Annotated in this window: 63 protein-coding genes and 1 tRNA gene (2 of these 64 running past the window's edge); 17 read left to right on the top strand and 47 right to left on the bottom strand. The window is 66.1% G+C overall.

The annotated features are described in order from the left end of the window. The 3 genes in view from DQG15_RS16235 to DQG15_RS16225 are tightly spaced (each overlapping or abutting the next) and all read right to left on the bottom strand, a layout consistent with a single transcriptional unit that may run on beyond the window. Positions 1-2,469: the 5' portion of an MlaD family protein gene (locus DQG15_RS16235; RefSeq protein WP_198665176.1), read on the bottom strand. 258 nt of this gene lie to the left of the window's left edge; only the first 2,469 of its 2,727 coding nucleotides appear in the window; the start codon lies at positions 2,467-2,469; the stop codon falls past the left edge of the window. Further along, the gene (locus tag DQG15_RS16230) at positions 2,466-3,143 is read right to left on the bottom strand and encodes a paraquat-inducible protein A (RefSeq protein ID WP_116087271.1); all 678 of its coding nucleotides are present in this window, start codon (positions 3,141-3,143) and stop codon (positions 2,466-2,468) included. Before DQG15_RS16230 ends, DQG15_RS16235 begins: the two co-directional genes overlap by 4 nt. Beyond that, positions 3,140-3,817 carry a paraquat-inducible protein A gene (locus tag DQG15_RS16225; protein WP_116087061.1) on the bottom strand — a complete coding sequence of 226 codons (678 nt, stop codon included), beginning with the start codon at positions 3,815-3,817 and terminating at the stop codon, positions 3,140-3,142. The genes DQG15_RS16230 and DQG15_RS16225 overlap by 4 nt, the downstream gene beginning before the upstream one ends. 203 nt (positions 3,818-4,020) lie before the next feature. Between DQG15_RS16225 and DQG15_RS16220 the strand changes: the two genes are divergently transcribed. Then, entirely contained in the window at positions 4,021-4,287 is a 267-nt protein-coding gene (locus DQG15_RS16220; protein ID WP_116087059.1) for a hypothetical protein, read from the top strand. A 113-nt stretch (positions 4,288-4,400) separates the two neighbouring features. Here the strand turns inward: DQG15_RS16220 and mnmH are convergent, their stop codons facing one another. From mnmH to DQG15_RS16205, 3 genes are all read right to left on the bottom strand, one after another. After that, complete coding sequence (mnmH, locus tag DQG15_RS16215) at positions 4,401-5,447, bottom strand: tRNA 2-selenouridine(34) synthase MnmH (protein ID WP_116087057.1); 1,047 nt, start codon at positions 5,445-5,447, stop codon at positions 4,401-4,403. 90 nt (positions 5,448-5,537) lie between these two features. Then, positions 5,538-8,066 (bottom strand): ABC transporter permease, encoded by a 2,529-nt coding sequence (locus tag DQG15_RS16210; protein WP_116087055.1) that lies wholly within the window; start codon positions 8,064-8,066, stop codon positions 5,538-5,540. Continuing rightward, positions 8,063-8,761: an ABC transporter ATP-binding protein gene (locus tag DQG15_RS16205; protein ID WP_116087053.1), complete on the bottom strand. Its 699-nt coding sequence runs from the start codon at positions 8,759-8,761 to the stop codon at positions 8,063-8,065. Before DQG15_RS16205 ends, DQG15_RS16210 begins: the two co-directional genes overlap by 4 nt. A gap of 118 nt (positions 8,762-8,879) precedes the next feature. Here DQG15_RS16205 and DQG15_RS16200 point away from each other — a divergent pair, with 118 nt between their 5' ends. Both DQG15_RS16200 and DQG15_RS16195 read left to right on the top strand, forming a co-directional pair. Then, positions 8,880-9,452 (top strand): arylesterase, encoded by a 573-nt coding sequence (locus DQG15_RS16200; RefSeq protein ID WP_370454194.1) that lies wholly within the window; start codon positions 8,880-8,882, stop codon positions 9,450-9,452. Positions 9,453-9,585: 133 nt separating this feature from the next. Further along, entirely contained in the window at positions 9,586-10,953 is a 1,368-nt protein-coding gene (locus DQG15_RS16195) for a phosphomannomutase (protein ID WP_116087049.1), read from the top strand. A gap of 70 nt (positions 10,954-11,023) precedes the next feature. Here DQG15_RS16195 and DQG15_RS16190 read toward each other — a convergent pair whose 3' ends face one another. From DQG15_RS16190 to DQG15_RS16170, 5 genes are all read right to left on the bottom strand, one after another. After that, a complete protein-coding gene (locus tag DQG15_RS16190; RefSeq protein WP_116087047.1) occupies positions 11,024-11,347 on the bottom strand; it encodes a PRC-barrel domain-containing protein in 324 nt (107 codons plus the stop codon). Between the two features lie 203 nt (positions 11,348-11,550). After that, positions 11,551-12,528: a sugar-binding transcriptional regulator gene (locus tag DQG15_RS16185; protein ID WP_116087045.1), complete on the bottom strand. Its 978-nt coding sequence runs from the start codon at positions 12,526-12,528 to the stop codon at positions 11,551-11,553. 43 nt (positions 12,529-12,571) lie between these two features. Then, positions 12,572-14,035, bottom strand: a complete 1,464-nt coding sequence (locus DQG15_RS16180) for an FGGY family carbohydrate kinase (RefSeq protein WP_116087043.1) — start codon at positions 14,033-14,035, stop codon at positions 12,572-12,574. Positions 14,036-14,038: 3 nt separating this feature from the next. Next, complete coding sequence (locus DQG15_RS16175) at positions 14,039-15,001, bottom strand: transketolase family protein (protein WP_232830893.1); 963 nt, start codon at positions 14,999-15,001, stop codon at positions 14,039-14,041. Further along, positions 14,998-15,816: a transketolase gene (locus DQG15_RS16170; RefSeq protein WP_116087041.1), complete on the bottom strand. Its 819-nt coding sequence runs from the start codon at positions 15,814-15,816 to the stop codon at positions 14,998-15,000. The genes DQG15_RS16175 and DQG15_RS16170 overlap by 4 nt, the downstream gene beginning before the upstream one ends. A 233-nt stretch (positions 15,817-16,049) precedes the next feature. Here DQG15_RS16170 and DQG15_RS16165 point away from each other — a divergent pair, with 233 nt between their 5' ends. The 5 genes from DQG15_RS16165 to DQG15_RS16145 all read left to right on the top strand — a co-directional run bounded on the left by DQG15_RS16165 (position 16,050) and on the right by DQG15_RS16145 (position 21,273). Then, a complete protein-coding gene (locus DQG15_RS16165; RefSeq protein WP_116087039.1) occupies positions 16,050-17,027 on the top strand; it encodes an ABC transporter permease in 978 nt (325 codons plus the stop codon). A 111-nt stretch (positions 17,028-17,138) separates the two neighbouring features. After that, complete coding sequence (locus DQG15_RS16160) at positions 17,139-18,068, top strand: substrate-binding domain-containing protein (protein WP_116087037.1); 930 nt, start codon at positions 17,139-17,141, stop codon at positions 18,066-18,068. Between the two features lie 103 nt (positions 18,069-18,171). Then, positions 18,172-19,638, top strand: coding sequence for a sugar ABC transporter ATP-binding protein (locus tag DQG15_RS16155; protein ID WP_232830892.1), 1,467 nt, complete (start codon positions 18,172-18,174; stop codon positions 19,636-19,638). Between the two features lie 19 nt (positions 19,639-19,657). Beyond that, positions 19,658-20,440 (top strand): glucose 1-dehydrogenase, encoded by a 783-nt coding sequence (locus DQG15_RS16150; RefSeq protein WP_116087033.1) that lies wholly within the window; start codon positions 19,658-19,660, stop codon positions 20,438-20,440. Between the two features lie 41 nt (positions 20,441-20,481). Beyond that, entirely contained in the window at positions 20,482-21,273 is a 792-nt protein-coding gene (locus DQG15_RS16145; RefSeq protein WP_116087031.1) for an SDR family oxidoreductase, read from the top strand. 346 nt (positions 21,274-21,619) lie between these two features. Here the strand turns inward: DQG15_RS16145 and DQG15_RS16140 are convergent. The 4 genes from DQG15_RS16140 to DQG15_RS16125 all read right to left on the bottom strand — a co-directional run bounded on the left by DQG15_RS16140 (position 21,620) and on the right by DQG15_RS16125 (position 25,319). Beyond that, positions 21,620-21,696, bottom strand: a tRNA-Arg gene (locus DQG15_RS16140). Positions 21,697-21,747: 51 nt separating this feature from the next. Then, positions 21,748-23,100, bottom strand: a complete 1,353-nt coding sequence (locus tag DQG15_RS16135) for a HAMP domain-containing sensor histidine kinase (protein ID WP_116087267.1) — start codon at positions 23,098-23,100, stop codon at positions 21,748-21,750. 70 nt (positions 23,101-23,170) lie between these two features. Next, positions 23,171-24,586, bottom strand: a complete 1,416-nt coding sequence (locus DQG15_RS16130) for an NAD(P)/FAD-dependent oxidoreductase (RefSeq protein WP_116087029.1) — start codon at positions 24,584-24,586, stop codon at positions 23,171-23,173. A gap of 1 nt (position 24,587) precedes the next feature. After that, a complete protein-coding gene (locus tag DQG15_RS16125) occupies positions 24,588-25,319 on the bottom strand; it encodes a TVP38/TMEM64 family protein (RefSeq protein ID WP_116087027.1) in 732 nt (243 codons plus the stop codon). Positions 25,320-25,576: 257 nt separating this feature from the next. Between DQG15_RS16125 and rpmH the strand changes: the two genes are divergently transcribed. From rpmH to DQG15_RS16080, 9 genes are all read left to right on the top strand, one after another. Continuing rightward, positions 25,577-25,714: a 50S ribosomal protein L34 gene (rpmH, locus tag DQG15_RS16120; RefSeq protein WP_025311815.1), complete on the top strand. Its 138-nt coding sequence runs from the start codon at positions 25,577-25,579 to the stop codon at positions 25,712-25,714. 17 nt (positions 25,715-25,731) lie between these two features. Then, entirely contained in the window at positions 25,732-26,106 is a 375-nt protein-coding gene (rnpA, locus tag DQG15_RS16115) for a ribonuclease P protein component (RefSeq protein ID WP_116087025.1), read from the top strand. Further along, a complete protein-coding gene (gene yidD, locus DQG15_RS16110; protein WP_116087023.1) occupies positions 26,103-26,357 on the top strand; it encodes a membrane protein insertion efficiency factor YidD in 255 nt (84 codons plus the stop codon). Before rnpA ends, yidD begins: the two co-directional genes overlap by 4 nt. Then, on the top strand, positions 26,347-27,237 hold the full coding sequence (ttcA, locus tag DQG15_RS16105; RefSeq protein WP_232830891.1) for a tRNA 2-thiocytidine(32) synthetase TtcA: 891 nt from the start codon (positions 26,347-26,349) through the stop codon (positions 27,235-27,237). Before yidD ends, ttcA begins: the two co-directional genes overlap by 11 nt. 100 nt (positions 27,238-27,337) lie before the next feature. After that, positions 27,338-28,855: a bifunctional diguanylate cyclase/phosphodiesterase gene (locus tag DQG15_RS16100; protein WP_116087021.1), complete on the top strand. Its 1,518-nt coding sequence runs from the start codon at positions 27,338-27,340 to the stop codon at positions 28,853-28,855. Between the two features lie 163 nt (positions 28,856-29,018). Next, positions 29,019-30,848 (top strand): membrane protein insertase YidC, encoded by a 1,830-nt coding sequence (yidC, locus tag DQG15_RS18675; RefSeq protein ID WP_116087019.1) that lies wholly within the window; start codon positions 29,019-29,021, stop codon positions 30,846-30,848. Beyond that, positions 30,845-31,507, top strand: a complete 663-nt coding sequence (gene yihA, locus DQG15_RS16090; RefSeq protein ID WP_232830890.1) for a ribosome biogenesis GTP-binding protein YihA/YsxC — start codon at positions 30,845-30,847, stop codon at positions 31,505-31,507. Before yidC ends, yihA begins: the two co-directional genes overlap by 4 nt. An 88-nt stretch (positions 31,508-31,595) precedes the next feature. Continuing rightward, complete coding sequence (argB, locus tag DQG15_RS16085; RefSeq protein WP_232830889.1) at positions 31,596-32,474, top strand: acetylglutamate kinase; 879 nt, start codon at positions 31,596-31,598, stop codon at positions 32,472-32,474. Continuing rightward, complete coding sequence (locus DQG15_RS16080; protein ID WP_116087012.1) at positions 32,471-32,947, top strand: histidine phosphatase family protein; 477 nt, start codon at positions 32,471-32,473, stop codon at positions 32,945-32,947. Before argB ends, DQG15_RS16080 begins: the two co-directional genes overlap by 4 nt. Before the next feature lie 75 nt (positions 32,948-33,022). Here DQG15_RS16080 and DQG15_RS16075 read toward each other — a convergent pair whose 3' ends face one another. From DQG15_RS16075 to rplV, 32 genes are all read right to left on the bottom strand, one after another. Beyond that, entirely contained in the window at positions 33,023-33,832 is an 810-nt protein-coding gene (locus tag DQG15_RS16075; protein WP_304466043.1) for an amino acid ABC transporter ATP-binding protein, read from the bottom strand. 13 nt (positions 33,833-33,845) lie between these two features. Next, the gene (locus tag DQG15_RS16070) at positions 33,846-35,162 is read right to left on the bottom strand and encodes an amino acid ABC transporter permease (protein WP_116087009.1); all 1,317 of its coding nucleotides are present in this window, start codon (positions 35,160-35,162) and stop codon (positions 33,846-33,848) included. 1 nt (position 35,163) lies between these two features. After that, the gene (locus DQG15_RS16065; RefSeq protein ID WP_116087007.1) at positions 35,164-36,390 is read right to left on the bottom strand and encodes an amino acid ABC transporter permease; all 1,227 of its coding nucleotides are present in this window, start codon (positions 36,388-36,390) and stop codon (positions 35,164-35,166) included. A 136-nt stretch (positions 36,391-36,526) separates the two neighbouring features. Continuing rightward, on the bottom strand, positions 36,527-37,552 hold the full coding sequence (locus DQG15_RS16060) for an amino acid ABC transporter substrate-binding protein (RefSeq protein ID WP_116087005.1): 1,026 nt from the start codon (positions 37,550-37,552) through the stop codon (positions 36,527-36,529). Positions 37,553-37,829: 277 nt separating this feature from the next. Next, positions 37,830-38,546 (bottom strand): ATP12 family chaperone protein, encoded by a 717-nt coding sequence (locus DQG15_RS16055; RefSeq protein ID WP_116087263.1) that lies wholly within the window; start codon positions 38,544-38,546, stop codon positions 37,830-37,832. Then, complete coding sequence (locus DQG15_RS16050; protein ID WP_116087003.1) at positions 38,543-39,229, bottom strand: HAD-IA family hydrolase; 687 nt, start codon at positions 39,227-39,229, stop codon at positions 38,543-38,545. The genes DQG15_RS16055 and DQG15_RS16050 overlap by 4 nt, the downstream gene beginning before the upstream one ends. After that, positions 39,226-40,272, bottom strand: a complete 1,047-nt coding sequence (locus DQG15_RS16045) for an RluA family pseudouridine synthase (RefSeq protein WP_116087001.1) — start codon at positions 40,270-40,272, stop codon at positions 39,226-39,228. Before DQG15_RS16045 ends, DQG15_RS16050 begins: the two co-directional genes overlap by 4 nt. Beyond that, complete coding sequence (locus tag DQG15_RS16040) at positions 40,269-40,655, bottom strand: CrcB family protein (protein WP_116086999.1); 387 nt, start codon at positions 40,653-40,655, stop codon at positions 40,269-40,271. Before DQG15_RS16040 ends, DQG15_RS16045 begins: the two co-directional genes overlap by 4 nt. A gap of 31 nt (positions 40,656-40,686) precedes the next feature. Next, positions 40,687-42,033 carry a replication-associated recombination protein A gene (locus DQG15_RS16035; protein ID WP_116086997.1) on the bottom strand — a complete coding sequence of 449 codons (1,347 nt, stop codon included), beginning with the start codon at positions 42,031-42,033 and terminating at the stop codon, positions 40,687-40,689. 115 nt (positions 42,034-42,148) lie between these two features. Further along, entirely contained in the window at positions 42,149-42,736 is a 588-nt protein-coding gene (locus DQG15_RS16030; RefSeq protein ID WP_116086995.1) for an acyl-homoserine-lactone synthase, read from the bottom strand. 70 nt (positions 42,737-42,806) lie between these two features. After that, positions 42,807-43,418, bottom strand: a complete 612-nt coding sequence (locus tag DQG15_RS16025; protein ID WP_116086992.1) for an autoinducer binding domain-containing protein — start codon at positions 43,416-43,418, stop codon at positions 42,807-42,809. 245 nt (positions 43,419-43,663) lie between these two features. Next, positions 43,664-44,080: a 50S ribosomal protein L17 gene (gene rplQ, locus DQG15_RS16020; RefSeq protein ID WP_116086990.1), complete on the bottom strand. Its 417-nt coding sequence runs from the start codon at positions 44,078-44,080 to the stop codon at positions 43,664-43,666. A gap of 122 nt (positions 44,081-44,202) precedes the next feature. Continuing rightward, on the bottom strand, positions 44,203-45,219 hold the full coding sequence (locus DQG15_RS16015) for a DNA-directed RNA polymerase subunit alpha (RefSeq protein WP_116087261.1): 1,017 nt from the start codon (positions 45,217-45,219) through the stop codon (positions 44,203-44,205). A 127-nt stretch (positions 45,220-45,346) separates the two neighbouring features. After that, positions 45,347-45,739, bottom strand: coding sequence for a 30S ribosomal protein S11 (gene rpsK, locus DQG15_RS16010; protein ID WP_116086988.1), 393 nt, complete (start codon positions 45,737-45,739; stop codon positions 45,347-45,349). Positions 45,740-45,754: 15 nt separating this feature from the next. Continuing rightward, positions 45,755-46,123, bottom strand: coding sequence for a 30S ribosomal protein S13 (gene rpsM, locus DQG15_RS16005; RefSeq protein WP_116086986.1), 369 nt, complete (start codon positions 46,121-46,123; stop codon positions 45,755-45,757). 177 nt (positions 46,124-46,300) lie between these two features. Continuing rightward, complete coding sequence (locus tag DQG15_RS16000; RefSeq protein ID WP_116086984.1) at positions 46,301-46,951, bottom strand: adenylate kinase; 651 nt, start codon at positions 46,949-46,951, stop codon at positions 46,301-46,303. Beyond that, on the bottom strand, positions 46,948-48,321 hold the full coding sequence (gene secY / locus DQG15_RS15995) for a preprotein translocase subunit SecY (protein ID WP_116086981.1): 1,374 nt from the start codon (positions 48,319-48,321) through the stop codon (positions 46,948-46,950). The genes DQG15_RS16000 and secY overlap by 4 nt, the downstream gene beginning before the upstream one ends. Before the next feature lie 106 nt (positions 48,322-48,427). After that, complete coding sequence (gene rplO, locus DQG15_RS15990) at positions 48,428-48,901, bottom strand: 50S ribosomal protein L15 (RefSeq protein WP_116086979.1); 474 nt, start codon at positions 48,899-48,901, stop codon at positions 48,428-48,430. A 141-nt stretch (positions 48,902-49,042) separates the two neighbouring features. Further along, positions 49,043-49,231, bottom strand: coding sequence for a 50S ribosomal protein L30 (gene rpmD, locus DQG15_RS15985; protein ID WP_116086977.1), 189 nt, complete (start codon positions 49,229-49,231; stop codon positions 49,043-49,045). A gap of 3 nt (positions 49,232-49,234) precedes the next feature. Continuing rightward, positions 49,235-49,813 (bottom strand): 30S ribosomal protein S5, encoded by a 579-nt coding sequence (gene rpsE / locus DQG15_RS15980; protein ID WP_116086975.1) that lies wholly within the window; start codon positions 49,811-49,813, stop codon positions 49,235-49,237. 11 nt (positions 49,814-49,824) lie between these two features. Continuing rightward, complete coding sequence (gene rplR, locus DQG15_RS15975) at positions 49,825-50,184, bottom strand: 50S ribosomal protein L18 (protein ID WP_116086973.1); 360 nt, start codon at positions 50,182-50,184, stop codon at positions 49,825-49,827. A 10-nt stretch (positions 50,185-50,194) separates the two neighbouring features. Continuing rightward, on the bottom strand, positions 50,195-50,728 hold the full coding sequence (rplF, locus tag DQG15_RS15970; RefSeq protein ID WP_116086971.1) for a 50S ribosomal protein L6: 534 nt from the start codon (positions 50,726-50,728) through the stop codon (positions 50,195-50,197). Positions 50,729-50,740: 12 nt separating this feature from the next. Then, positions 50,741-51,130: a 30S ribosomal protein S8 gene (gene rpsH, locus DQG15_RS15965; protein ID WP_116086969.1), complete on the bottom strand. Its 390-nt coding sequence runs from the start codon at positions 51,128-51,130 to the stop codon at positions 50,741-50,743. A gap of 12 nt (positions 51,131-51,142) precedes the next feature. After that, positions 51,143-51,448 carry a 30S ribosomal protein S14 gene (gene rpsN / locus DQG15_RS15960; RefSeq protein ID WP_116086967.1) on the bottom strand — a complete coding sequence of 102 codons (306 nt, stop codon included), beginning with the start codon at positions 51,446-51,448 and terminating at the stop codon, positions 51,143-51,145. Positions 51,449-51,459: 11 nt separating this feature from the next. Then, entirely contained in the window at positions 51,460-52,023 is a 564-nt protein-coding gene (gene rplE, locus DQG15_RS15955) for a 50S ribosomal protein L5 (protein WP_116086965.1), read from the bottom strand. Further along, positions 52,016-52,327, bottom strand: coding sequence for a 50S ribosomal protein L24 (rplX, locus tag DQG15_RS15950; RefSeq protein ID WP_116086963.1), 312 nt, complete (start codon positions 52,325-52,327; stop codon positions 52,016-52,018). The genes rplE and rplX overlap by 8 nt, the downstream gene beginning before the upstream one ends. Continuing rightward, positions 52,327-52,695 carry a 50S ribosomal protein L14 gene (rplN, locus tag DQG15_RS15945; protein WP_047996064.1) on the bottom strand — a complete coding sequence of 123 codons (369 nt, stop codon included), beginning with the start codon at positions 52,693-52,695 and terminating at the stop codon, positions 52,327-52,329. Before rplN ends, rplX begins: the two co-directional genes overlap by 1 nt. A 79-nt stretch (positions 52,696-52,774) precedes the next feature. Continuing rightward, positions 52,775-53,008, bottom strand: coding sequence for a 30S ribosomal protein S17 (gene rpsQ, locus DQG15_RS15940; protein ID WP_116086961.1), 234 nt, complete (start codon positions 53,006-53,008; stop codon positions 52,775-52,777). A 4-nt stretch (positions 53,009-53,012) separates the two neighbouring features. Further along, entirely contained in the window at positions 53,013-53,225 is a 213-nt protein-coding gene (rpmC, locus tag DQG15_RS15935; protein ID WP_116086959.1) for a 50S ribosomal protein L29, read from the bottom strand. A gap of 341 nt (positions 53,226-53,566) precedes the next feature. Further along, the gene (gene rplP / locus DQG15_RS15930; protein ID WP_116086957.1) at positions 53,567-53,980 is read right to left on the bottom strand and encodes a 50S ribosomal protein L16; all 414 of its coding nucleotides are present in this window, start codon (positions 53,978-53,980) and stop codon (positions 53,567-53,569) included. Between the two features lie 12 nt (positions 53,981-53,992). Further along, a complete protein-coding gene (gene rpsC, locus DQG15_RS15925; protein ID WP_116086955.1) occupies positions 53,993-54,700 on the bottom strand; it encodes a 30S ribosomal protein S3 in 708 nt (235 codons plus the stop codon). Then, on the bottom strand, positions 54,700-54,852 hold the final stretch of the coding sequence (gene rplV, locus DQG15_RS15920; protein WP_116086953.1) for a 50S ribosomal protein L22. The gene runs 228 nt beyond the window's last position; only the last 153 of its 381 coding nucleotides appear in the window; its start codon lies beyond the right edge, outside the window — the gene reads right to left on this strand; the stop codon is at positions 54,700-54,702. The genes rpsC and rplV overlap by 1 nt, the downstream gene beginning before the upstream one ends.

Here is a 54,852-nt window from a genome sequence, read left to right as displayed (position 1 = left end):
GTTCTCCACCGTTCCGCCCTCGCGCAGCTCTTGGAGCGCGAGGTTCAACTGGTCCAGCGCGCCGTTCAGCGACGCCGGCAGCGCTCTCGCGTCCTCCGTGCCGATCAGGGCGTCGGCGGAATCGACCAACCCGGTCACTTCGGCGATCAGCTGTTCCACTGCCAGCGAGTTCGCCTTCGCCGCGACCGCCTGGATTTCCGCGACCAGATCCGGAACGCCTTCCACCGCGGAGGACACGTCCGTCGCAGCGGTGGATGCGGCCGTTCCGGCGTCTTCGAGCGCGGTCACGAGACGGCTGACGGCCTGCTGCTCGTTGATGTCCCGCAAGGCCTCCGTCACCTCGTTCACGGCAAGATCGAGACTGCCGAGGGAGCGGGTCAGGTTGCCCGGGAGGGCGATCGTGGAGCTGTCCGACAGAAGCGTATCCGCGCTGCGGGAGAGGTCGGTCGCGGACGCGAGGAGGGACTCGATGTCGAGCGCCTCGGCCTTGGCCGCGACCGCGCCGATCTGGTCCACCAGCTCCGGCACGCCTTCGAGCGAGGCGCCGACATCGCGGGCGGCCGCCTCGGCGGCATCGAGCGCAGCGACGAGGCGGCTCGCCGCTTCGGATTCGTTCAGGCTCGCGAGTGTCGTGTCCGCTTCGGCCAGAACGCCAGTCGCTTCGGTGGCAGCGCTCTGGACGCTGTCGAGCGCGGCGGAAAGGCTGGCCGGGATGGCTTGCGCCGCCTCCCCGCCCAGGATCCGGCCGGCCGACGCCACGACGCCGTTGGCCTCCGCGATCAGGGTTTCGAGGTCGAGCTCGTTCACCTTGGCCGTGACCGCCTCTATCCCGGCCAGAACCTCGGGCACACCCTCGGCGACGACGGCGATGCCGTCCGCCGCCTCGCCGGCGCTGTCCACCGCGGCGAGAATCCGGGAGATGCCCTCCTCCGCCTCGATCTGGGCGAGGATGGCCTGCACATCGGCCACTGCCGCGCCGATCCGCTCGGGCAGTTCCTGTATCTCCTCGCTGCTGACGACGCCGCGGACATCGGCGATGAGACCCGCGGCCTCGCCGGGAATACGCTGGGTATCCTCGCTGCCGATGAGGGTCGCGGCGTTGTCCATCACCCGGATGGCGGCGCCGAGGAGTTCCTCGATGGGCAGGTTGTTGATCCGGGTAAAGACACCCTCGGCGGTCGCGGCGACGTCCCGGACGTCGGAGGCGACGGTCGGCAGGACCGGGAACGGCTCCCCCTCGGGATCGAATGCGGCCGGTTCGGCGTCGTCTATCACGGCCAGTTCGACCTTCAGCCCACCGGTCAGGATCGAGCCGTTGATGAGACGTGCGCGGAGCCCCGCATCCACGCGATCGGCGAGGAAATCGAGGACCTCCTCGCGGCTGTCGGACGATCCGGCGAGGCCGAGTTGCTCGGCGCGGATCGAAAGCGTCGCAACGAGGCGCACCTGCTCGTCTCCGAACCGCTCCGGATCGACGAGGCCCGTCAGGTTGTCCACCTGACCGATCTGGAGACCGTTGAGAACCACCGGCGCCTCGGCCGAGAGACCGCTGACATTGTCCTCGAAGACGACGGCCACCTGGATCAGGTTGTCTCCGTCGGAGCGGGAGAACAGGCTGTTCATCGCATCGGACTGCGTGGGGAAGAGCGAGAAGACCTCGCCGTCCTCGATCGGCTGGCCGCCGGAGACAGCGGTCTCGAAGCTGATGCCGCCCGAGATCAACGCCCCGACGCTCTCGAAATCGACCTCGGCCCCGCCCGGCCCGATGGAGAAGGTGAAACCGGAGGTGTCCCAGAACCGGGTCTGCGAGGTGACGAGGCGATTGTGTGGCGCGGCAACGAACGCATCCGCCAGCACCGTCACGCCGTCCTCGGCGATGCGCGGCTCGCCCACGCGACCCACCTCAAGCCCCTTGTAGAGGATCGACGTCCCGCCGGAGATGCTCTCCCCCGGCTCGGCCCTGAGAACGAAGCGCAGGCCTTCCTGGTCGGGCCGGGCGACGGGCGTGCGCTCCAGACCCTCGAACCTGTAGCCCGCGCCCTGCGCCTCCTGATCCCACGAGCCTTCGATGTAGACACCGGACAGCACGGTTGAGAGGCCGCTGACGCCCTGCGCCGTGACCTCGGGACGGACGACCCAGAAGACCGCACTTTCGTCGATGTAGTCGGCGACGTCGTTGTCCACGCGGATGGTGACGTTCACGCGGGCCAGATCGTAGGTGAAGCCCACCTCCTCGACGACGCCGACGGCCACGTCCCGGTAGCGCAATTCCGTCTCGCCCTCGACGATGCCGGAGGCGTTCTGGAACGTCACCTCGATCAGCGGACCGCGGCTCTGGTAGTTGTTCCAGGCGATGGCGAGCGAGATCACCAGGGCGCCGAACGGAACCACCCAGACAACGCTGACGCGCTCCCAGATGCTGCGCCGGACGGGCTTGGTCTCGGTCTGCGGTATGTCGCGGTCGGTCACGCGGAAGGTCCTTCGGGAATGGGCGCGTCCGCAGGGCTGACCTCTTCGGGCACGCTGTCCTGCTCGAGGCTGTCCCAGATCATGCGGCTGTCGAAGGAGCGCGCGGACATCATGGTCAGAACGACGGAGAGGGCGAAGGTCAGGGCTGCGGGGCCGGGATGGATCGAGGCAACCACGGAGAGCTGCACGAGAGCGGAAAGAATGGCGACGACGAAGACGTCGATCATGGACCATCTACCGATGAATTCGACGAATTCGTAGAGCTGCATCCGCCGGTGGCCGGAGGTCTGCCAGCCGCGGCGGACGGAGATGGCGAGATAGGCAATTGCCACGAATTTCGCGATCGGGATGGCCACGGAGGCAACGAGGACGATCAGCGCCACGCCGGCGGCGCCGTGCGCGTAGAGGTCGAGCGCGCCGCCGACGATGGTGCTCGCCTGGTCGGACTGCAGCATCTGGGTGCGCAGCATCGGATAGAGGTTCGCCGGCACGTAGCAGAACCAGCCCGCGATCCAGTAGGCCCAGACGCGGCTGAGGCTCCGCGTGTCACGCGAGCGCAGGGGCTCCCCGCAGCGGCCGCAGAACTCGGTGCCACGGGGCCAGACCTTGGCGCAGACGGTGCAGCCGACGAGGCCGGCGTCTTGCGCCGTCGGGGTATGCCGGGGCGCACTCATGTCAGATGGGTCCCGGCGCGGCGGGCGCGGCTGTCCAGCTCGTGCCAGATCGTCCAGCGGCACATGGAGACATCCTGAAACACGGTCAGGACCACGAGCGCCCCGAACATCCAGAAGGCCGGCCCGAACTCGATCCGCGCCAGATCCGCGACCTTCACCAGCGCCACGCCGACCCCGATCACGAAGATCTCCGCCATCGACCAGGGCCGCAACTCCTCCGCGAGGCGAAAGCAGCGCGCTGCGCCGGGAAAGGGCGTACGGTCGGCAATGATCGGAGTGACGACGTAGAGCGTCAGCATCGCCCGCAGCATGGGAATGAGGATGATGAGCGCCGCCACAGCGATGGACAGGCCGACCATCCGCGGCCCGGAGAAGGCCAGCGCCGCGTCGAAGACCGAGCTTGCGTTGCGGAAGCCCTGCACCCGGATCTCGAGAAACGGAAAGAACGCCGCGCCGACGAGCAGGATCAGCACCGTCAGCGACAAGGTGGCGACGCGCACCACGGCCCCGGCCCTTGGCGCGATCAGGACGTGATGGCAGCGTGTGCACACCGCCCGCTCCCCCGGTTTCGGGACATGAACGACGTAGAGTGCATCACATTTCGGGCAGGCGATCAGATCGTCCGTATCCGGGGCGCCGGCAATGGACGCGGGCGTGAGCGCAGCATCTTCCATGAAATCGGTTCCCCTTCGCGGCGCTCAACGTACCATGCGTGGGCGCAAAGGAAAGATCACGGCCGGTCACGGGACCGCCATCGCCCTTTCCTGTCGTGCATCTGTTGCGATTCGGCATGCAAAGGCGACCGCATTCATAACGCTGGGTCAGGAAACATGCGTACATGAAAAGGGCCTGACAGCAGACCCGGAGATCCTTCGCCATGCCGAACCCGTTCGCAAACCGCTCCCTCTCCCTCTCCGGCCCGGCGCCGGACATCGCGCCCGTCGTGCCGGCGGACGGCGCGGACCTGCCCGCCATCGCCGTGGCGCTCTATGTCGAGACCGGAGGCACGCTTTCGGTCGTGACGGTCGCCGGGGAGAGCCGCACCATCGCGGTCGGGGATTTCTCGCTCCTTCCCGTCGGCATCCGCCGGGTGGAGGCGACCGGAACCACCGCGAGCGGGATCCACGCCCTGATCCACGGGTAAGGCCCGGGCATCGCGCGACGGGTCTCGGCGGGCGATGCGACCGGCGGGGGTAACGGGGAGCACCTCACCGGCCTTCCCCAAGGGGCCCGAAGCCTAAACGACTGGCCGGCCCCTCAGAGCCGCGCGAGCTCGGCCAGGATCCGGTCGGCCGCGCGGCCGAGCCCGTCCTCATCCAGCGTGATCCCGATCGCCGCCTCGGCCTCCGGCAGCCGTGCGCGGGACTTGGCGTAGCGCGCATCGTAGTGCCGGGCGATCAGGTCGGCGGCCAGCGCTTCCATCTGCCCTGCCCGCGCCATGGCAATCCACCGCTCCACCGTGTCCCGTCCGCGCAGCCGCACGAGCTGGCCTAGGAGCGCTTCGAGATGCGGCAGATCCGCCGTCACGTCTCCGTAGGCCCGCGCAAGGTATCGCGCCCGCTCGTCCGGTGCGGCCTCGACCGTCAGGCGCGGTGCCGCGAGCATCGCCTTCCAGAGTGACGGTGGTACGAGGCAGGCGCCGACCTTGCTGCTCTCCGCCTCGACCAGAACCGGCTTCTCTGGATCGAATCCCGCCAGCGCTGCCGCGATGCGCGTCTCGAACATCTTTTGTGCCGGTTGCCCGCCCGGCATCGGCCCGAGGACGGAGCCGCGATGGTTGGCCATCCCCTCGAGATCCAGCACCTGCCCGCCCCGCTCGGCGATGCGCGCCAGGATATCGGTCTTGCCGGTGCCGGTATCGCCGTCGAGCAGGACGATCCGGTGCGGCAGGTCCTCGTCGTGGAGCGCCTTCACGACGAGCCGCCGGAAGCTCCGGTACCCGCCCTCGACGATATCCACCCGCCAACCGATCTGCGACAGGATCGACGCGAAGGAGCCCGATCGCTGCCCACCGCGCCAGCAATAGACGAGCGGCTTCCATCCGCCCTCCTTGTCGGCGAGCGGGCCGGACAGGTGCCGCGCCGCATTGGCCGCAATCAGCGCCGCACCGATCTTGCGCGCGCGGAACGGACTTTCCTGGGTGTAGATCGTGCCGACCTCGGCCCGTTCGTGATCGTTCAGCACCGGCAGGCTGATCGCCCCCGGCACGTGATCCTCGGCGAACTCCGACGGCGCACGCACGTCGATCACCGTATCGAACGGCAAGGCGGAGAGGTCCGAGAAGTCTGTAAGCTTGATGGCCATGCCGTCCTCTACAGCGCGTGCCCCCCGGGAGCAAAGCGTCCGGGCGCCCCTTTCATCTGAGCGCCCGACTACTCGCGGGACGGCACCCCCCTATTCCCGCGCACGCAGCACTCCCGCCGGCCGGACCGACAGCGGACGCCAGGCGAAGGCCAGTCCGGCAAGGAGCGACGCGAGCGCCCCGCCGAGGACGATGGCCAGCGCCGGCCCGGCCGCGATCGAAAAGTCCGCATCCAGGACGAAAGTCATGACCGCCCAGGCGGAGATGGTGCCGGCGAGAAGCGCCACCAGCCCCGCCGCCGCGCCCAGAAGGGCCGAGCGCAGGGCGAGGTAGGTCAGCACCTGGCCCCGCACCGCACCCACCGTGCGCAACACGGCCGCCTCGAAGATGCGCGCCCGCACCCCGGCGGCCGCCGCGCCGATCAGGACGACGATCCCGGTCAGGAGGGTCGCCCCCGCCCCGGCCGTGATCGCGGCAACGACGCTGCCCAGAACCTCCGACACCCTCGCGATGGCATCGCGCACGCCGATGGCGGTGATGTTGGGATAGGCGTCCGATATGTCCCGAAGGAGCGCCGCCTCGGCGCCCTGCTCGGCATAGACGGTGGAAATCCAGCTATGCGGAAAGCCCTCGAGCGCGGCCGGGTTCATCGACATGATGAAGCCGATTCCGGCGGAGGAGAAATCGACCTCCCGGAAGGACGTGATCTCCGCCGTGATCTCGCGCCCGAGGATGTTGACCGTGATCGCATCACCGAGGGCGAGGCCCATCTCGGCGCCCTCTTCCGCCGCGAAACTGACCTGTGGCGGGCCGTCATAGTCCTCGGGCCACCACGTTCCGGCGGTCAGGGTCGTGCGGGCGGGTGGCGCTTCGGAATAGGTTACGCCCCTGTCCCCCGACAGCACCCAGTGATCCGCCACCTCGCGGGCGGGGCGTCCGTTGATCTGCGAGATCACCCCCCGCAGCATCGGCGCGGTATCGACGCGGGACACACCCGGATCGCCTTCGACGCGCTCCAGATAGCCGTCGATCTGGGAGGGCTGGATGTCCAGGACGAAGAAGGCGGGCGCGACGTCCGGAAGTTCCGTCTCGATGGCGCTGCGCAGGTTGTGGTCCACCTGCCCCACCGCGGACAGGACCGACAGGCCGAGGCCGAGGGACAGGATGACCGCCGCCGTCTCTCCGCCCGGCCCTCCGACCGAGCCCGCCGCGAGCCGGAGGGCTGTCCGCCCCCGCAGGAGCCGTGACCGAGTGAGGCGCCGCGCGAGGATCCGTGTGCCAGCGGCTGCCAGTGCGAGGAGCGCGAGGGAGCCCGTCACGCCCAGCGCCGCGTAGAGCGCAAGGATCGGCTCGGGCGAGAGGATCGCGGCGGAGCCGACGAGGGCGGCGGCCACGGCGAGCGTCGCGACGAGGTAGCGCGCCCGCGGCAGGGATCGCCTCTCCACCGAGCCGCGGAAGAGCGCCGCCGGCCGCACGGCCTCGGCGCGGGACAGCGGCCAGAGCGTGAAGAGCGCCGCCGCCAGGGCACCGTAGAGCGCCGCTTCGGCCAGCGGCGCGGGGTAGAGACCGAAATCGGCCGGGATCGGCAGGCGGTCTTCGAGAAGCGGCGCGGCAAGCAGCGGGGCGGCGGCCCCGATCGCGAGGCCAAGGCCGATCCCGATCAGCGCCAGCGCACCGATCTGCATGAAATAGGCGAGGAAGATCGTCCTTCCGTCCGCCCCGAGCGATTTCAGCGTGGCGATGACCTCCGTCTTGCGGTCGAGATAGGCGTTGACCGCGGAGGACACGCCGATCCCGCCGACCGCGAGCCCCGCCAGACCCACGAGAACGAGAAACGCGCTCATCTGCTCGACGAACTCGGCAATGCCGGGCGCGCCGTTGCGCCGGTCCCGCCACCTCAGGCCCTCATCGGCGAACCGCGCCCGCGCCGCCGCTTCGAGCGCCTCCAGATCGGTCTCGGGCGGAAGTGTCATGCGGTACTTGCTGTCGAAAAGCGTGCCGGGCTCCAGAAGGCCCGTACCCTGCAGGTCGATCCGTCGCACGAGCGTCCGGGGGCCGAGGCCGAACCCGTCCCCCGCATCGTCGGGCTCAGCCTCGATCAGCCCTGCGAGGACGAATTTGCCGGTGCCGAGGCGGAAGGTATCACCCGTTTCAAGGCCGAGGCGCGCGGCCAGGACAGGCGCCATGACGGCACCAGGCCGTGCGCCCCGCCCCGCGAGGGCATCGCCGAGCGGCTGACCGCCCTGAAGCCGGACCTCGCCGTAGAGCGGGTAGGCATCGTCGACGCCCTTCACCTGGGTCAGCGCCCTGCGGGCCGCCTCACCCTCGCCGGTGACGGCCATGGAGCGGAAATCGACAACCTCCGAGAGCGCTCCCGCGCGCTCCAGCATCCAGCCGATCTCGTCCGCGTCGGCGAAGCGATAGGTGAAGGACAGCTCGGCATCACCGCCGAGGAGCGCCGCGCCCTCCCGGTCGAGACCGCCCTCGATCCCCTCGCGCACCGTCCCGACGGCGGCGATCGCGGCGACGCCGAGGGCGAGGCAGGCAAGGAAGACCCAGAACGCCCTGAGGCCGCCCCTCAGTTCGCGCCGGGCGATCCGGGCGGCGTTCGGCAGGCTCATTCGGCCGCCTCGGCCGTCGCGCCCTCACCGGCGATGCGCCCGTCCTCGAGGCGGATCACGCGGTCGCACCTTCGCGTCAGTTCGGGAGCGTGGGTGACGAGCACGAGCGTCGCGCCATGCCGGTCCCGAAGACCGAAGAGAAGGTCCATGATGGCCTCCCCCGTCGCGCCGTCGAGATTGCCCGTGGGCTCGTCGGCAAGGAGGATATCCGGCCGCGGCGCCGCGGCGCGCGCCAGCGCCACCCGCTGCTGTTCGCCGCCCGACATCTGGGCGGGATAGTGATCCTTGCGCTTGCCGAGGCCCACGGCGTCCAGCTCCTCCGCGGCGCGGTCGAAGGCGTCGTTGTGACCGGCGAGTTCCAGCGGCGTGGCGACGTTCTCGAGGGCCGTCATCGTCGGGATCAGGTGGAAAGACTGGAAGACGATCCCCATATGAGCGCGGCGGAACCGGGCCAGCGCATCCTCGTTCATCGCGGTCAGGTCCTGCCCCAGGGCGTGGACCCTGCCCGAGGTCGCACGCTCCAGACCGCCCATGATCATGAGGAGAGACGACTTGCCAGACCCGCTCGGACCGATCAGCCCCAAGGTCTCTCCCCGCTCCGCATGTGCGGACAGGCCGCGCAGGATCTCGACCTCCCCGGCATTGCTGCGCAGGCTGAGCCGCACGGTATCGAGCGAGAGGACGGGGTCGGGCATGACGGCTCCGGGATGGCGCGGGGTTCGTGCCGCATATGGGGCATCGCGTCGGGTCAGCAAGGCGGCTCTCGCGGTCGTGGTTGCCGCATCCCTTCCGGCACTGGCCGCGGCGGATACGATCCGCGTCGCCGCGCTCGGGGATTCGCTGACCCAAGGGTACGGATTGCCTGCCGAAGACGGGCTCGTGCCCCAGCTCGAAGCCTGGCTGACCGAGCGGGGCCACGACGTGGACGTACTGAATGCCGGCGTCTCGGGAGACACGACGGCCGGCGGCCTGTCCCGTGCGGCGTTCACCCTCGAAGACGACCCGGACGCGATGATCGTGGCGCTCGGCGGCAATGACATGCTGCGCGGGATCGACCCGGACGTGAGCCGCGCAAATCTGGACGGCATCCTGTCCGCGGCGAGCGAGGCCGGGGTTGAGGTGCTTCTCGTCGGCCTCACCGCGCCGGGCAATTACGGGCCGGACTTCGCCGAGCGGTTCGATGCGATGTACCCCGAGCTGGCCGAAACCTACGGCGTCCAGTTCCACCCGGACTTCTTCTCCGCCTTCCGGGCGGAAGCAGAGGCCGGCAACCTGCGGACCTACATGCAGGCGGACGGGATTCATCCGAACGCGACTGGCGTGAAACGCATCGTGGAAGCCATCGGGCCAAGCGTCGAGGAGCTGCTGGCGCGCGCCGCGGAGTAATGGCCGGATAACCGGTCTCCCTGCCGCCAGCAGGACGGGACAAAAGGTCGGCCTTCGCGGTCGCCTTGCCGGTCCCCTCCTGCCGGGCTACGCCGAGGCCGGATGGACCGTAGCGGCACCGCGGAGGACGAGAATGGCGGCGAAATTCGGCACGAGCGGCCTCCGGGGCCTCGTCACGGAGCTCGGGGCAGACGTCGTTGGCGCACACGTCGCGGCGTTCGCGCGGGCCTGCCCCACCGGCGGCAAGCTTCTGATCGGGCGGGACCTTCGCGCGTCCTCCCCCCGCATTGCCGGGGACGTGGCGGACGCGGCGCGCGCAGCCGGGCTGGAGGTGACGGATTGCGGCGCGGTGCCCACCCCGGCGCTGGCCCTCGCCGCGAACGCGTCGGGCGCGGCCGCGATCATGGCGACGGGAAGCCACATCCCGGACGATCGCAACGGTCTGAAATTCTACACCGAAGGCGGCGCCGAGATCGGCAAGGCGGACGAAGCTGCGATCACCGCCGCGCTGTCTGGATCGCCTGCGCGGGCCCCCGGCACGGCGCCGAACCGGGAGGCTGAGGTCCTGTCCGCCTACGCCGCACGGTATCTGGACGCGTTCGGGCCGGAGGCGCTCTCAGGCTATCGGCTCGGTCTCTACGAGCATTCCTCCGTCGCGCGCGACCTCCTCGCGGAGCTTTTGACGTCCCTCGGGGCTGAGGTTCTGCGCCTTGGCCGGGCCGAGCGTTTCGTGCCCGTCGATACCGAAGCCGTTTCCCGTGAAACGACGGAGCGTCTGCTGCGCTGGAGCGCGGAGCACGGCCTTGATGCGATCCTGTCCACCGACGGCGATGCGGACCGCCCGCTTCTGACCGACGGGCAGGGCCGAGTGATCCCCGGCGATCTTCTGGGCCTTCTGACGGCGCGGGCGGTGGACGCGCGCATCGCCGTCACGCCGGTTTCGTCCAATACCGCGATCGAGGCTTCGGGGGCCATGGACCGGGTCATCCGGACGAAGATCGGCTCGCCTTACGTCATTGCGGGGATGAAGGGGGTCGAGCGGGCCGTCGGGTTCGAGGCCAATGGCGGCTTTCTTCTCGGCTTCGACGCGCATCTCGTCGGCCCCCTGCCCCGCCTGATGACGCGGGACGCCGTTCTGCCCCTCATCGCGCCGCTCGTTCTTGCACGGCGGGAGGGCACGGACCTTGCCGGCCTTGTGGCAGACCTGCCGGCGCGCCACAGGGCGGCGGATCGCCTGCAGGAGATCGACACCAGGAAAGCGCGGGACCTGATATCGGACCTGATCCGGGACGGCGCTGCGCGCGAGGACCTTCTCGGCGCGACTGCAGCGGAGATCGATCTGACGGACGGTCTTAGAATGCGGCTGCCGGACGGCGACATCGTCCATCTGCGCCTTTCGGGAAACGCGCCCGAGCTGCGCTGCTATGCCGAGGCGGAAACGGAAGAGGCCGCGCATGCACGCGTCGCTGCGACACTGACCGCCCTGAAGCCGCAGCTTTGAGCCGGACGGCCTCACAAAAAAGGGGGCCGCGACAGCGACCCCCCTTTTCCGTTTCACAAGGTGTAACCGATCAGTCGTCCCAGACAGGAAGGGCTTCGACCTCGCCCGAGGTCATCGTCGTGGTGTAGTGCCCGTTCTCCCAGGTGAGGGCGTCGAAGCCGATCACGACGTCGGAATCGCCCAGATCGAGGAAGCCGTCGTTGATTTCGACGACATACGCCACCGGGACGCCGGAGTCGTCGACCAGCACGTTCTCGATCTCGCCGACCTCTTCACCGTCGGCGCCGATCACGTCGATATCGTCGATTTCGGTATAGCCGGAGATATCGGCAGACTGAGCCATGGCGGCTGTGGCCAGCGGAAGGGACAGCGCTGCAATCATGATGCTTTTCATGGTCTTACCTTTCGTATTCCTGTTCGCCGCCCCAACACGCCGCCTCGGCACAGGTTCCACGACGCGGCGGAAGCCGGCCGACGGACCTTCATCTCCGACCGGACGGCGGGACTTGCTCCGAGCTCCGCACGTCCACGCTCTTCGTTCCGGCTTCGCGCCCGCAAGTATGCGGGCACTGATGGGATCAGGGAGCGTACTTTGGCCTACTCGGCCGCACGTTCCGTCGCTTCGGGATGCACAAGCCGTTCGGCCGTGAACTTGTCGGTGATCAGGAGGTCCACCACCCCCGTGCGCAACGCAGCATCAATGGCCGCGGTCTTGCTACGACCACCGGCAAGGGCGACGACCCGATCGACATGCGACAACTGCTCCAGCGTGATGCCGATGACCCTGTCGTCCAGGGGCGTCTTCACGAGCCCGCCGGACGTATCGAAGAAGCGCAGGCTCATGTCGCCGGTTCCGCCTGCCTCCTCGACATCCGCCAGCTCGCGGGACGAGAAGACGTTGCCGCTTCGCGCCAGCATGCTCGACGGCTCGACCGCCCCGATGCCGACGATGGCAAGCGTGATCCTGTCGAAAAGCTCCATGGTCTCGCGCACGAAGGCATCGCCGAGAAAGACGAGCTTGGCTTCACGCGATGGTGCGACGCCCGGTGCGCTGAGCAGATGTGCCTCTGCCCCCGTGAGCTTTGCCAGCCGCGTGGTCAGGTGGTTTGCGTGGGTCTGGACCGCCGGGTCGCCCATGCCGCCAAGCATCTGGACGACGTATTTCGCCTTGCCGGCCTTCATCGGGTGGATGTTGTCGACCATCCGCAAGATCGTCTCGGACCAGCTTGAAACGCCGATCACTTCACCGCTCTGGAGTGTCGCCTCAAGGAAATGCGCTGCCGCCTCGCCGATCCGCGCCATGATCGCACCGTCGCGATCTTCGGAGCATTCGACGACGACGGCTTCGGACAGGCCGAACCTTTCGCGCAGGCCCGCCTCGAGCTCCGCATACGTTCCCGAGGGCGAGACGACCGTGGTCCGCACGATCTCTTCAACCTGCGCGCGTTTCAGCATCCGCGACACCGTCGCCTGCGACATGCGCAGATGCTTGGCGATATCGGCCTGCCGCTGGCCCTCGACATGATACATCTGCGCGACGCGAGCGATCATGCGGAGTTCATTCACGCGTGACATGGATGCGCCGTGTTTCCTGTTCGGTTAAGTGAATATTTATTCACTATATCGCAGCCAGCGTTCCTGCAATGGATTTCTTCCATCGGGCGAGTTCCCGGCCCCGCACGTCCTGCGGCATGGCGGGAGCGATCTTGCGATCATGGTTCGGGAGCTTCGCCACGGCCTCGAGATCGGGCCAGAACCCGGTCGCAAGCCCGGCGAGATACGCCGCACCCAGGGCTGAGGCTTCGCTGTTCCGGCAAGGCGTGACGGGGTGATCGAGCAGGTCCGACACAAGCTGCATCAGGAACCGGTTTCGGCTCGGCCCGCCATCCACGAAGAGCTGGCCGAACCCCTCGGCCGCGGCGTCCATGATGCTGCAGACGTCATGAACCTGGAACGCCATGCTGTCAGCGGCCGCGCGCGCAATGTGGGCCGGCTCGGCCCCGAAGGACAGACCCGAGATCACCCCGCGCGCCTCCGAATTCCAGTGCGGCGCGCCGAGCCCCACATGGGCCGGGACAAGCGCGACCCCGTTCGCATCCGCAACGCCTTGCGCGAGCGCGATGAGCTCGTCCACGTCACCCAGCCCCAGAAGGCGCGCCGTCCAGGGCAGGATCGAGGCGCTGACCAGAATGTTGCCCTCGAAGGCAAAGGTGGACTGGCCGTTGATCGACCAGGCAATGGTGGTCGTGATCCCCGGCGGCGGGACGACGAAGTCCCTGATCGTGGTCATCACCGACGACCCCGTGCCGAAGGTGATCTTGCCGTCGCCGATGCGAAACGCGCCATGCCCGAACAACGCGGCATGAGAGTCGCCGATGGCCGATGCGATGGGAATGCCGTCCGCCAGGCCCTCCACGCCCGAGGTGGTTCCGAAGATGCAGGCCGAGTCGCACACCTCGGGCAGCATCTGCCGGTCGACCCCGAAGAGCGCACAGAGGTCGGCATCCCAGGTTCCGTCGGGCAGGTTCAGCAGCTGCGTGCGCGCCGCGTTCGACCGGTCGGTCGCATGCACCGCTCCTCCGGACAGCTTCCAGATCAGCCAGCTGTCCACGGTTCCCACACAGACATCGCGGCTGGACTGGCCGTGATTGTCCAGAAGCCACCTGATCTTGGTCGGCGGGAACATAGGATCGAGGGGAAGTCCCGTCCGCGCGATCACATCGGGCTCGTTCCCACCGTCGCGAAGCGCCGCACAGGCGGCGGATGTGCGGCGGCATTGCCAGGAGATGACCGGGCCCAGTGGCATGCCGGTGCGCCGATCCCAGATCAGAACGGATTCGCGCTGGCTCGATATGCCAAGCGCCACGATCTCGGCCTCGGGAGCTGCGGCGCGGCACGTGGCGATTGCCTTCCGCGTCGCCTGCCAGATCTCGTCGGCGTCCTGCTCGACCCACCCGGACCGGGGATGCGCGATCGGCACAGGCGCCGCTCCACTGGCGATGATCTCGCCAGTGGCCGAGACGAACACGGCCTTGGAGTTGGTCGTGCCCTCGTCGATCGCCAGGATTACCTGTTGCGCCATGCGTCAGGCCTTTCGCTTCACAAGCTCCGCCGCGCTGTCGGCAATCGCGTCGGAGGCCATCCCGAAATCGTCCAGAAGGGCGTTCGCGGACCCCGTATGCGCAAAGACGCCCGGCACGCCGAGACGCTTCATCGGCACCGGGTGGGACTCGACGACGACCTCGGCGACGGCGCTGCCCAGGCCCCCGAACGTGGTGTGCTCTTCGCAGGTCAGAATCGCGCCGGTCTCGCGCGCCGCGCTCAGGATTGCCGCCTCGTCGATGGGACGGACGCTGGCCATGTTCAGCACACGAGCGGAGATACCACGGTCCTCCAGCAGGGCTGAAGCCTCAACGGCGCGGTGGGTCAGAACGCCGTTCGCGATGATCGTCAGATCCGATCCGTCACGCAGCTGGTTCGCCTTGCCCAGTTCGAAAACGTGATCCTCGGGCAGCAGATCAGGCACGCCCACCCGGCTGAGACGAAGGAAGCATCCGCCCTCATAGGCCGCGGCCCACTTGATGACGGCAGCGGTCTCGATCCTGTCGGCCGGCGCCACGACGGCGACGTTCGGCAGCGCGCGGATCCAGGCGAAATCCTCGATCGAGTGGTGGGTTGGGCCGAGATCGCCATAGGCGAGGCCCGAGCTGATACCGACGAGCTTCACGTTCGTTTCCGAATAGGCCACGTCAGCCTTGATCTGTTCCAGCGCGCGGCCGGTCAGGAAGGGGGCTGCGGCGCAGACGAACGGAATCTTGCCGCCATTCGCCAGGCCCGCGCCGACGCCGACCATGTTCTGCTCGGCGATGCCGACATTGATCAGGCGCTCGGGGAATCTCTCCTTGAAATCCCCCAGCTTCGACGACCCGACAGAGTCGTTGCAGACCGCGACGATGTCGGTGTTCGCCTCTGCCAGAACTTCCAGCGTTTCCACGAACGACACGCGGCAATCGTGCAGTTTGGCGTCTTTGAACGGGGTGGACATCATTCGGCCTCCTCAAGCTCGGCCATCGCCTGCTTGTATTGCTCATCGTTGGGCACCTTGTGGTGCCAGGCGACGTTGTCGGACATGAACGAGATGCCCTGACCCTTGTTGGTATGGGCGACGATGCATTTGGGTTTGCCGGTCGTCACCGTCTCGGGCGAGAGGGCGCGGCAGATCTGTTCCATGTCGTGTCCGTCGATCTCTTCCACGGCCCAACCGAACGCTTCGAGTTTCGGCGCGAGCGGGGCGAGGTTGTTGGTGTCGGCCAGCCGGGCGCCCTGCTGAAGACGATTGTGATCGATGATGAGCGTCAGGTTATCCAGCTTGAACTGGGCCGCGGCCATGATGGCCTCCCAATTCGACCCTTCCTGCATCTCGCCGTCTCCGGTGATGACGAAGGTCCGCCACGCGTCGCCGTTCAGCTTGGCCGCCTTTGCCATGCCGACGCCGATCGGCAGCCCATGCCCGAGCGGGCCGGTGTTGGTTTCCACACCCGGAACCTTGACCCTGTTCGGGTGCCCGTTCAGCCGCGAATTGTGCTTGAGGAAGGTCGAGACCTCGTCCTTCGGGATGAAGCCCTTCTCCGACAGCGTGACGTAGAGCGCGAGGGCGGTGTGCCCCTTGCTCAGCACCAGGCGGTCGCGCTTGGGGTCCAGCGGCGCATCGGGATCCACGGACATGATCTCGAAGTACAACGCAGTCAGCAGATCGGTGACGGACATCTCCCCGCCGATATGGCCCGCGCCTGCCTCGTACACCGCCTGAAGATCGCGGCGACGGATGCGGTTCGCAATCTTGCGTAGTTCATCAGGAGTCATGCTGCACCTTCTGCATATTTATGCTATCCGCGTTAAAGATACATTTCCTGTCCGCTGAGTAAAGTCCGGCGACTGAGCCGACTGAACATTCTCCCTACCCGGAGCCAGGGTCAGGTCCGCGCGGGGCGGCGCTGTAGACGCAGTCCGAGGCAACGACGCTTGACAGGTCTCAGGCATTCCAATACGCATTTCTCATCAATTGTGCATATTTATGCGCTTGGGAGGAGAGAGACATGGCATCCACCACCTCGTCGACCCGAAGCGAGTCGCGTTTTTCCGAGCTGTTCTCCCTCAGTGGAGCGACAGGTCCGCTGGTCGGTCTGGTTCTGCTCTGCGCGTTCCTGTCCTTCGCAACAGATTCGTTCCTGACGACGCGCAACCTTCTGAACGTGATGGACCAGATCACGGTGCTGGGGATCATGGCCGTGGGCATGACCTTCGTCATTCTGATCGGCGGCATCGATCTGGCCGTCGGATCGGTCCTCGCGCTTGCGATGATGGTGATGGGATATCTGGCGAATACGCTGGGCTACCCGCTGGAGCTTTCGATCCTGATCGCATTGGCCGTCGCCGCGATGACAGGGGTCGTGTCGGGCCTGCTGATCACCTTGTTCAGCGTCCCCGCCTTCATCGCGACACTTGCAATGATGTCCATCGCGCGCGGCCTCGCGAACATGATCACCGACGGCCAACAGATCGTCGGGTTCCCCGCGTGGTTCAGCATGCTGGCCTTCATCCGCCACGGAGGCTTCCTGACTTTCACGGTCGCCGTCATGCTCGTCGTCTTTGCCGCGGGTTGGTTCTTCCTGCGCTACACGTCCGGCGGTCGCAGCCTCTATGCCATCGGCGGCAACCCGGAAGTGGCCCGGCTTGCCGGCATCAACGTCAGCTTCACGACTGTCGGCGTCTACGTGGTCTCGGGCCTTCTGGCCGGCCTCGGCGGCATTGTCCTGGCCATGCGTCTCGACTCGGTGCAGCCGACGGCGGGCGTGACCTACGAACTCGACACCATCGCGGCGGTCGTCATCGGCGGCACCAGCCTGTCAGGCGGACAGGGCGGCATCGTCGGCACGATCATCGGGGTGCTGATCATCGGTGTGCTGCGCAACGGCCTGAACCTTCTGGGCGTCTCGCCCTTCACACAGGCTGTCGTCATCGGCGTCGTCATCGCCCTCGCCGTCGCCGCGGAGGCATTCAAGAAACGCGCATAGAATTGGCTGCGGGGAGGATACGCCGCCGCCATCAAACCGCCCGCCCTCGTGTCGGGCAACCCACCGGACGCTGAAGCAATCCAGCCGACGGACAACTCGGAGGAGATCGCAATGAAACTGAAGGCAACCCTTCTGGCCGCCACCGCCCTGGCCGCCACCGCCCTGAGCGGAGCCCAGGCACAGGAGATCGAGCGCCTCGGCCTCGCCGTCACCAACCTGCAGGCCGACTACTTCAACCAGATCAAGATCGGCGTCGAAAACTACGCCGATGAGCTGGGGATCGAGGTGATCACCGTCGATGCGAAGAACGACAGCGCCACCCAGGTCAGCCAGGTTCAGGACCTTCTGACCCAGGATATCGACGCGCTGATCTACCTCCCCGCAGGTGCCGCCGCAGCGACCGTTCCGGCGCGCCTGGCCAAGCAGCAGGGCATCCCGGTCATCAACGTGGACCGCAACGCCGAAGGCGAACCCGGCGACACGTTCATCGCCACCGACAACGCCGCCTCCGCCTACGAGGTCTGCAGCCACATCATCGGTCTCGCCGGCGGCGAGGGACAGATGATCATGATCCACGGCCAGAAGGGCACGACCCCCGAGGTCGAGCGCACCAAGGGCTGCATGCAGGCCATCGAAGAGAACCCCGGCGTTGAACTGGTTGCCCAGCAATGGTCGCAGCAGTGGTCGCAGGCCGAGGGTCTGGATATCACCCAGAACCTTCTTCAGGCGAACCCCGATGTGAGCATCATCTTCGGCCAGGCCGACGGTCTTGCCATGGGCGCCGCGCAAGGCGTCAAGGTGGCCAATGTCGAGCAGCGCGTCTACATCGGCGGCTTCGACGGCGACACGACGGCCCTGCCGGTTCTTGCCGAAGGCGGCTTCGACGCCACCGCGACCCAGCAGGTGCGTGGTATCGGTCGTCTCGCCGTGGACAGCGCCATCAAGCTGGTCGCCGGAGAAGAGCTTCCGGCCGAGCAGCTGCTGCCGGGCTACCTGACCACCCCCGAGAACGCGCAGCAATACGTCGAAGAGCATCCCTGATCCATCAGGACGACGCTGCCTGGTCCCGCCTTTGCGGGGCCAGGCACATTCGACGACGGAATGATTGAAAGGTTGCGCCATGCCCTCCGACGCTTCGCCCATCTTGTCCCTTCGCAATATCAAGAAATCCTACGGACCGGTTCAGGTCCTGCATGGGATCGATATGGAGGTCCATGCTGGCGAAGTCGTGGCGCTTCTGGGCGAGAACGGCGCCGGCAAATCCACGGTGTCGAACGTCATCTCGGGAACGGTAAGCCAGACCGCCGGCGAGATGACCTGGCAGGGCAAGCCCTATGCCCCCTCCAACCCGCGTGAAGCGATCGACGCAGGGGTGGGCATGATCCACCAGGAACTTCTTCTCCTGCCGCATCTGTCGATCGCCGAGAATATCTTTGTCGGCCGCTATCCGACCAAGGGCGGCCGGATCGACCGCAAGAAGATGGAGGACGAGGCCGGCAAGAGCCTGAGGCGGCTTGGCCTCGACATCTCTCCGAAACGCCTTGTGCAGGGCCTCTCGACCGCCAACCAACAATTGATCGAGATCGCCAAGGCGCTGACGCTGAACGCCAGGCTTCTGATCCTCGACGAGCCGACCGCGGCGCTCGGCGGGGACGAGACCGAGAAATTGTTCGAGCAGATCACCCGCCTCAAATCCGAGGGCGTGGGGATCATCTACATTTCCCACCGGCTCGAAGAGATCCGCAAGATCACGGATCGCATCGTCGTCATGCGCGACGGCGAAAAGGTGCAGGAATTCGAAAGTGCAGACATACCGGTCCGCACCATCGTCGAGGCGATGGTCGGCCGCAGCCTCGAGCGCATGTTCCCAAGTCTTCCCGAGCCCAGCGACGAGACGGTGCTCGAGGTGAAGGGCCTGAAATCGGGCCTGGGCCATTTTGCGGACGTGAATTTCAAGGTCCGGCGCGGCGAGATCTTCGGTATCGCGGGCCTTGTCGGCGCGGGCCGGACCGAGCTTGTCCGCGCGATCGCGGGGGCCGATCCAATCGCCTCGGGCAACGTGATCCTGAACGGCAAGGACATCACCCCGAAAAGCCCGCGCGACGCGATCCGCAACGGCATTGTCCTGGTGCCCGAAGACCGCAAGCAGCAGGGCCTCGTGGTCCAGCATTCCATCGCAGAAAACATTGGCTACGCCAATCTCAGCAAGGTTTCGAAATCCGGTCTCGTCACCAGCGGCCAGGTCCACCGCTTTGCCGACGACAACATCGCCAAGTTCGGGGTCAAGGGACGCGGTCGCCAGAACGCCAGCGAGCTTTCTGGCGGCAACCAGCAGAAGGTGGTCATCGCCAAATGGCTGGCCCGCGATCCCAAGGTGGTCGTGCTGGATGAACCTACCCGGGGCATCGACGTGGGAGCGCGCTCGTCGATCTACGAGATCATCGTCGGGCTGGCGCAGCAAGGTGTCGCCGTGATCGTCGTCAGCTCGGACCTCGAAGAGGTTCTGGGCGTGTCGAACCGGATCATGGTCATGGCCGCCGGACGCCAGGCGGGCATCCTCGACCATTCCGAGGCCAACGACGTGTCCGTCATGGAACTCGCGACGGCGTGACCCAATAAGGATTGAAGGCATGGCACGATTCAGGGACCGCACGGTCGTCGTCACGGGCGGCAACAAGGGCATCGGCTATGCGATCGCCGAACGCTTCGCCGCCGAGGGCGCGAACGTCGTGATCGCGTCGGTCGAGGACAATGTCGAAGCTGCCGCCGCCCGACTGCGCGACACCGGCGCGAACGCCATGGGCGTGATCTGCGACGTCACCGACCGGGCCGCCGTGGTCGAGCTCTACGACAGGGCGGAGGCCGAGTTCGGGGCGGTGCAAATCTCGGTCCAGAACGCCGGGATCATCACCATTTCGCGGATCGAAGACCTGTCCGAACAGGATTGGGACGCCACCCTCGCGGTCAACACCAAAGGCGCGTTCCTGTGCTGTCAGGAAGCCATCCGCCGGATGCGCAAGTCCGGCCAGGGCGGGCGTCTCATCAACATCGCATCAGGGCAGGCGCGCGAGGGGTTCATCTATACACCGCATTACGCCGCCTCCAAGTTCGGCGTCATGGGCCTGACCCAGAGCCTTGCCAAGGAAGTGGCGCCCGACGCCATCACCGTGAACGCCATTTGTCCGGGCATCATCAAGACCGACATGTGGGACTACAACGACCGGGTCTGGGGCGAGATGCTGGGCGACTACGCCCCCGGCGAGCTCATGCAAAGCTGGGTCGAGAACATCCCCATGAAACGCGCCGGAGAAGGCAAGGATGTCGCCGCCCTCATCGCGTTCCTGGCCAGTCCGGACGCCGATTACATCACCGGCCAGACCATCAACGTCGATGGTGGCCTGATCATGTCCTGACCGTCCGCTTCGGACGATCGAACCGAAGGAACGAGAACCCCATGGCCGAGAATACCCTGAACACCCCTGCCCTCTTCGACCTTTCCGGGCGCACAGCTCTGGTGACCGGTGCCGGCAGCGGCATCGGTCAGCGCATTGCCATGGGCCTTGCGCAATGCGGCGCGGATGTCGCGCTTCTGGATCGTCGCACCGATGACGGGCTCGCGCAGACGGCCGACTTCATCGCACAAGCGGGCCGCAAGTCGGTGCAGGTCGCCGCGGACGTCACTTCGGCCGAGGCCCTTGCCGACGCGGTCGCCCGGACCGAAAGCGAGCTCGGCCCCCTGACGCTTGCCGTCAACGCAGCCGGAATCGCCAATGCGAACCCCGCCGAAGAGATGGAAGAGGAACAGTACCAGACCCTGATGGACATCAACATGAAGGGCGTCTGGCTGTCCTGTCAGGCCGAGGGTCGCGCGATGCTGGCACATGGGAAGGGCGGGTCCATCGTCAACATAGCCTCGATGTCCGGTGTGATCGTCAATCGCGGTCTCAATCAGGTTCACTACAATGCGTCGAAGGCCGGTGTGATCCACATGTCGAAATCCATGGCCATGGAGTGGGTCGGGCGCGGGATCCGGGTGAACTCGATCTCGCCGGGTTACACGGCGACCCCGATGAACACCCGGCCCGAGATGGTCCACCAGACCAAGGAATTCGAAAACCAGACGCCGATGCAGCGCATGGCCGACGTGAACGAGATGGTCGGACCCGCCGTGTTCCTGCTGTCGGACGCGGCCTCCTACTGCACCGGCGTCGATCTTCTGGTCGATGGCGGCTTCTGCTGCTGGTGAACCGGTCTCTTTTCAGATCAGGCCCACAGCCGTGCAAGGACGGCCCCTAATTTCGGAGCACGGCAATAGCCGGCCCGAACGGGATGATCTTCAGCCTTTAAGATGACACCAGAGCCGCGGGCGCCGATGCCCGCGGCTCTTTTACGTCGGCCATCCGGAGGCAGACATGCGAACCCGGGCTGCGGAATGCAGTTCTAGGCTCGCATCTCGAGCTGTCCCGGCCATCGGATCGGGGAAAGATGTAAGGCTGGCGACAAATCAGACCGCGCTCGAATCGGCCGAACCGAACATAGAGGCAATCCTTCGTGGCGACGAAGGAACCGGTCTGGCGTCTGATGAGGGAAAGTGGCGCGCTGGGGAGGATTCGAACCCCCGACCCCCTGATTCGTAGTCAGGTACTCTATCCAACTGAGCTACCAGCGCGTTGCGGCGGGGATACTGGCCCCGGTCAGGGTTTGCAAGCGGGAAGTCGGGTCATTCTGCAGCCTCTTCGAAGCGCAGGACCGCCTTGGGCAGGACGATGCGGAACGTGGTGCCGGTGTCGTCCGTCCGTGCAAGGTCGAGCGTGCCGCCATGGCCCTTCACAAGGTCCGCCGCGATGGACAGGCCAAGACCGAAGCCGCCCTTTCTGGTCCCGCCCGAGAAGGGCGAGAAGAGATGCTCCTGAGCCTTGGGCGGAAGTCCGGGCCCGGTATCCTGAACGATCAGCGTCCAGCCGTCGTCGCTTTCGGTGGCAGAGACGCCGATCTCGCCGAACTCCCCGGTCGCGACGATGGCCTGCCGGGCATTGCGTACGAGGTTGGCAAGGACACGGTAGAGCTGCTCGCTGTCCGCGCGGAGGGTCATGCCGCTGGGCACGTTCACCGAGAAGCTCACATCCTCGTTCTCCGCCGCGAGTCGCTCGCTCTCGATCACGTCGTCGACCAGAGGGGCGAGAGCGAAGCGGGAGAGGCGCGGGGGCGGCTCCTCGGCCTTGCCGAAGGCCAGCGTGCTCTCGCAGAGCGAGATCGCGCGGCTGATGGAGCTGACGAGCTTGGGCGCGGCGCGGGCGACGGCGGGATCCGCGCTGTTCTCCATGCGGTCGGCGAAAAGCTGGGCCGTGGTGAGGATGTTCCGCAAATCGTGGCTGATCTTCGCCACGGCGCCGCCGAGCTGGGCCAGTCGCTGCTTCTGTCGGAGGGCCCCCGTGAGCTGTGTCTGCATCGTCTGGAGCGCCATTTCCGCCTCCCTCAGCTCCAGAACCTTCGCCTCGGGCGTGATGATCCGGCGGGCATCCTCTGGGGCCGAGGCGTAGGACTGCATCGCGTCGACCACACGCTTGATCGGCGCGACGATGAAGCCCCGCGCCGCGAAGAAGAGGAGTGCGGCCGTAAGGACGGAGATCACCGCGGACAGCAAGAGGATGCGCAGGCCATAGTCGATCATTTCCGCGCGCAGGCGGCTCGTCTCCAGCGTCACCTCGATCAGGAGCCCCGCCTCCCGGACAGGGTTGCCGATGACGCGGACCACCTGCTCGTCACGTTCGAGCAGGCGGCTGATCGCGTCCCTGATCAACTCGGCGGCGCCCGGATCGCGCAGGTCGTAGGTCGCCACGATGGGCTGGGGGATCGGACTGTCGAGGATCAGCTGGCGCATCTCGTCCCGGCGGAGGACAACGTTCAGAACGCCGGCATTCTGCAGAAGCTCCGCCTCGAGGTCCTGGCTCAGCATGTCGTCCGAGGCGAGGAGTGCGAGGGAGGCGATCTGCGCCCGCTCGAGGCGCGACAGCAGGTAATCCTCGCGGAAGCGCGCGATCGACGGCACGAAGATCAGCACCTCCGCCAGCATGACGAAGGCGAGGGTGAGGATCAGGAACCGTCCGGAGAGCGAGCGAAAGAACGTCACTGTGGGCTGCGCCTCATGGCAGGATACGTTGAACGGCGCGAACGACGCGCTTCACGTTCGGGTTATCAAAGAGCCGTGGCGAGAAATAGGCGCCCGCGGCGCGCTTGTTCAGTTCGGACAGCGTGGGATAGGGCGCCACCATGCCCGAAATCTGCGACATCTTCAGCTTCGCGGAGATCGCGAGTGACCAGAGCGTAATCAGATCTCCGGCGCTCTCCCCCACGATGGAGGCGCCGACGGGCCGTCCCCCCACCACCATCACCTTGATCCGGCCCTCTGTGCGGCGCTCCGCCTCGGCCCGGTCGTTCTCCGAATAGGTGCTGGTGACGACTTCGACGGCATCGCCATGCGCTTCCCGCGCCTCTTTCTCGGTCAGGCCGCATTGGGCGAGTTCGGGTGAGGTATAGGTTGCCCAAGGGATATGGGCCGTCTTCACCTTGGCCGGCAGTCCGAACAGCAGCCGCCGGATCAGCGTCGAGCCGTGGTATCCGGCGAGGTGGGTGAACTGCATTCCGCCTGCCGCATCGCCCACGGCATAGACGCGGCGATTGGTGGTTTGCAGCGTGTCGTCCACCTTCAGCCCCTTTTTGTCCCGTTCGATCCCGGCGGCTTCCAGTCCAAGATCGTCCAGCGCCGGCGCGCGCCCGGCCGCCACGAGAAGATGCGAACCGCTGTAGGTCCCCGCTTCGGTGCGTACGGTGACGCCGCCTTCGGTCCACTCGACCTTGTCCGCATGATGCCCGGTGACGAAGGTCACGCCCTCCCCCTTCATCGTCTCGAGGAGGAGCGCGGCATTCTCGGGATCGTCTTTCGCGAGCGGCGTTCCGCCCTCGATGACGGTCACGCGGGCGCCGAGACGGCGGAAGGCCTGCGCCATCTCGCAGCCGATATTGCCGCCGCCGATGATGAGCAGGTGCTCCGGCAGTTCCTTCAGGTCGAACAGCGTCTCGTTGGTGAGGTAAGGTCCGTCCGTCAGCCCCTCGACCGGCGGCACGGCGGGACGTGAGCCGGTGGCCAGAACGATCCGGCGGGCGCGGATGCGGGTATCCCCCGCCTCGACCTCGCGGTCGGAGACGAAGCGGGCATGGGCGCGGATGACGGTGCAGCCCATCCCCTCGAACCGCTCCTGGCTGTCCACCGGGGCAATGGCGGCGATGACGCCGTGAATGTGATCGTGGACGGCGGCGAAATCGACCTGCGGCTCCACCGGCGCGATCCCGTAGATGCCGCCGCTGCGCATCGCATGGGCATGCCGGGCCGCCGCGATCAGCGCCTTCGAGGGGACGCAGCCGAAGTTCAGGCAGTCCCCGCCCATCTCGTTTGCCTCGATCAGGACGACCTTAGCCCCCATCTGCGCCGCGCCGGACGCGACCGTCAGACCTCCGGAGCCGGCACCGATCACGCAGATATCGGCTTCCATCGTTCTCATGTCAGACCCCTTTCGTCCCGCGGACGCTCTTTAGAATGATAGGCAGAAGGGCAAGCGCGCACAGCCCGATGATCGGCAGGAGAATCTGCGGCTCGAACAGGATCGACAGGTCCGGCCGCCCGCCCCGCTCGAACACCGCGCCAAGGCCGTTGCCGACGGAGGTGAAGACGAGAGCGCCCGGCATGATGCCGAAGAACGTCGTCACCACGAACGGCAGAAGCCGCACCCCGACCAGTGCCGGAACGATGTTGGCAACGAAGAACGGGACGACCGGGGCGAGCCGGATCAGGAAGAGGACCTCCCACATGTTCCGGTCTATCCCCTGCTTCAGCCGCCGCACGAGGCCCTCCGACGCCTCCATTCGCGCGGCCAACTGAGCGCCGAGGCCCCATTTCGCCGCCGTGAAGATCGCCGTGGCGCCCAGGGTCGCTCCCACGACGTTGAGGAACACTCCGGGAAAGACGCCGAAGAGAAAGCCTCCCGTCAGCGTCGCGATGGTGGCCCCCGGCAGGGAAAAGGCGACGATGAGCGCGTAGGCGAAGACGAAGCCTGCCGCTGCCGAGAGGTAGTTCCGGTCCCGGAACGCGATGAGATCGTCTCGATTCGCAGCCAGCGCCTCGAAGGTCAGCTGGTCACGCAGAAGAACCGCGCCGGTGACCGCCACCGCCGCGATGACGGCCAGCGCCCCGTACCTGAGAAGTCGCCCCCGGCCCGCCTCGTTCTCCTTGTTCACCACAGCTGTCCTTCGATTATGCCCCGTAACGTGCGAGACACTATTGTGCAGGCGAGCGAAACCGGCACCAGACCGGGTAACGCGCGCTTGACCGTGCAGGGTCCGCCCAGGCGCCGGCGTTTTCGCCAGCGAGATGCGTTGACAGGGCGCGCCCGACCCTCTAGGGACCGGGCTTCGAATATCCGGGGCTCGCGCCGCGGCGCCTTAGAGCGCCCGCCCGAGCGCGCCCACCGACGGACACTGACGGAGACGAGCCCATGAGCAAACGTACGTTCCAGCCCTCGAACCTTGTCCGCAAGCGGCGGCACGGGTTCCGTGCCCGCATGGCCACCAAGGCCGGCCGGAAGATCCTGAACGCGCGTCGCGCGCGGGGTCGGAAATCCCTGAGCGCGTAAGATCCGGCGGGGCGCCGATGGCGACCCTGACGAAGCGTGCCGATTTCATAGCCGCATCGCGGGCGCGTCGTTCCGGCACGCCCGCCTTCATGTTGCAGGCCCGGCAGAGACGCGCGGGCGAGGCCGATCCGGATATGATCCGCGTCGGCTTTACCTGTTCCAAGAAGGTCGGCAATGCCGTCGCCCGCAATCGCGCAAAGCGGCGCCTGCGCGAAATCGCACGCCTCGTTCTGCCCGGCGAGGGGCGGCCCGGCTGGGATTACGTCCTCGTCGGCCGGAAGGATGCGACCGCGGGCCGGCAATGGGACCTCCTCCTCGGCGATCTCTCCGCCGCATTGGCAAACATTCACGGGACCGCGCGGGCGCAGCAGAGTGCCGAGCCGGCTCCATGAGCCCCCTCGCCCGACTTTTGTCCCTTCCGGTCCATGCCTACCGGTTGATCCTGTCTCCCTGGGTCGGACGGAACTGCCGCTACCAGCCGACCTGCTCCGCCTATTCACTGGAGGCGCTGTCCCGCCACGGCGCAGTCAGGGGAGGCTGGCTCACGGTGCGCCGTATCGGGCGCTGTCATCCGTTCGGCGGATCGGGCTACGATCCCGTACCGGACCCACCCCGCGACTCGAGGCCGCCCCATGCTCGATGATTCCAACGAGATCCATCCGCTCTTCGAGGGCGCCCCGCAGAGCACCGAATTCCGCAAGCTGCGCAAGCGCATCGTCCGCGAGACCCGTGAGGCGATCGAAAAATACGGCATGATCGAGCGCGGCGCGCGCTGGCTTGTCTGCCTCTCTGGCGGCAAGGACAGCTATACCCTGCTCGCCGCGCTGACGGAGCTGCAGTGGCGCGGCCTCCTGCCGGTCGAGATCCTCGCCTGCAACCTCGATCAGGGTCAGCCGGGCTTTCCCGCCACCGTCCTGCCGGAGTTCCTAGAGCGCATGGGAGTGCCTCACCGGATCGAGTACCAGGACACCTACTCCATCGTAATGGACAAGATCCCGGCCGGCCGCACCTTCTGCGCCCTGTGCTCGCGCCTGCGTCGGGGCAATCTCTACCGCATCGCGCGTGAGGAAGGCTGCTCCGCCGTCGTTCTCGGCCATCACCGGGACGACATTCTCGAGACGTTCTTCATGAACCTCTTCCACGGCGGGCGCCTGGCGACCATGCCGCCGAAGCTGGTGAACGAGGAAGGTGATCTCTTCGTCTACCGCCCCCTCGCCCACGTTGCCGAAGCCGATTGCGAGCGCTTCGCCACGGCCATGAACTACCCCATCATTCCCTGTGATCTCTGCGGCTCGCAGGACGGGCTTCAGCGCCAGCAGGTGAAGCAGATCCTCGACGGGTGGGAGAAAAACGCCCCCGGCCGTCGACAGGTGATGTTCCGGTCGCTGATGAACGCGCGCCCGTCCCACCTCCTGGACCCTGGGCTCTTCGATTTCGCGGCCCTGATGCGCCCGAATGCCCCGGCCGGGACGTCCGATGAGGCGCATCCTGAAGCTGCGGACGCTCCGTCAGAACAATTTTAGTCAATGGGCACAGGCGGCATTAAGCTTGCGGTGAGACCCCGGCACTAGGGTCCTGCGGACGACCGGGACATTCGCCGAGCCAGCAGGAGCGACCGCCGCCGTGACCATTGCACATGCCCTGAACATGCTCGAACGCCACGGCGGCCGGTTTCTCCGCCGGCCGGATCTCGTTGCTCTTCTGCCGGCGGCGCTCCTGCTCGCCTATTGGCTCGGCGGGGAGCCCAGCCTCGTTTTCTGCGCCGTCCTTCTTCCCCTCGTCCTGATCGTCCCTTCGCGCACCGGGAGGCCTCCGGAAGACCGCGACGCCCTGACCGGCCTTCTGAGCCGGACGGCCCTCGAAGAGCGTGCGGACGCGATGCTCGCCGCGCCGAACCCGGACTGCGTCCTCGTGACACTCCAGATCGACGGCTTCGATGAACTCGTGCGCGATCTCGGCGCGGGAGGCTCCGAGCAGGTCCTGATCCAGATGGCGGGCCGCCTGACCGACGCCGTCCGCTCCGGCGATGCGGTCGCCCGCCTGGACGGCGATCGCTTCGCCGTCCTCGCCCAAGGGCTGGGGCAATCGGGCCTCGACGACATCCTGGCCTTCGGCGAGCGCCTGCAGGCCGCCGCCATGGATCCGCTGCCGATCCACGCCGGGAAGATCTATGTCAGCCTCTCCTCTGGATTCTGCCCCGGCCACAGGAGTCCCGGACCGGGCGGGGACGCGCTGGTGAACGCGGCCCTTCTCGCGCTGCGGCAGGCCCGGCGATCCGGTCGCGGCTGCCTGCGCGCCTATTCGGCCGCGATCCAGGAGGCGTCGCTCGTACGCGCCGACCTTGCCAAGGAGATCAACGAGGCTTTCGAGACCGGCGCCATCCGCGCGTTCTTTCAGCCGCAGACCTCCACCGATACCGGAGAGATCACCGGCTTCGAAAGCCTCGTGCGCTGGGTCCACCCCGATCGAGGGGTCCTGTCGCCGTCGGTCTTTCTCGATGTCGTCCTCGCCGCCGGCATGACCGAGCGTCTGACGCAGGAGATGCTGACCCAGTCCCTCGAGGCCCTCAGCCTCTGGCAACGCGCGGATCTGGGCATACCGCAGGTTGCCCTCAACCTCTCCATGCACGAATTGCGCAACCCGCACCTCGTTGACCGGATCCGGTGGGAACTCGACCGATTCGAACTCGCCCCGGACCGATTGGCCATCGAGGTTCTCGAAACGGTCGTCTGCGCGTCCGACGAAGACGTGATCGTCCGTAACGTCACCGCGCTCGCGGAGCTCGGCTGCAGCATCGATCTCGACGATTTCGGCACCGGAAATGCCAGTATTTCCGCCATCCGCCGCTTCGGCGTCTGCCGGCTCAAGATCGACCGCAGTATCGTGAGCCGCGCTGACAGCGATACCGAGCAGCGCAAGATGGTGTCCGCGATCGTCTCTCTTGCCGAGCAGCTGGACCTCGAAACGCTCGCCGAAGGAGTGGAGACGCCGGAAGAGCACGCGACCGTGGCCCAGCTCGGCTGCCGGTACGTGCAGGGCTTCGGCCTCGCCCGCCCGATGCCGGTGGAGGACACCCTGCCCTGGATCGTCCGCTACCGAGGCCGGCTCTCGCGGCCGCCGCTGATCGGTCGAACGGGCTGAGAGGGGCGTCCGAGCGGGTCCCGTCGGCGACTGGACGGGTTGGATGCGGCGCCGCGACACGGGGAAGCTTTGCCCCTAGGCCCTTGACCTTTGCGGCCATGGCGGATTGAACCGGCGCGAAGCTCCTCCCCCCCGCCTCCGCAACCGCCGGATCAGGACGTCGATGGACGATCAGAACAAGAATCTCATCCTAGCCACAGCGCTCAGCTTCCTCGTGATCCTGGGCTGGTTCCTGCTGTTCCCACCAGAACAGCAAGCGCCGCAACCCTCGGATCCCGCGGCGACGCCCGGCGTTCAGGTCACCGAAGGGGAGACCGGCGCCTTGTCGCCGCCCGCCCTCGACGGCCAGCCTGCCGAGATGTCCGCGGGTACGACCACGGACCCCGCGACGGACATTCCCGACGCGCCCCGCGTGCCGATCGAAACGCCGAAGCTCTCCGGGTCGCTTTCCCTCGCCGGCGGCCGGATCGACGATCTGCTGCTCAGCACCTACGACGACACCCTCGATCCGGACAGCGGCAACGTCCGCCTGCTGTCCCCCGCCGGTGAGCCGGGCGCGTATTACGCCCTGCACGGCTGGGCTCCCGGCGCCGGCCTCGACGCCGCTGCCGTTCCCGGCACGGACACGGTCTGGGACCTCGAGGACGGTGATACGCTGACCCCGGAAAGCCCGGTCACCCTGAGATGGGACAGCCCCTCGGGCCTCATCTTCCGGCGGCAGATCGCGGTCGACGCGGACTACATGTTCACCGTGACCCAGAGCGTCGAGAACCCCACGGAGACCGACGTCCGTGCCGCGCCCTACGGGTTCGTCGCGCGTCACGGTCTTCCGGATCTCGCCAACTTCTTCATCCTCCACGAAGGCGTCGTCGCCATGGCGAACGGCGAGCTCATCGAAGAGGACTACGACAGCCTTGCCGATCTCGACGTGGACGCCCGCATCGGCGCCCGCGCCGTCACCGAGGAGGACGTCACCGGCGGCTGGATCGGCTTTACCGACAAGTACTGGATGACCTCCCTCATTCCCTCCCAGGCGGACACGGTCAATCTCGTGTCGCTCTACCAGGAAGGGCCGGACATCTATCAGACGCAGACCGTCTATCCCACGCGGGACATTCCGGCCGGCGCCACCGTCACGCAGGAGAGCCGTCTCTTCGCCGGTGCCAAGGAATGGGAGACGATCCGCGAATACGAGAAAGAGGGCGGCGTCACCAAGTTCATCGACAGCATCGACTGGGGCTGGTTCTTCTTCCTGACCAAACCGATCTTCGCCGTGCTGCACTGGCTGAACGGCATCATCGGGAACATGGGCGTCGCGATCATCCTGCTGACGCTCTGCATCAAGGCGCTGCTCTTCCCGCTGGCGTACAAGTCCTACGTCTCCATGGCGCGGATGAAGGAACTCCAGCCGGAGATGGAGAAGCTCAAGGAGCGGGCCGGTGACGACCGGGCGAAGCTCCAGCAGGAGATGATGACGCTCTACCGGGAGAAGAAGGTGAACCCCGCCGCGGGCTGCCTGCCGCTCCTGCTGCAGATCCCGATCTTCTTCTCGCTCTACAAGGTCATCTTCGTGACGATCGAGCTTCGGCACGCTCCGTTCTTCGGGCCGTTCCGGGACCTCTCCGCGCCCGATCCGACGTCGCTGTACAACCTGTTCGGCCTCTTCCCATGGGCCGCGCCAGAGCCCTCGTCCATCCTTGCCATGATCTTTATCGGCATCCTGCCGATCCTGCTCGGCATCTCCATGTGGCTGCAGCAGAAGCTGAACCCGGCCCCGGCCGATGCCACCCAGGCGATGATCTTCGCATGGATGCCGTGGGTCTTCATGTTCATGCTGGGCGGCTTCGCCAGCGGCCTCGTGGTCTACTGGATCGCCAACAACACGATCACCTTCACCCAGCAATACCTCATCATGCGCAGCCACGGATCCAGGCCGGACGTCTTCGGCAACATCCGCTCGGGCTTCAAGCGCAAGAAGTCCGAGGCCAAGTGAGCACGCTTCCCTTCCCCCTCGTCGCCGAGCCCGAGCCGGCGGCGGCCGAGGCGGGGCGGCGGCTCTTCGCCGGGCAGTCGGAGTTCCTCAAGGGCGTCGTCGCGATGTCCGGCCTGCCCCCCGCGGACCGGCCGGAAATCTGCTTCGCCGGGCGGTCCAACGTCGGCAAATCGTCCCTGATCAATGCGCTGACAGGCACGAAGGCGCTTGCGCGCACATCGAACACGCCGGGCCGGACGCAGGAAATCAACTATTTCATGGTTGGTGGGGAGCGCCTCTTTCTGGTCGACCTTCCGGGCTACGGCTTCGCGAAGGCGCCCGTCGCCGTCGTCAAGCAATGGCAGGCGCTTCTCAAGCAGTACCTGCAGGGTCGCCAGACCCTGAAGCGCGCCTTCGTGCTGATCGACCATCGCCATGGCATCAAGGCCGTGGACGCCGAGATCCTGTCCCTCCTCGACAAGTCGGCGGTGCCGTTCCAGACGGTCCTGACAAAGGCGGACAAGGTGAAGGCCGCGGACCGCGAGCGGATCCTCGAACAGGTCCGCGCCGCGCTCCAGAAGCACCCGGCGGCCTACCCCGAAATCGTCGTGACCTCCTCCGAGACGGGCCAAGGCATGGAGACGCTCCGGGCCATCGCCCACGGTCTTTCCGAGGAGTGAACCGGGACCGCGCCCTTTCCACCGCGCTCACGGGGCAGTAACACGGGGCGCAGTGCCTATTCGGAAGCCAGGGATGAAACGACGCGACATGACCCGCGACTCGATCGCCACCGCCCGCACGTTGTCAGAGGCTCTGCCCTACTTGCAGCGCTATTCGGGCGCCACCGTCGTCATCAAGTTCGGCGGCCACGCGATGGGGGACGATGACGCGATGCGGATGTTCGCCCGCGACGTGGTCCTGATGAGCCAGGTCGGCGTGCGTCCGGTGATCGTCCATGGTGGCGGCCCGATGATCAATGACCTGCTGAAGCGGCTTGAAATTGAATCGGAGTTCGTCGGCGGCAAGCGCGTGACGGACGAGGCCACCGTCGAGGTGGTCGAGATGGTCCTCTCGGGCCGCGTCAACAAGCGTATCGCACAGGCAATCAACGACGAAGGCGGCCGTGCGGTCGGCCTCTCCGGCAAGGACGCCAAGCTGATCGTCTGCGAACCGGCGGACGAGGCGCTGGGGCTGGTCGGCAATCCGACGCAGGTCTCGCCCGACGTGCTCCACACCCTGCACAATGCCGGGATCATCCCCGTCGTCGCGCCCATCGGGGCGGGGCCGAACGGTGAGACCTACAACATCAACGGAGATACCGCCGCCGGCGCCGTCGCAGCCGCCCTGAAAGCGGACCGGCTGCTCCTGCTGACCGATGTGGCGGGCGTCAAGGATCGGGACGGAAACGTCGTGACGCGGCTGACGCCGGGCGAGGTCGAGCGGATGACCGAAGATGGCGTGATCGCCGGGGGAATGATTCCGAAGACGGAGACCGCCTTGGCCGCGATCCGCGGCGGCGTGCGCGCCGTGGTGATCCTCGATGGCCGTGCGCCCAATGCCTGCCTTCTGGAGCTGTTCACCGACCACGGCGCAGGCTCGCTCATCCGCGAAGACCACCTCGCCCCGGTCCATCCGGGCCGGCCATGAAGACAGTCATCCTGATCCGCCATTCGAAGGCCGAACCCGGCGCTGCCGGCCAGGACGACGCGACCCGATCCCTCACGATGCGCGGCCGGGCTGCGGCCGACGCGCTGGGCGGCTGGCTCCGGGAGACGGGCTGGGTGCCAGACCTGATCTTCTGCTCCCCGGCGTCCCGCACGCGCGAAACGCTGTCGGAGATGGCCTTCGAAGGCGATCTTGAGGTCCGCAAGGAGATCTACGAGGCACGGACGGACGACCTCTTGCAGATCCTGCGGGACGCAGAGGGCGAGACCATCCTCCTCGTCGGGCATAACCCGGCCATCGGCGATCTGGCGCATGCCCTTGTCAGCTCCGCGCCGGATCATCCCCGCTGGGAGACCTACCCCACTTCGGCCGCGTCGGTGATCCGTTTCCACGAGGACGTGGAGCCGGGCACGGGCGAACTCGTCGAGTTCGTGACGCCGCAGGACCTCGTCTGATCCCGCAGGCAAGACCCTGAAACGCGAAAAGGGGGCCGAGGCCCCCTTTCCCTCATCTTCCGACGAATGCCGGTCTCAGTGACCGAGGATCTGGCTGAGGAACAGCTTCGTGCGATCCGAGCGCGGGTTGTTGAAGAACTCCTCGGGCTCGTTCTGCTCCACGATCTGACCTTGGTCCATGAAGATGACCCGGTTCGCGACCTGCCGGGCGAAGCCCATCTCGTGGGTGACGCAGAGCATGGTCATGCCCTCTTCCGCGAGCGAGATCATGGTGTCGAGCACCTCCTTGATCATCTCGGGATCGAGGGCGGAGGTCGGCTCGTCGAACAGCATGATCCGCGGGCGCATGCAGAGCGACCGCGCGATGGCGACGCGCTGCTGCTGACCACCCGACAGCTGACCGGGGTACTTGTTGGCCTGGTCGGGGATCTTCACCTTCTCGAGGAAGTGCATCGCCGTCGCTTCGGCTTCCTTCTTGGGCACCTTGCGCACCCAGATCGGGGCCAGCGTGCAATTCTCGAGGATCGTCAGATGCGGAAACAGGTTGAAGTGCTGGAAGCACATCCCGACCTCGGACCGGATCTTGTCGATGTTCTTCAGATCCGAGGACAGCTCCGTCCCGTCGACGACGATGCGGCCCTTCTGGTGCTCCTCGAGGGCATTGATGCAGCGGATCAGGGTGGACTTGCCGGACCCGGAGGGCCCGCAGATCACGATCCGTTCGCCGCGATGCACGGTCAGGTCGATATCGCGCAGGACGTGGAACTGGCCGTACCACTTGTTCATGTCCGAGATCTCGATGGCGACCTCGTCGGAAACCTCCATCGCGGAGAGCCGGGATCCGGCGGGAGCCGGAGCGTGTGCGGCGGTGTCTGTGGCGGTCATGGCCGGGGCCTCCTTAGCGGTGATCTGTCCGGAGCTTTTGCTCCAGATACATCGAGTAGCGGGACATGGCAAAGCAGCAGATGAAGAACAGCGCGCCGATGAAGATGAAGAGCTCCCAGTAGATGCCGTTCCAGTCCGTGGTGGCGCGGATGGCGTTGGAAAGCCCGATCGGATCGAGAAGCCCGATGAAGACGACGAGCGTCGTATCCTTGAAGAGCCCGATGAATGTGTTGACGATGCCGGGGATGGAGATCTTCAGGGCCTGCGGCAGAATGATCAGGCGCATCGCCTTCCAGTAATCGAGCCCGAGCGAATCCGCGGCCTCGTACTGCCCCCTCGGAAGCGCGGCGAGGCCCCCCCGGATCACTTCGGCCATGTAGGCCGAGGCGAAGAAGGTCACCATGATCACGACCCGGAGCGTCAGGTCGAACGTCGTTCCCGGTGGCAGGAAGTAGTTCAGCAGAAGCGACGCCGTGAAGAGCCACACGATGAGGGGCACGCCCCGCATCAGCTCGATGAAGGCAACCGAGACGGCATGGATGAAGATCAAATGCGATTGCCGGCCAAGCGCCAGCAGGATGCCGAGCGGCAGGGACAGGGCGATGCCCGAGACGCCGATGATGAAGGACAGCATGAAGCCCCCCATCGCACGGCTCGGTACGGCTTCCAGCCCGATGGGAAGCGCGCTGGACAAGGCGCCGGACAGGGGCGGCAGGACGAACACCCAGAACAGGATCGGAACGGCAATGGCCGCGACCACGCCGAGAAGCGGAGAGACGGCCTTCGCCCCGATCCGGTAGGCCGGAACGCCGAGCGCGAAGCCCGCGATGACGAGCAGGTAGGGCCAGATCGTCCCGCCCCAGAGCAGCCAGACCATCGCGACGGGATAGACCGCCGAGAACCAGAGCAATTGCCGCGACACGCGGGTGAAGAGGACGGGCGCGACGGCGACGCCGAAGAGCACGAGCGCCGTGATCGGCCGCCAGTAGAGCTCCGACGGATAGAACCCCAGCAGAAGCTGCTGCCAACGGTCGGTAATGACGGCGAAGCAGGCCGACGGGGCGCCCGCGCCCCAGGTTGCGTCCCTGATCTCGCGGCAGGCGGTCAGCGACCCTGCGAACCAGATGGAGTTCCAGAGCCACGGGACGATGTGCATCAGCACCCATGCAACGAAAGCGAGGCCGATGATCGTCAGGATCGCGTTGAACCAGGATGAGAAGAGGTTCTCCCGCATCCACTTCACGGCGCCACGTTCGGTTACGGGCGGCTCCGCCTGCGGAACCATGCTCTCGCGGACATAGGGAACGGTTTGTGCGTTCATCTCGCTCATCTCACCGCTCCTTCAGCTTGATGGACGAATTGTAGAAGTTCATGCCTGCCGAGATGATCAGCGACAGGACGAGATAGAACAGCCCGAGAAGGAGCATCCCCTCGAGCTCCCGCCCCGTCTGGTTGATCGTGATCCCCCCGAGCGTGGAGCGCACGTCCATGTAGCCGACGGCGATGGCGAGCGAGCTGTTCTTCGTCAGGTTTAGGAACTGCGAGATCAGCGGCGGAATGATGACCCGCAGCGCCTGCGGCAGGATGACGAGGTTCATCGTGCGGCTGGGGCGCAGGCCGAGGGCGAAGGCCGCCTCCGTCTGCCCCTTGGAGACGGAGAGGATGCCGCCGCGCACGATCTCCGCGATGAAGGCGCCGGTATAGAGCGAGAGCGCGAGCCAGAGGGCGATGAGCGAGTTTCGCATCATGATCCCGCCCTGGAAGTTGAAGCCGCCGAGTTCGGGATAGTCGAGGGAAAGCGGCATCCCGAGGAGGAAGAAGGCGATGACGGCCGGAACGAAGAACAGCGCGAGGGAAACGCGAAAGACCGGCAGGATGCGCCCCGTCGACTGCTGCTGACGCCTGGCGTACCCGCGATAGACGATGATTGCGGCGATGCTCACCACGACGATGGCAACGAGGACCCAGACCGCCCAGCTGGCCCCATCGAGGGGCGTGGGACGCGGGATGTAGACGCCGCGATTGGTGATCGCGATGGAGCCGAAGAGGAGCGAGGCATCCCCGTTCTCTCCGAAATCCCGCGGCGAGGGCGTGCTCTCGTTGAGAATCGCGAAGAAGGCGATGATCCACAGAAGCACCGGCACGTTCCGGAACGTCTCGACGTAGACCGTCATGATTTTTGCGACGAGCCAGTTGTTCGAGAGCCTCAGGACGCCGGCGATGGTCCCGACGACGAGCGCCAGCGTACAGCCGAGCGCCGCGACGAGCATCGTGTTCAGGATGCCGACAAGCGCCGCGCGGCCGTGGCTCGACGCGGAACTGTAGGGGATCAGGGACTGGTTGATGTCGTACCCGGCGCGCTGGCCGAGAAAGCCGAAGTCGAAGTCCTTGCCGAGGGCAGCAAGGTTGATGACGGTGTTCCGACCAAGCCAGAACAGGGCGATGGCAAGAAGAATGAACGCGAAGATCTGGATCGTGAGCGATCGATAGCGCGTGTCGTAGATGAGCTGGCTGAGCTGGAACTTGTCCCTCGCCGGCTGGTCGGGAATCGCGGACATACGGGAGCCCTCTTCATTCGGTCGGCCTTGTCGGCACGCGAATGGCATCAGCCGTCGCGGCCGGTGTCAGCTTGTCCTGGGGGTCTTGATACAAAGAAGGGCGCGGCGATGGCCGCGCCCTTCCCCTGTCGGGATATTACCGGAACGGCGGAGCGTAGAGCAGGCCGCCATCGGTCCACTGGGCGTTCAGCCCCCGCGCGAGGCCGACCGGGGTGGTCTCGCCGATGTTGCGCTCGAAGATCTCGCCGTAATTGCCGCCGGCGAGGATCGCCTGGACAGCCCAGTCGGCGTCGAGGCCGATCATCGCGCCGAGGTCGCCCTCGGTGCCGAGCAGACGGTTCACTTCGGGGTTGTCACCCGTGGCGGAGGCCATGTCCTGCACGTTGGCGGAGGTCACGCCGTACTCTTCGGCAGCGATCAGCGCATTCAGCGTCCAGCGGACGATGTCGCCCCATTCGTTGTCGCCGTGGCGGACGAGCGGGCCGAGCGGCTCCTTGGAGATGATCTCCGGCAGGATCACGTGGGCACTGGGATCTTCGAAGGTCGCGCGGGTGGCCGCGAGGCCGGAGGCATCCGTGGTGTACACGTCGCAGGCGCCGGCAAGGTACTGCTGCTGGGCCTCGGCGTTGGTCTCGATCGGGACCGGCTCGTACTCCATGTTGTTGGAGCGGAAGTAATCCGCAAGGTTGAGCTCGGTGGTGGTGCCGGTCTGGATGCAGACCGTGGCGCCGTCGAGTTCCTTGGCGGAGGACACACCCAGATCCTTGGGAATGATGAAGCCCTGGCCATCGTAATAGTTCACGCCGGTGAACTCGAACTTCAGGTCGTTGTCGCGGCTGAAGGTCCAGGTGGTGTTGCGGGCCAGGATGTCGATCTCGCCGGAGGAGAGCGCGGTGAAGCGGGTCTGACCGGTCGTGGGCACGAACTCGACCGCCTGCGGATCGCCGAGAACGGCGCCTGCCACGGCGCGGCAGACGGCGACGTCGAAGCCTTCCCATTCACCGTTGGAATTGGGGGACGAGAAGCCGGTAAGCCCGGTGGACACACCGCAGTTCAGCGTGCCGCGGTCCTGGACCTCCTGCAGCGTCTCGGACTGCGCCGATGCGATACCGGCAGTCAGGCCGCTGGCCGCAAGAACGCCGAGAAATACGGATGTCTTCATGTTTACCTCTTCCTGATGGACAGGCCCCACTTGGCGGAGACCGAATTTATAGGGGCCCGTCGGATGGACCCAACCTCAGCGGGCGAAAGCGGCTGCCCCCTCCCGGCGCACCAACTTTGGGCGGAATCCCAAAAAAAGGTCAAGGGTGCTGTACTCGCATGAACGGCAGGGGTCGGCGTTCCGGTGGGTCAATGCAGCAATCGCCCGGGAATTGAGCAATTGCCCAGGCTCCGGGCTCAATGCCGCCGCGCCACGTGCAAGCGCACCCGGGGCAAGGTCAGGCGCCGGGGCGCGAGAGGCGGTAGAATTCGGCGGCCCGGAGAAATTCAGCGCGCTTGAGGGCGGCGGTCTCGGCGGCTTCCTCGTCCCGTCCCCACTGGCTTTCCTGCCAATCCTCGTCGACGCGGCTGCGGCGCCAGAGTTCCTCGTCCGGCAACAGGCCCTCGATCACGGCGAGGCCGATCACGAGAGAGCCGGACAGGGAGACGAGTTCGGACAGCGCGGTCAGGGAAAAGTCGTCCTGCTGCTCCAGAATCGCGGAAAGCCGGGAAAGTGACGCTGCGTCCTGATCCACGGGCACGACACCGCTGGTCGGGACCAGCGCGGCGCCGAAGCTTGCTTCGGCCCAGGTCAGTAGCGGATCCCAGGCGTCGTCCTGCAGCGCGCGCAAGGGATCGTCCGTCTCGGCGCGGTAGCACAGAAGGTCCGTCGCACCGTAGCTCGCCAGCCCCTCGAGGAGGCCGTCACGGTTCGGAGCGACCTTGTCGAGCGCGGCATTGGCGGCGCGGGTGGCGGGCATGGTGCCCGGATCGATCACGTCGCCCTGCACGTCCCACTCCGCCGCGACGGCGCGGGCGAGCGCCTCCGATGGCAGCACGAGAAGCTGTTTCGCTGGCGTCCGGATCGGCCGCCCGTCCAGCTCGACCCGGAAGCCCGCCTTTTCGGCCTCGACGGAAGATGCCGTCCAGAATCGCTTCGCCCGCCATTCGCTCATCGGCGCCCCCATATCTCGTTCAATCCGCGCATCAGGCCGGCCGCATTGTCCACGATCATGTCAGGCTCGGCGGAGGCGAGACGCTCGGGGGCGTGATACCCCCAGCTCACAGCGATTGTGCGGAAGCCCGCGGCGCGGCCCATCTCAATGTCGTAGGTCGTATCGCCGATCATCACCGCATGCGCGGCCTCGCAGCCCGTCTCCGCAAGGGCGGCGAGCAGCATCCCCGGCGCGGGCTTGGACGGATGATCGTCCGCGGTCTGGACGGTCTGGAACAGCCCCTGCATGCGGTGCGCCTCGACAATCCTGTCGACGCCCCTGCGGGATTTGCCGGTGGCAAGCCCCAGAAGGACCTCGTCCTCCCCGGCGAGCCGGTCCACGATCTCCCGCGTGCCGGGATAGAACGGAGCGAGCGCGTGGCTCCCCTCGCCCGCGAACTGCGCGCGGAAACTCCGCTTGTAGGCCTCGACCATCGCATCCCGGTCGATCTCCGCGATGCCCGGCACGAGCACCTCGACCGCCTGCGGCAGCGAGAGGCCGACGATGCCGAGGATCGCGGCCACTTCCGGCACGGGACGCCCTGCGGACTGGAACGCCTCCGTCATCGCCATCAGGATATGCGCCTGGGAATCGACCAGGGTTCCGTCCATGTCGAAGACGACAAGCTGAAGGGGGGCGCTCATTCCTCCTCCCGGAACGGATCGTCCGGCACGTCGCCCGCGCGCCATTCGAGGGTATCCCAGGTCCGGGCCATGTGCTCCGGCAGGGGGGCCACGAAATTCATCCGCGCGCCGGTCTCGGGATGGGTCAGCGACAGGGAGCGGGCATGCAGATGCAGCTTGCGGGACAGATCGCCCCCCATGCTGGCGCCCCAGCCATCGCCGAGGTTTTCCTGCCCCGATCCCCCGTATTTCCCGTCGCCCATGATCGGATGGCCAAGCTCGGCCATATGCGCGCGAAGCTGATGCGTGCGGCCGGTGACGGGGACGAGCGCGGCCCAGCTGACGCGGCCGCCGAGGGCCGACAGGACCGCGTAGTCCGTGGTGGCGCGCTTGGCGTCGGGTGTGCTGTCGATCTCGGCGGGATGAACGCAGATCATCCGCTCCCCCTCGCCACCCGCGCCGTGGCCGGCCGCCTTCATCAGGCCGAACCGGATCGTGCCCATTCGGGGCACGGGAACGCCGGCGACGGCGGCCCAGTAGATCTTGCGTGTGGTGCGGTGGCGGAACGCCTCCCCGAGCCCCTTCGCCGCAAGCCGGGTGCGGGCGAGAACGAGAATGCCGGACGTATCCTTGTCCAGTCGGTGAACGAGGCGCGGCTTCTCGTCGAGGTCGAAACACAGGGCTTCGGCAAGGCCGTCGACATGACGTCCGCCCTGCCCGCTCCCGCCCTGACTCGGCAGGCCGGCAGGCTTGTTCAGGACGATCATCGTGTCGTCCCGGAACAGGACAGCGCGGCGGATCATCTCCGCATCCTCGTCCGTGACCTTCGGCTTCGGCGCGCTCTTCACCTCGCCGGGCTCCGGCAGGGGCGGCACGCGGACGGACTGGCCCTCCTCGATGCGCGCCCCGCTCTTCACACGGCCCCCATCGACGCGCAGCTCGCCCTTGCGGCACATTTTCTCGATGCGCGATTGCGCGAGATGTGGAAAGCGGCGCTTGAGCCAGCGATCGAGCCGCTGATCCCCCTCGCCCGCGCCCACGGTGATCGTCTGCACGCCGCTCATGCCAGAGCTCCTCGCATCAATGCCGCCCCGAGGACGAGCCCCAGGAGAGACAGACCCAGTGAAATGCCCACGTAAAGCGCCGCCTGTCCGGTCGCGCCCCGCTCCCAGAGCGTCACCGCTTCGAGGCTGAAGGAGCTGAACGTCGTGAACCCGCCGAGGAGGCCCGTCATCAGAAGCGGCGCGAGGTGGGTCAGCCCCCTGGCCGCCGACAGCGTGACGAACGCCCCCATGAGCGCCGATCCGACGACGTTGCACAGGAGCACCGCGACGGGAAAGCCGGACGTACCGAGCGGCAGGACGCGCGCCACGGCCACGCCCACGCCGAAGCGCAGGGACGCGCCGATCGCGCCGCCGAGGGCCACTTGTCCAAAGGTCCAGATCATGGCGCGTGCATTTCGCCCCGGCCCGGCGGTGTCAACCGCTCTCCCCCTGCCGCTTGGCCCGGAGCTTGCCGAAATAGTCCATCCGCTTGGCCAGATCGCGCTCGAAGCCGCGATCCACCGGGTCGTAGAACCCAGGTCTTTCCATCCCGTCGGGAAAGTAGTTCTGACCGCTGAAGGCGTCCTCGGCGTCGTGGTCGTAGGCATAGCCCTGACCGTACCCCTGATCGCGCATCATCTTCGTCGGCGCGTTGCGGATGATCTTGGGCGGCGGCTCGGACCCGCTCTCCCCCGCCAGACGCATCGCGGCCTTGAACGCGGCGTAACCGGCATTCGATTTGGGCGCGAGCGCGAGATAGACGATGGCCTGGCCAAGCGCGAGCTCCCCCTCGGGTGAGCCGAGCCGCTCGTAGGTTTCCCACGCGCCGAGACAGAAGGCCTGCGCCTGCGGATCCGCGAGGCCAATATCCTCGACGGCCATCCGCGTGATCCGGCGGGCGAGGTAACGCGGGTCCTCGCCCCCCTTCAGCATCCGGGCAAGCCAGTAGAGGGCCGCGTCCGGGTCCGAGCCGCGAACGGATTTGTGCAGGGCGGAAATCAGGTTGTAGTGGTACTCGCCTGACTTGTCGTACTGCGCCGCGCGTCGCGTGAGCCGGGCGGAGAGCTTCGTGGCATCGAGCGGCGCGTCCACGCGCCAGCCCGCCACCTGCTCGATCATGTTCAGAAGCGCCCGCCCGTCCCCGTCCGACATCGCCAGGAGCTGCGCCCGGGCCTCGTCCGTAAGGGGAAGCGGGTGGCCGATCTCCTCCTCCGCCCGGAGCGCGAGCCGCTCAAGCGCGGCGTCGTCCAGTCGCTCCAGGACGAGGACCTGCGCGCGGGACATGACGGCGGCGTTCAGCTCGAAGCTGGGGTTTTCCGTGGTGGCGCCGACGAGGACGATCGTGCCGTCCTCCATGTGAGGCAGGAAACTGTCCTGCTGCGCCTTGTTGAAGCGGTGGATCTCGTCGACGAAGAGCAGCGTTCCGCGCCCGTTCGTGCGCCGGGCCTTGGCCGCGTCGAACACCTTCCGAAGCTCCGGCACGCCCGAGAAGATCGCGCTGATCTGCACGAACGAAAGGTCCGTCTCGTCGGCCAGGAGCCGGGCGATGGTCGTCTTGCCGACGCCGGGCGGCCCCCAGAGGATGAGAGAACCGAGTTGTCCGCCGGCCAGCATGGTGCCGAGCGGCCCGTCCGGGCCGAGAAGATGATCCTGCCCGATCACCTCCGACAGATGCGCCGGCCGCAGCCGGTCGGCCAGCGGGCGCGGTGCGCTCCTGCCCGTCTGCGCCGTCTCTTGGCCGGTCTCAGTCCCGCCGGGGCCATGGCTGAATAGATCGCTCATGGCCCTGATCTATGCGCCAAAGCGCAGCGACGGAAGGCCCCTCAGCCCCGATCGCGCCTAAGGCGCTGCCCTGCCTAGCGAGCGAGGCGTACCGCCTGAAGAACGGAGCGGAGCGTCAGTGGACCATGGAGGTCAGTGTGATCTTCACGCACTGGGTGTCCGCGCCGTCGATATGCATCACGCGCCCGGCAGCCACCGCATCGAGACCGAAGCGCTTGGAGAACCGGGGCCAGCTTGCGGGAATGAGGCAGAGCACCTCTTCGGCTCCGAGGTCTCGCGCGGCCTTGCACATCTCGGAGATGAGCTGGGCATGGACGAGGCCGCGGATCTTGTGCGGCACGCTGTTGGACACGAAGACGCGGCTGCTTTCCCAGACATCGGCATTCACCGGCGCCTCGAAGTCGAGCAGATCAGCGGGAATCGAGTCCAGAAGGCCCCTCTGAGCGTCCCGGATCATGTATGTATAGATCCCGCAGCGGGCAGTTGTGGGCGTGAGGCGGATACCGGCGAGCACCTGCCCCTCCTCGTGCACCGCGATCCACCGGGACGCCGGCGTGTCGTACTGGTCGTACTCCATGCCCATGGCCTGGGGCAGATCCCAGTTGTTGCGGACGATGAAAGAGTCCCGTCGCGCCCTGAGAAGATTGGCGAAAAGCTCGCCGTGATTGTGCATGTTCTCGAAAGAGAGCGTGGTGGCTTGCATAGCAGACTTTCCTCGTTGCTGCTGGTTAAAAACCCCGTTCCGTCCTCCGTAGGCAGACCGGAGACCGGCTTCAGATGAGGCGGTTCTCCTGTGCTCTCTGGATTGCCTCCGCAGTCGTCCGGGCCATGAGGCGCTCTCGCGCGGACGTCAGTCTGGCCTTCAGTGCGCTTTCCGAAATGTCGAGTTTTGCGGCCGCGGCAGCATGACGATGCCCTGCCGCGATCAATCGCAGGGCTTCTTTCTGCGCCTGTGTCAGCTTTTCCGGCGGCTCGGTGATCGCGTGCAGACGGGTGACGACGCCCTCGATCGCGGCGATTTCGTCGTCATGGTACTCACGGTCGCTTCGGGCACATCCGACGATGGTTCGGGAGGAGAGCGGCCCCCGGGAGACAACGCATCCGTACCGCAAACCGAAGCTCGCGGCCTCGTCCAGAATGCCGAACGGATCAGGGATTCCGAGCGCGCTCCAACGCGCACTCCCTTCCGTCGAGAAGCCCCACGCGATCATCGGATCGCGAAGCGCATATCCACGCGCCGTGTAATGATCGACCCATTCCTGGCGATAGGTCGAAGCGGTGATCAGCGGCGCGACAAAACGTATATGAAGACCCGCATGATATCCCTCGGGAGCCATTTTCCCGAGTTTCTCAAGTTCACGCTCTATTCCGATATGTCCGGGCATACCTTTTTAGATAGGTTGCCAGGGTTTCGGTCAACGCGCCGCGATTCAATTAAGGAAGATTAATGGCGACATGTGGGCCATTTACGCCCCCTTGTTGCCGCAAAACCCGATCCGGTCACCCTCCCGTCACGCGGACCCTACGTCAACCTTGCGCAATGCCCGAAAAAAAAGAGGCAGCCCGGAATGGGGCCGCCTCTTGAATGCAGATCATTCTCTGTCCCGCGCGAATTGCGCAGGAAAAACGATTAAGCGTCCGCGTCTTCTTCGACGAGGCGCGCACGGTCGGCCGCGCCCTTGGCATCGGGATCGCGGTCCACGAACTCGATGATGGCCATCGGCGCCATGTCGCCATAGCGGAAGCCGGCTTTCATGATGCGGACGTAGCCGCCCTGGCGCTCGGCGTAGCGCGGGCCGAGGACGTCGAAAAGCTTGGCGACGTGGATGTCCTGCTTGAGCTGCGAGGCGGCCTGACGGCGCGCATGCAGATCGCCGCGCTTGCCGAGGGTGACGAGCTTCTCGACGATGCGGCGAAGCTCCTTCGCCTTGGGCAGCGTCGTCTTGATCTGCTCGTGCTCGATCAGCGAGCCGGACATGTTGGCGAACATCGCCTTGCGATGCTCGTGGGTGCGGTTCAGGCGGCGGTATCCGCGGGCGTGACGCATGATGGTCTCCTTACGTGTTTTGCTTTGTCCGGCGGCCGATGCGTGTCAGGCCGCTCTCCTTGGGGCAGATGCCCGGATCGTGGGGCGGGGCACCATACGGCGCCCCTGCCCTTGTCGTCGGATCAGAACTGATCTTCGAACTTCTTCGCCAGGTCCTCGATGTTCTCCGGCGGCCATTCCTCGACGTCCATTCCGAGATGAAGGCCCATGCCCGAGAGCACTTCCTTGATCTCGTTCAGCGACTTGCGGCCGAAGTTCGGCGTCCGCAACATCTCTGCCTCGGTCTTCTGGATCAGATCGCCGATGTAGACGATGTTGTCGTTCTTCAGGCAGTTGGCAGACCGCACGGACAGTTCGAGCTCGTCCACCTTCTTCAGCAGAAGCGGGTTGAACTCGAGGCCATCGTCGCCCTCATCAGAACGGGCCGATTCCGGCTCGTCGAAGTTGACGAAGATGGAAAGCTGGTCCTGCAGGATGCGCGCCGCGTAGGCCACGGCATCGTCGGGGCTGACGGAGCCGTCGGTCTCGAGCTTGAGCGTCAGCTTGTCGTAGTCCAGCACCTGACCTTCACGGGTGGGCTGCACGTCATAGCTGACCCGCTTGACCGGCGAGTAGATCGCGTCGATCGGGATCAGCCCGATCGGAGCGTCTTCGGGGCGGTTCTTGTCCGCCGCGACGTAGCCCTTACCGGTGTTGACGGTCAGCTCCATGTAGACGCTGGCGCCCTCGTCCACGTGGCAGATCACGTGGTCCTTGTTCAGCACCTCGATGCCGGCGCTCTCGGAGATGTCGCCGGCGGTGACGATGCCGGGCCCCTTGTAGGAGATCGAGACGCGCTTCGGGCCGTCCACGTCCATGCGGATCGAGACACCCTTGAGGTTCAGGACGATGTCCGTGACGTCCTCGCGGACGCCGGCAACCGAAGAGAACTCGTGCAGGACGTTGTCGATCTGCACCGAAGTGATAGCGGCGCCCTGCAGCGAGGACATCAGCACACGGCGCAGCGCGTTGCCGAGGGTGAGGCCGAAACCGCGCTCCAGGGGTTCTGCGACGACCGTCGCGGACCGCTGGGGCACGTTGCCAGGCTTCACTTCAAGCTGCATCGGCTTGATGAGTTCCTGCCAGTTCTTATGGATCATGTATGTCGCCTCCATACCTGTTCGGGGCCCATGTCCGTGGCCGCGAACGCCCGAGGTTCAAAATGACGAAAGGGGGCGCCCAAGCCGCCTGCATGGCAGCCGGGGCGACCCCGATAATCTCGACGGATCAGACGCGGCGACGCTTGGGCGGGCGGCAGCCGTTGTGCGCGATGGGCGTGACGTCCCGGATCGCGGTGATGTTGAAGCCGGCCGCGGCGAGGGCGCGAAGAGCGCTTTCACGGCCAGAGCCCGGCCCCTGCACTTCGACTTCCAGCGTCTTCACGCCATGTTCCTGAGCCTTCTTGCCGGCATCTTCGGCGGCCATCTGGGCGGCGAAGGGGGTCGACTTGCGCGAGCCCTTGAAGCCCATGGTGCCGGCGGACGACCATGAAATGGCGTTGCCCTGCACGTCGGAGATCAGGATCTTGGTGTTGTTGAACGAAGAGTTCACATGCGCCACACCAGCGGCGATGTTCTTGGAGACCTTCTTGCGCGTGGTCTGACGGCGATCGCGTGCCATGTTCGTGGTCCTCCCTTACTTCTTCTTGCCGGCAATGGCCTTTGCGGGGCCTTTGCGGGTGCGAGCGTTGGTGTGGGTGCGCTGACCGCGCACCGGGAGGTTCCGGCGGTGACGAAGGCCGCGGTAGCAGCCGAGGTCCATCAGCCGCTTGACGTTCATCTGCACTTCACGGCGCAGGTCGCCCTCGACGGTGAAATTCGCATCGATATGCTCACGGATCTGGAGAACTTCGCTGTCGGACAGCTCGTTCACGCGGCGGGCCGAGTCGATGCCGACGGCCTCACAGATCTGTTTCGCGGAATCCTGGCCGATGCCATGGATGTAGGTCAGCGCAATGGGAACGCGCTTCGCCGTCGGGATGTTGACGCCAGCGATACGTGCCAAGTGATATGTCCTTTTCCGGTTGCGGTTCCGTAACGCCAGAACCTTTTTTCACAACAGACGACCCGGTGGTGCCGTGAGGCGACCGGGCCGAAAATAAGAGTACGCGCGGGGGAATCGGGTTCCCACGCGCGGAAGTCGCCCAATACTGCCAGCGGCAAGAGACGTCAAGCGCAGCGTTTACGCTTTGTCAAGAATCGAGGAGATGGCCGAGGACACCGCCGCGATCTCGCCAAGCCCGTCCACGGAGGACAGCTCGTCCCTGGCATAGTAGTAGCCGATGAGCGGGCTCGTCTTCTTGTAATACTCCAGGAGGCGCTGCTTCAGGCTCTCGGCGTTGTCATCCGCGCGGCGCCGCAGATCGGTGGAGCCGCAATGATCGCAGACCCCCTCCTCCGACGTCGGACGGGTCTCGTCGTGGTAGACCTCGCCGCAATTGCCGCAGGTAAACCGCCCGGAGACCCGGCGCACCAGCGCTTCGTCCTCGACCTGCATGGAGATCACCGCGTCGAGCGTCTCGCCCCGGCGCCTGAGCAGTTCGCCGAGGGCGTCCGCCTGGGCCAGAGTGCGAGGGAACCCGTCGAAGATGAAGCCGCCCTCCGGCCTATCGCCGGCAAGACGCTCCTCGATCAGGCCGATGACGATCTCGTCGGTCACCAGTTCCCCGCGCGCCATGACGTCTGCCACGCGGTTGCCCATCTCGGTCCCGCTATCCTTGGCGGCGCGCAACATGTCGCCGGTGGAGAGCTGTTCCATGGCCCGCTCCTCCACGAGCGTCCGGGCCTGCGTTCCCTTGCCGGCGCCCGGGGGGCCAAGAAGAATGATGTTCATCGGCGTGCTGTCCCTTTCCTCCCGCCCCGGCGTTTGCCCCGGAGCTGGGACTTCTCAATAAGTCCTTCGTACTGGTGGGCCAAGAGGTGGCTCTGGACCTGCTGGATCGTGTCCATGGTCACCGACACGACGATCAGGACGGACGTGCCGCCGAAATAGAACGGGATCGCGAACTGCGAGCGGATGATTTCGGGCAGAAGGCAGACGAGCGCCAGGTAGGCCGAGCCGAGCACGAGGATGCGGTTCACGACATATTCGAGGTAATCCGCGGTGCGCTTGCCGGGCCGGATGCCGGGGATGAACCCGTTCTGGTTCTTGAGGTTGTCCGCCACATCGTCCGTCTTGAAGGAGACGTTGTGGGTGTAGAAATATGTGAAGAACACGATCATCGCGGCGAAGAACAGCAGGTAGAGCGGCTGCCCCGGCCCGAAATACGCCAGGATCGTCGACATGACCGGTCCGGACTGGCCACCGGAGAAGGTGGAGATCGTCGTCGGCAGCAGAAGCAGCGAGGACGCGAAGATCGCCGGGATGACGCCGGCCGGGTTCACCTTGACCGGAAGATGGCTGGTGCCGCCGTCATACATCTTCATGCCGACCTGCCGGCGCGGGTACTGGATGTGGATCTTCCGCAGGGCCCGCTCCATGAACACCACGAAGCCGATCACGGCGATGACCATGAGGATCACGCCGATGATGAGCACCGGGCTGATCGTGCCAGAGCGGCCGGAGGCCAGGAACTGCGCCAGCGCGCCAGGAATCTCGGCGATGATGCCGACGAAGATGATCAGCGAGATGCCGTTGCCGACGCCGCGTGCGGTGATCTGCTCGCCGAGCCACATCAGGAACATCGTGCCGCCGACAAGCGTGACCACGCAGGAGGCGATGAAGAACAGGCCGGGATCAGCGACGAAGGGAATGCCGTTCGCCTCGCCGGCCTGCAGCGAGACCGCAAGACCGTAGGCCTGGAACGTCGCAAGGAAAACCGTGCCGTACCGGGTGTACTGGTTGATCTTCTTCCGGCCCTGCTCGCCCTCCTTCTTGAGCTGCTCGAGCGAGGGCACGAGCGCCGTGAGGAGCTGCACGATGATCGAGGCGGAGATGTAGGGCATGATGCCGAGGGCGAAAATGCCCATCCGGCCGAGCGCCCCGCCGGTGAACATCGAAAGGATGCCCCCGATGCCGCTGGCCGCATCCTCCATGAAGACGCGCAGGGCGCCGCCGTCGATACCGGGCACCGGGATGTAGGTGCCGAGGCGGTAGACGATCAGGAGGCCGAGCGTGAACAGGATCCGGCGGCGCAGTTCGGTCGCCTTGCCGAACGCCCCCCAGCTCATGTTGGCGGCCATTTGCTCTGCTGCTGATGCCATGTGCATCGGTCCTTTCATGCAGACGCCGCCGGGCCGGTAAAAACGGCCCGGCGGCGCCGGAATACCAAGGCGAGATGTAAGGGGGTCGGTGCCCCCTCACAACCGCTTATTCAGTCGCAGCCTGGGGCGTCTTCGTCTCGATGGAGCCACCCGCCTTCTCGACCGCGTCGACCGCGGACTTGGAGGCGCCGGCCACCTTGAGCGCGACCTTGGAGGTCAGCTCACCCTTGGCGAGGATGCGCACGCCGTCGAGCTTGCGGCGCACGAGGCCGGATGCGACCAGCGCGTCCTCGTCGATATCGCCAGCTTCGAGCTTGCCCGCATCGATGAACTTCTGCAGCTGACCGAGGTTGACGACGGCCCATTCCTTGCGGTTCGGCTTGTTGAAGCCGCGCTTCGGAAGACGCTGGTAGAGCGGCATCTGGCCGCCCTCGTAGGCATTGATCGCCACGCCCGAACGGGACTTCTGACCCTTGATACCGCGACCCGCGGTCTTGCCCTTGCCGGAGCCGGGGCCGCGCGCGATGCGCTTCTTCTTCGGGGAGGAGCCGATTGCCGGCGCGAGTTCGTTGAGTTTCATGTCGCTCTCTCCTTGCCGGACGCACCCCACGAGCGAAGACGGGATGGACGCGGCCTGATTGTTGGTGGATCCGCACATGTGCACGGAAACGGAAGCGACGCCCCCCGGTCCCCGGGAAGCGCCTGGAATCGAATGCTTGGCTTAGCCGCGCTCTTCGATGATCTCGACCAGATGCGGGATCTTGCGAACCATGCCGCGGATCGAGGGGGTATCCTCGAGCTCGCGGGTCTTGTGCATCTTGTTCAGCCCGAGGCCGATCAGCGTCTGGCGCTGATTGGCGGGGCGGCGGATCGGCGAGCCGATCTGCTTGACGACGATGGTCTTGGCCATGGCTTACGCGTCCTCGGAGACTTGCGCGGACGCCTCGGGGGCCTCGTCACGCTTGGGGAGGATGTCCGAGACCTTCTTGCCACGACGCTGCGCGACATGACGGGGGCTGCTCTCGCGGGAGAGACCCTCCATCGTGGCCCGGATCATGTTGTAGGGGTTCTGCGTGCCGATGGACTTCGCCACGACATCATGAATCCCCAGCATCTCGAAGATCGCGCGCATCGGACCGCCGGCGATGATGCCGGTACCGGTCGCTGCGGTCCGCATCACGACACGGCCGGCGCCATGGCGCCCTTCGATGTCATGGTGCAGGGTGCGGCCCTCGCGCAGCGGAACGCGGATGAGCCCACGCTTCGCCTGCTCGGTCGCCTTGCGGATGGCCTCGGGGACCTCCTTGGCCTTGCCCTTGCCGAAACCGACGCGGCCCTTCTGGTCACCAACCACGACGAGCGCAGCGAAACCGAAGCGCTTACCGCCCTTCACCGTCTTGCTGACGCGGTTGATCGCCACGAGGCGGTCGGCGAATTCCGGGTTCTCGTCGCGATCGCGACGATTGCCCCGGCGATTGTCATCTCTTGCCATATCCCGTCTCCTCAGAACTTCAGTCCGTTCTCACGCGCAGCATCGGCCAGAGCCTTGATGCCACCGTGGAACAGGAACCCGCCGCGGTCGAAGTAGCACTCCTCGACGCCGGCCGCTTTCGCGCGCTCGGCAATCGCGGCGCCGACCTTGGCCGCTGCCTCGACGTTGTTCTTGCCGACCACGCCGAGATCCGACTCCAGCGAGGAGGCGGCGGCGAGGGTGCGACCCTGAACATCGTCGATCAGCTGGACGCTGATGTTCTTGTTGCTGCGGTGAACCGACAGGCGCGGGCGCCCGACGGCCGTCTTGCGGAGTTTGTTCCGAACGCGCAGACGGCGCTTGAGGAACAGATCTCTTTTACTGTTAGCCATCTTGCCGTCCTTACTTCTTCTTGCCTTCCTTGCGGAAGATATACTCGTCTTTGTACTTGATACCCTTGCCCTTGTAGGGCTCGGGAGCACGCCATTCGCGGATGTTTGCCGCAACCTGGCCGACGAGCTGCTGATCGGACCCCTCGACGATGATCTGCGTGACCTTCGGCGCGGTGATCGTGACGCCCTCGGGCACCGCGAAGTTCACCTCGTGGCTGTAACCGAGGTTCAGTTTCAGGACGTTGCCCTGCATCTGAGCCCGGTAGCCGACGCCGTTGATCTCGAGCTCCTTCTTGAAGCCCTCGCTCACGCCGTGGACGAGATTGGCCACCATCGTGCGGGACATGCCCCACTGCTGGCGCGCCCGCTTGGACGTGCCGCGCGGGGTAACGCTGACGGCGCCGTCTTCGACGGACAACGTCACATCGTCGGTGGCGGTGAAGCTGCGGGTGCCCTTGGGACCCTTCACTTCGACGGTCTGGCCGGAGACTTTCGCCTCAACCCCGGAGGGCAGCGCGACCGGTCTTTTACCAATTCGAGACATCGTGCCCTCCTATCAGAAGATCGTGCAGAGCACTTCGCCGCCCACGTTCTCGGAGCGCGCGGAATGATCCGACATGACACCCTTCGACGTGGAGACGATGGACACGCCCAGGCCCTGACGGACCGACGGGATGTCCTTGACGCTCATGTACACCCGGCGGCCGGGCTTGGAGACGCGCTGCAGCTCGCGAATGACCGGCTGGCCTTCGAAATACTTCAGGCTGATCTCGAGTTCGGGGAACGCCCCGTCCTCGATCCGCTCGTAGCCACGAATGTAGCCCTCGCTCGCCAGCACATCGAGCACCCACGCGCGGACCTTGGAGGCCGGCGTGCGTACGGTGGACTTACCACGCATCTGCGCATTGCGGATACGGGTCAGCATATCGCCCAGAGGATCGTTCATACCATACCCTCCTTACCAGCTCGACTTGACCATGCCGGGAATCTGGCCTTCGGAGGCCAGCTCGCGCAGCATGATACGGCTCAGGCCCAGCTTGCGGTAATACGCACGCGGACGGCCGGTGAGTGCACAGCGGTTGTGAAGCCGCGTGGGGGAAGAGTTCCGCGGAAGCTCGGCCAGCTTGAGCCGGGCCTTGAAGCGCTCCTCTACGGGACGGTTCTCGTCGTTCGCGATATCCTTCAGCGCCTGCCGCTTGGCGGCGTACTTCTCCACCAGCCGCTGGCGCTTCTTCTCGCGCTCGATCATTGCTTTTTTCGCCATGTCGATATTCCTCAGCTGGTAAAGGGCATGTTGAAATGCTTCAACAGCGCCTTGGCTTCCGCGTCGGTCTTCGCGGTGGTGCAGATGATGATGTCCATGCCCCAGACCTCGTCGACCTTGTCGTACTCGATCTCGGGGAAGACGATGTGCTCTTTCAGGCCCATGGCGTAGTTGCCACGGCCGTCGAAGCTCGTCCCCTTCACGCCGCGGAAGTCCCGCACGCGGGGCAGCGCGATCGTGATCAGGCGATCGAAGAACTCGTACATGCGGTCACCGCGGAGCGTGACCTTGGCACCGAGCGGCATTTCCTCACGAACGCGGAAGCCGGCGATCGACTTCTTGGCGCGCGTGACGACGGCCTGCTGGCCGGTCAGCTTGGTCAGGTCATCCTGGGCGGATTTGGCCTTCTTGCTGTCCCGGACGGCCTCGGAGCCCGCGCCGATGTTCAGCACGATCTTGTCGAGACGCGGCACCATCATGCCGTTGGAGTAGGAAAACTCCTCGGTCAGCTTGCCGCGGATCTCGTCGCGGTAGAGCTGACGGAAGCGCGGTGTGTAGGTGGTCGAATCAAGCATCGATCACGTCCCCCGTGGTCTTGGCGAAGCGGACCTTCTTGCCGTCCTCGACGCGGAAACCGACGCGCGTCGGCTTGCCGTTCTTGTCGACGAGGGCGAGGTTCGACAGCTCGATCGGCATCGGGACAGGCCGGCGGCCGCCCTGCTGCTGCTGGCTCTGGCGGGTGTGACGGACGGCGACGTTGATGCCTTCCACGACAGCCTTGCCGGACTTGGGATCGACAGACTGGATCGTACCGGTCTGCGTCTTGTCCTTGCCCGCGAGCACGACGACCTTGTCACCTTTTTTGAGCTTGGCGGCCATCAGAGCACCTCCGGCGCAAGCGAGATGATCTTCATGAAGTTCTTCGCGCGCAGCTCGCGCACCACCGGCCCGAAGATACGGGTGCCGACAGGCTCGCCCGCATTGTTCAGGATGACGGCCGCGTTGCGGTCGAAGCGGATGGCTGTTCCGTCGTCACGACGGACTTCCTTGGCGGTCCGAACGACGACGGCCTTGCGGACATCGCCCTTCTTGACGCGGCCACGCGGAATAGCCTCCTTGACCGACACCACGATGATGTCGCCCACGGAGGCGTATTTACGCTTGGACCCGCCGAGGACCTTGATGCACTGCACCCGGCGTGCGCCGGAATTGTCAGCGACATCCAGATTGGTCTGCATCTGGATCATTAGGTTTCTCCCGACCTTTGGGGGGCTCTGATCGCCCTATCCCCAGGGTTTCGCTCAAACCGGAACGTGGTCCGGGCCGTTATACGGCCTCGACCACCTCCCAGCGCTTGCTCTTCGACACCGGGGCGCATTCCTGGATACGGACTACGTCGCCGGTCTTGAACTTGTTGCCCTCGTCGTGGGCGCGGTACTTCTTGGACTTCCGGATCGTCTTCTTGAGAACCGGATGCGTGATGCGGCGCTCGACGAGGACGGTCACGGTGTCCGCGTTCTTGTCGCTGGTCACGGTGCCTTGGAGGATACGCTTGGGCATGGTCTCAGGCCTCCGTCGCGGCGCCGGCCGCCTTTTCGTTCAGAATGGTCAGGACACGGGCAGTGTCGCGACGAACCGTACGCATGCGCGCAGTGTTCTCCGCCGCGCCGGTCGCGACCTGGAAGCGCAGGTTGAACGCTTCCTTTTTCAGGCTGACGAGCTGATCGCGCAGCTCATCGGGCGTCTTGTCTCTGAGATCCTTGGCGGTGTTCGCCATGGGTCACCTTTCCTTTCAACATCACGAGAGCGCCCCGTCGGCGGGTAACGCTGATTCCCGTGGAGTTCGTGAATGAGGGGGCCGTCTACGCGCTGCGGGGAAACATTGCAAGCCCTGTCACGCCGGCCTCTTTCCTCGCCGCCCTGCCCCACCGGACCGGAGCGAAGGCGCCCTGCGCTCTAGGGGCGCATTGCGTCTGGACCTAGCGACTGAAGCACGCGTCCCGACTGTCCGGCGGGGTGTACCCGCCTGCAATCTGCGCGCCCTGCCCCATTGAACGGCAAAGCCCCCGGCGGACGAACCGCCGGGGGCCTGATCTCTTCATGGCAGGGCCTGCAGCCTTACCAGTCCTCGCGAACCACGAGGCGCGTCTTGATCGGCAGCTTCATGGACGCAAGGCGAAGTGCCTCGCGGGCCACGGCATCGGTGACGCCGTCAATCTCGAACATGATCCGGCCCGGCTTCACCTTGGCCGCCCAGAAGTCGACGGAGCCCTTACCCTTACCCATCCGGACTTCGGTGGGCTTCGACGTGACGGGCACGTCGGGGAAGATGCGGATCCAGACACGGCCCTGACGCTTCATGTGACGCGTCATGGCACGACGGGCCGCCTCGATCTGACGCGCGGTGACGCGCTCGGGCTGGGTCGCCTTCAGACCATAGGTGCCGAAGTTCAGGTCATACCCGCCCTTCGCCTCGCCGTGGATACGGCCCTTGTGCTGTTTGCGGAACTTGGTGCGCTTTGGTTGCAGCATCTCGTTCTCTCCTTACCGGCCACGACCGCCGCCGCGCGGGGCGGGGCCGTCCTGGATCTCTTGAGCACGACGATCGCGCGCGGCGGGGTCATGCTCCATGATCTCGCCTTTGAAGATCCACACCTTGACACCGATGATGCCGTAGGGCGTCTGACCTTCGGCCAGGGCGTAGTCGATGTCGGCACGAAGGGTGTGCAGGGGCACGCGGCCCTCGCGATACCACTCCGTCCGGGCGATCTCGGCGCCGCCGAGGCGACCCGCGACGTTGACCCGGATGCCGAGCGCACCCATGCGCATGGCGGACTGGACGGACCGCTTCATGGCACGACGGAAGCTGACACGACGCTCGAGCTGCTGCGCGATGCTTTCGGCGACCAGGGCCGCGTCCATCTCGGGCTTGCGAACCTCGACGATGTTGAGGTGCAGCTCGCTGTCGGTGATCTTCGCCAGCTTCTTGCGCAGGACCTCGATGTCCGCACCCTTCTTGCCGATGATGACCCCCGGACGCGCCGTGTGGATCGTCACGCGGCACTTACGGTGCGGGCGCTCGATGATGATCCGGCTGATGCCGGCCTGCTTGCATTCCTTCTCGATGAACTCGCGGATCTTAATGTCCTCGAGCAGAAGGGTGCTGTACTCTTTGGTATCGGCGTACCAGCGGCTGTCCCAGGTGCGGTTGACCTGCAGGCGCATGCCGATCGGATTGACCTTATGACCCATCAGGCTTGCTCCTCGACTTGGCGGACCTTGATCGTGATCTCGGCGAACGGCTTCTGAATCCGGCCGAAGCGACCACGCGCCCGCGGACGACCGCGCTTCATCACGAGGTTCTTGCCGACCCAGGCCTCTGCGACGACGAGCTCGTCGACGTC

The organism is Tropicimonas sp. IMCC34011, assembly GCF_003390865.1.
Lineage (GTDB): Bacteria > Pseudomonadota > Alphaproteobacteria > Rhodobacterales > Rhodobacteraceae > Tropicimonas_B.
The sequence above is the reverse complement of the archived record's forward strand: the minus strand, read 5'-3'. Positions and strand labels throughout refer to the sequence as shown.

Bases quoted from the DNA above. Each gene is read 5' to 3' on its own strand.
- DQG15_RS16230 (WP_116087271.1), bottom strand. From the start codon at position 3,143: ATGAGTGCGCCCCGGCATACCCCGACGGCGCAAGACGCCGGCCTCGTC.
- DQG15_RS16225 (WP_116087061.1), bottom strand. From the start codon at position 3,817: ATGGAAGATGCTGCGCTCACGCCCGCGTCCATTGCCGGCGCCCCGGAT.
- DQG15_RS16220 (WP_116087059.1), top strand. From the start codon at position 4,021: ATGCCGAACCCGTTCGCAAACCGCTCCCTCTCCCTCTCCGGCCCGGCG.
- mnmH (WP_116087057.1), bottom strand. From the start codon at position 5,447: ATGGCCATCAAGCTTACAGACTTCTCGGACCTCTCCGCCTTGCCGTTC.
- DQG15_RS16210 (WP_116087055.1), bottom strand. From the start codon at position 8,066: ATGAGCCTGCCGAACGCCGCCCGGATCGCCCGGCGCGAACTGAGGGGC.
- DQG15_RS16205 (WP_116087053.1), bottom strand. From the start codon at position 8,761: ATGCCCGACCCCGTCCTCTCGCTCGATACCGTGCGGCTCAGCCTGCGC.
- DQG15_RS16195 (WP_116087049.1), top strand. From the start codon at position 9,586: ATGGCGGCGAAATTCGGCACGAGCGGCCTCCGGGGCCTCGTCACGGAG.
- DQG15_RS16190 (WP_116087047.1), bottom strand. From the start codon at position 11,347: ATGAAAAGCATCATGATTGCAGCGCTGTCCCTTCCGCTGGCCACAGCC.
- DQG15_RS16185 (WP_116087045.1), bottom strand. From the start codon at position 12,528: ATGTCACGCGTGAATGAACTCCGCATGATCGCTCGCGTCGCGCAGATG.
- DQG15_RS16180 (WP_116087043.1), bottom strand. From the start codon at position 14,035: ATGGCGCAACAGGTAATCCTGGCGATCGACGAGGGCACGACCAACTCC.
- DQG15_RS16175 (WP_232830893.1), bottom strand. From the start codon at position 15,001: ATGATGTCCACCCCGTTCAAAGACGCCAAACTGCACGATTGCCGCGTG.
- DQG15_RS16170 (WP_116087041.1), bottom strand. From the start codon at position 15,816: ATGACTCCTGATGAACTACGCAAGATTGCGAACCGCATCCGTCGCCGC.
- DQG15_RS16165 (WP_116087039.1), top strand. From the start codon at position 16,050: ATGGCATCCACCACCTCGTCGACCCGAAGCGAGTCGCGTTTTTCCGAG.
- DQG15_RS16160 (WP_116087037.1), top strand. From the start codon at position 17,139: ATGAAACTGAAGGCAACCCTTCTGGCCGCCACCGCCCTGGCCGCCACC.
- DQG15_RS16150 (WP_116087033.1), top strand. From the start codon at position 19,658: ATGGCACGATTCAGGGACCGCACGGTCGTCGTCACGGGCGGCAACAAG.
- DQG15_RS16145 (WP_116087031.1), top strand. From the start codon at position 20,482: ATGGCCGAGAATACCCTGAACACCCCTGCCCTCTTCGACCTTTCCGGG.
- DQG15_RS16135 (WP_116087267.1), bottom strand. From the start codon at position 23,100: ATGCTGGCGGAGGTGCTGATCTTCGTGCCGTCGATCGCGCGCTTCCGC.
- DQG15_RS16130 (WP_116087029.1), bottom strand. From the start codon at position 24,586: ATGAGAACGATGGAAGCCGATATCTGCGTGATCGGTGCCGGCTCCGGA.
- rpmH (WP_025311815.1), top strand. From the start codon at position 25,577: ATGAGCAAACGTACGTTCCAGCCCTCGAACCTTGTCCGCAAGCGGCGG.
- rnpA (WP_116087025.1), top strand. From the start codon at position 25,732: ATGGCGACCCTGACGAAGCGTGCCGATTTCATAGCCGCATCGCGGGCG.
- yidD (WP_116087023.1), top strand. From the start codon at position 26,103: ATGAGCCCCCTCGCCCGACTTTTGTCCCTTCCGGTCCATGCCTACCGG.
- ttcA (WP_232830891.1), top strand. From the start codon at position 26,347: ATGCTCGATGATTCCAACGAGATCCATCCGCTCTTCGAGGGCGCCCCG.
- yidC (WP_116087019.1), top strand. From the start codon at position 29,019: ATGGACGATCAGAACAAGAATCTCATCCTAGCCACAGCGCTCAGCTTC.
- argB (WP_232830889.1), top strand. From the start codon at position 31,596: ATGACCCGCGACTCGATCGCCACCGCCCGCACGTTGTCAGAGGCTCTG.
- DQG15_RS16080 (WP_116087012.1), top strand. From the start codon at position 32,471: ATGAAGACAGTCATCCTGATCCGCCATTCGAAGGCCGAACCCGGCGCT.
- DQG15_RS16075 (WP_304466043.1), bottom strand. From the start codon at position 33,832: ATGACCGCCACAGACACCGCCGCACACGCTCCGGCTCCCGCCGGATCC.
- DQG15_RS16070 (WP_116087009.1), bottom strand. From the start codon at position 35,162: ATGAGCGAGATGAACGCACAAACCGTTCCCTATGTCCGCGAGAGCATG.
- DQG15_RS16065 (WP_116087007.1), bottom strand. From the start codon at position 36,390: ATGTCCGCGATTCCCGACCAGCCGGCGAGGGACAAGTTCCAGCTCAGC.
- DQG15_RS16060 (WP_116087005.1), bottom strand. From the start codon at position 37,552: ATGAAGACATCCGTATTTCTCGGCGTTCTTGCGGCCAGCGGCCTGACT.
- DQG15_RS16055 (WP_116087263.1), bottom strand. From the start codon at position 38,546: ATGAGCGAATGGCGGGCGAAGCGATTCTGGACGGCATCTTCCGTCGAG.
- DQG15_RS16050 (WP_116087003.1), bottom strand. From the start codon at position 39,229: ATGAGCGCCCCCCTTCAGCTTGTCGTCTTCGACATGGACGGAACCCTG.
- DQG15_RS16045 (WP_116087001.1), bottom strand. From the start codon at position 40,272: ATGAGCGGCGTGCAGACGATCACCGTGGGCGCGGGCGAGGGGGATCAG.
- DQG15_RS16040 (WP_116086999.1), bottom strand. From the start codon at position 40,655: ATGATCTGGACCTTTGGACAAGTGGCCCTCGGCGGCGCGATCGGCGCG.
- DQG15_RS16035 (WP_116086997.1), bottom strand. From the start codon at position 42,033: ATGAGCGATCTATTCAGCCATGGCCCCGGCGGGACTGAGACCGGCCAA.
- DQG15_RS16030 (WP_116086995.1), bottom strand. From the start codon at position 42,736: ATGCAAGCCACCACGCTCTCTTTCGAGAACATGCACAATCACGGCGAG.
- DQG15_RS16025 (WP_116086992.1), bottom strand. From the start codon at position 43,418: ATGCCCGGACATATCGGAATAGAGCGTGAACTTGAGAAACTCGGGAAA.
- rplQ (WP_116086990.1), bottom strand. From the start codon at position 44,080: ATGCGTCACGCCCGCGGATACCGCCGCCTGAACCGCACCCACGAGCAT.
- DQG15_RS16015 (WP_116087261.1), bottom strand. From the start codon at position 45,219: ATGATCCATAAGAACTGGCAGGAACTCATCAAGCCGATGCAGCTTGAA.
- rpsK (WP_116086988.1), bottom strand. From the start codon at position 45,739: ATGGCACGCGATCGCCGTCAGACCACGCGCAAGAAGGTCTCCAAGAAC.
- DQG15_RS16000 (WP_116086984.1), bottom strand. From the start codon at position 46,951: ATGAACATCATTCTTCTTGGCCCCCCGGGCGCCGGCAAGGGAACGCAG.
- secY (WP_116086981.1), bottom strand. From the start codon at position 48,321: ATGGCATCAGCAGCAGAGCAAATGGCCGCCAACATGAGCTGGGGGGCG.
- rplO (WP_116086979.1), bottom strand. From the start codon at position 48,901: ATGAAACTCAACGAACTCGCGCCGGCAATCGGCTCCTCCCCGAAGAAG.
- rpmD (WP_116086977.1), bottom strand. From the start codon at position 49,231: ATGGCCAAGACCATCGTCGTCAAGCAGATCGGCTCGCCGATCCGCCGC.
- rpsE (WP_116086975.1), bottom strand. From the start codon at position 49,813: ATGGCAAGAGATGACAATCGCCGGGGCAATCGTCGCGATCGCGACGAG.
- rplR (WP_116086973.1), bottom strand. From the start codon at position 50,184: ATGGCTAACAGTAAAAGAGATCTGTTCCTCAAGCGCCGTCTGCGCGTT.
- rplF (WP_116086971.1), bottom strand. From the start codon at position 50,728: ATGTCTCGAATTGGTAAAAGACCGGTCGCGCTGCCCTCCGGGGTTGAG.
- rpsH (WP_116086969.1), bottom strand. From the start codon at position 51,130: ATGAACGATCCTCTGGGCGATATGCTGACCCGTATCCGCAATGCGCAG.
- rpsN (WP_116086967.1), bottom strand. From the start codon at position 51,448: ATGGCGAAAAAAGCAATGATCGAGCGCGAGAAGAAGCGCCAGCGGCTG.
- rplE (WP_116086965.1), bottom strand. From the start codon at position 52,023: ATGCTTGATTCGACCACCTACACACCGCGCTTCCGTCAGCTCTACCGC.
- rplX (WP_116086963.1), bottom strand. From the start codon at position 52,327: ATGGCCGCCAAGCTCAAAAAAGGTGACAAGGTCGTCGTGCTCGCGGGC.
- rplN (WP_047996064.1), bottom strand. From the start codon at position 52,695: ATGATCCAGATGCAGACCAATCTGGATGTCGCTGACAATTCCGGCGCA.
- rpsQ (WP_116086961.1), bottom strand. From the start codon at position 53,008: ATGCCCAAGCGTATCCTCCAAGGCACCGTGACCAGCGACAAGAACGCG.
- rpmC (WP_116086959.1), bottom strand. From the start codon at position 53,225: ATGGCGAACACCGCCAAGGATCTCAGAGACAAGACGCCCGATGAGCTG.
- rplP (WP_116086957.1), bottom strand. From the start codon at position 53,980: ATGCTGCAACCAAAGCGCACCAAGTTCCGCAAACAGCACAAGGGCCGT.
- rpsC (WP_116086955.1), bottom strand. From the start codon at position 54,700: ATGGGTCATAAGGTCAATCCGATCGGCATGCGCCTGCAGGTCAACCGC.